This window comes from Aquabacterium sp. (assembly GCF_036279675.1).
Lineage (GTDB): Bacteria > Pseudomonadota > Gammaproteobacteria > Burkholderiales > Burkholderiaceae_C > Aquabacterium.
Genome location: NZ_DASUIS010000065.1, coordinates 1 through 44550 on the forward strand (window position 1 = coordinate 1; position 44550 = coordinate 44550).

Sequence of the window (44550 nt, forward strand, 5' to 3'; positions counted from 1 at the left end):
TGCGAATTCGCCAATGACCTGCTGCACCGCGGGATCGAGCCCACCGTGCTGGATCTGGCCGATCGCGTGCTGTCCCGCCTGTTGCCGCCCGAAGCCAGCCAGTTGCTGCAAGAAAAGCTGCAAGCCGGTGGCACGAGCTTCCGCTTTGGCGTGGGCGCCAGCAGCATCGACAAGGCCGGCAACGGCCTGAAAGTGACGCTCAGCGACGGCAACACGCTGGAGACCGATCTGGTGCTGTCGGCCATCGGCCTCAAGCCCCGCACGCATCTGGCCACGCAGGCTGGGGTGCTGACAGGCCGCGGCGTGATGGTCAACCGTGAACTGGCCACCAATGTGCCGCACGTCTACGCCGTGGGCGATTGCGCCGAGGTGGAAGGCCACCTGCTGCCTTACGTGATGCCGCTGATGCAGCAGGCACGCGCCCTGGCCGCCACGCTGTCGGGCAAGCCCACGCCTGTGGCCTACCCCGCCATGCCCGTGGTCGTGAAGACGCCCGCCTGGCCCACCGTGGTGTGCCCGCCCCCCGCCAATGCCGCAGGCCAGTGGGTGGTGACCAGCACGGAGGAATCGGTCGAAGCCCGTTTCACGGCCGCCGATAACCCCGAGCAACTGCTGGGCTTCGCCCTGCAAGGCAAGGCCGTGACGCAGCGTCAGGCCATGGCAGCCCTGGTACCGGCCATCCTGGCCTGAGTCCAGAACCGATCTGCCCCGAGAGCCCGCCCGGGCTCTCGTTTCATTTCAACCGGCCCGCGACACTGTGTCAGCGGCCGGTTTGAACACGCACGCGGATTGCGTTAACCTTGAGCCCCTTTTTGGCCAGCACCTCGATCAGGCGCGGCTGAAGCTGGCGCAACTTGGCTGACACGGCCGCGTTGGCTGCCAGCAGTGTCCATCCTTCGTCGTCAACCGGCCCCGCCTTGACATAAGGGGCCATGGCTGGCGGCAGGAAGACGCGCACTGCCTCCAGGCAGGCCTGAGACATCTGAAGCCTCTGCATGAGGCTGGCAAGCTGATTCGAGCGCCCCATGGCCGCGGTCACCTGAGGTACGTCAGGTGTCATAGGCTTGTAAGTGGCGGTTCGGGTGTAACGGCTTGCGCTCATGGGACGTCAGGCCAGGTGGTTGGCAGGCTCAAGATTCAGATGGTTCGATGCGGAAGGTTCTTGCATGCAGATTTTGATCACGACCAGCGCTCTGTCGCGAACCCGCGTGCTGCAGTTTACGCCCCTGACCCTGGTGTTGTCGCTGCTGGCGCTGGCCTTGCCGATGATGATCCTCAGCCTGATGCTCTACCACGCCGTGGTGCTCAAGGCCGCGCACGAGCACTGGCCAGTGATCTCTCAAGCGGTGCGCTACGTGGAACAACAGGAGTTCGCACAACGCGATCGCTACATGCGCGAGAACCTGGACGCGATGGCCGCCAAGGTGGGTGACATGCAAGCCAAGCTGATGCACCTGGAAGCCGTGAGTGAGCGCGTGGCCGGCATGGCGGGCATGAAACCCGACGAACTCAAGAAAATCGAAGCCGAACCCAAAGCCGCATCAGGCGGCCCCCTGGTCAGCATGCTGGACGACAAGCCCACCTCACGCATCCTGCAGGAACTCAACGAGCAGATGGGCAATCTGCAGTCCTCGAGCGAACGCGACGCAGACGTGTTCACACTGATCGAATCTCACCTTTTTGAAAAGCGACTGGAAGCCTTGATGGTGCCCAGCAGCGCGCCCGTGATCGGACCGATCGGATCGGGCTTCGGCTTTCGCACCGACCCGTTCACGCATCGCCCGGCACTGCACACGGGGCTGGATTTCCCGGCTGATCCAGGCACGGCGATCATGGCCGCCGCTGGTGGCGTGGTGTTGTCGGCGGGGCCTCATCCGCAGTATGGTCAACTGGTGGAACTGGATCACGGCAACGGCCTGGTAACCCGCTATGCCCACACCTCGCGCATGCTGGTCAAGCAAGGGGATCTGGTCAAGCGCGGCCAGAAGATCGCCGAGGTGGGCAACACGGGGCGCTCAACGGGCCCCCACCTGCACTTCGAGGTGCTGGTGGAAGGGGTACAGCAGAACCCGGCCAAGTTCCTGGCCAGTCAACATCCGGCCCCCACAAACACAGCTTCACAAAAGAGCAACATCGTTTCGTTAAAGTAAGCCTCCATGCAGGGTCGTATGTACAAGCGTCTGGGCTGGCACCTGCTGCTGGCCCTGGTCATGCTGCTGATGCAGCAGGTCGGCTTGCGCCATACCCTGCAACACGCCACGCGCGATGATGGCAACCAGGCGCACACCCTGTGTGTGGAATGCCTGGCCCATCACGCGGCAGATGCGAGCGTGGCCCCCTCCGTGCCCACGCTGGCGCTGGCCCGGTTCGAGCATGTGCTGACTGCGGACACCGCTCAGCCGCAATGTGCTCAAGGCGCATCCGGCGCCTACCTCGCGCGCGCGCCACCTGCCCTCTTTTCTGCCTGATTCGTTCACGCCTGAAGGGCAGTGCGACGCAGCATGCGTTCGTCCGCCCTGCCTGGCGTGTGCCTGACGATCCTGGCCGCCTGAGCACTCAGGCTGGCCGCAGAAGAGACTTTTCCATCATGCGTATTCATTCGTCTGGCCGCGAAGGCCTGGACGCGCACGGCCATGTCGCCGCCGCGCCATCATCCTCACTCCTCACAACGGCCCCCATGACATCACCATGGGCTCGCACCATGGCCTTGGGCGCCATGAGCCTCCTGGCCACGGTGACCCAGCACGCGCTCGCTGCGCAGGCCACTCTGCCCATCAGCACAGACGCGCAAACGGTATCCGACCTGCGCCGTCAGATCGACGACATGCGTCGGCAATACGAGACCCGCCTCAAGGAGCTGGAAGCCCGCCTGGATCAGGTTCAACAGGCACAGACGGGCACGGCAAACGCAGTACCAGCCACACCCGTGGCCGACGGTACCGGCACCACTGCCAGCACAGCCAATGGCTTCAACCCCATGGTGTCGGTGATCCTGAGTGGCACGTATGCCAGCCTGTCCAAGGACCCAGGTACCTGGCAGCTCAGCGGCTTCATCCCCGGCGGCGATGAGATCGGACCTGGTCAACGCGGCTTCAGCCTGGGCGAGTCCGAGCTCACACTCAGCGCCAACATCGACCCCTGGTGGTATGGCGCACTGACCCTGGCGGTGTCGCCGGAAGACACGATCTCGGCCGAAGAAGCCTTTGTGCAGACCACAGCGCTGCCTGCAGGCCTGAAGCTCAAGGTGGGCCGATTCTTCTCGGGCCTGGGTTACCTCAACGAGCAACATGCCCACACCTGGGACTTTGTGGATGCACCGCTGGCTTACCAGGCCTTCCTGGGCGGCCAGTACAAGCAGGAGGGCGTGCAGCTCAAATGGCTGGCCCCCACCGATCAGTTCATCGAGCTGGGCGCGGAGCTGGGCAATGGCCACAGCTTCCCTGGCAATGACCGCAACCGGAATTCAGCCGGCGCTGCCTCACTGTTTGCCCACACCGGTGGCGACCTGGGTGACAGCCACAGCTGGCGTGCCGGCCTGAGCTGGTTGAACACCAAAGCCCAGGACCGCGCCTGGGATGCCGTCGATGCGGCCGACCAGACCGTGAGCAACGCCTTCACCGGCAACAGCCGCATGTGGGTGGCCGATGCCGTGTGGAAATGGGCGCCAAACGGCAATGGCAAGGTCACCAACTTCAAGCTGCAAGGCGAGTACTTCCGCCGCACCGAATCCGGCGAGGTGGTGTACGACACGGGCAATGCGGCCACACCCGGCGATTACCGCTCGGCGCAATCGGGCTGGTACCTGCAAGGCATCTACCAGTTCACCACCGGCTGGCGCGTCGGCTTGCGTCATGACGAACTCGACAGCGGCACGGTGGACTACGGCCTCAACACGCCAAGCCTCGTGCTGACCGACTACAAGCCCAAGCGTGACAGCCTGATGCTGGACTGGTCGCCCAGCGAATTCAGCCGCTGGCGCCTGCAGGTGAGCAACGACCGCTCACGCGAAGGCATCAACGACAGGCAACTGTTCCTGCAGTATCAGATGAGCCTGGGTGCGCACGGCGCGCACAGCTACTGAGCCACGCGATGAACATGATTCGGAGAACACACATGACGACAACTTCTGCCATCCGAGGGCTGTCCATCGGTGCAGGCCTCGCACTCAGCCTGATCAGCCAACACGCGCAAGCCATCAAGGTCTTTGCCTGCGAGCCTGAATGGGCCGCCCTGACCAAGGAGCTGGCCGGCGACCAGGCCAGCATCTACACCGCCACCAATGCCTTGCAGGACCCGCATCAGGTACAGGCCAAACCCAGCCTGATCGCCGCCGTGCGCAATGCCGAACTGATGGTGTGCACGGGTGCCGAGCTGGAGGTGGGCTGGCTGCCCGTGCTCTTGCGCCAGTCAGGCAACCCGGCCGTGCAAACCGGCCAGCCCGGCCAGTTCAATGCCGCAGACTACGTGCGCAAGCTGGAAGTGCCGACCAGACTGGACCGTGCCGATGGCGATGTGCACGCGTCCGGCAACCCGCACATCCAGACGGACCCGCGCAACATCGCGGCAGTGGCACAGGCCCTGGCCAAACGGCTGGCTGAAGTCGACGCAGCGCATGCCACGGTCTACCAGGCGCGCCTGGCAGATTTCAACACGCGCTGGAACCAGGCCATGACGCGCTGGACGCAAGCGGCTGTGCCACTCAAGGGCATGCCCATCGTGGTACAGCACAAGGGCTTTCCGTATCTGGAGGCCTGGCTGGGCCTGAACCAGGTCATCTCGCTGGAGCCCAAACCCGGCGTGGAGCCCAGCAGTGCCTACTTGTCCACCGTGCTCACGCAACTGCAGAAGCAACCCGCCAAGGTGATCATCCGCGCCGCCTACAACGACGGGCGCGGGTCGCAATGGCTGTCGGAGCGTGCGCACATCCCGGTGGCCGTGTTGCCCTTCACCGTGGGCGGCAGCGACAAGGCCAAGGATCTGTTCGGCCTGTTTGACGACACCATCGAGCAACTGCTCAAAGCCAGCAAGGGGTAAGCGCCATGGGCAGCCTGAGTGTGCATGAGGTGGACTGGTCCATCGTAGGCCCGGCCCTGATCGCCGGTTTGCTGGTGTTGGCCACGCACGTGCCACTGGGGCTGCAGGTGCTGCGCAAGGGCATCGTCTTCATCGACCTGGCGATCGCGCAGATCGCCGGGCTGGGGGTGATCGCAGCCGACGCGCTGGGCTGGGAGCCGCAAGGCTGGGCCGTGCAAGGTGCAGCGGTGCTGGCCGCCCTGAGCGGTGCGGCCCTGCTGACCTGGACCGAAAAACGCTGGCCCGACATCCAGGAGGCCCTGATCGGCACCCTGTTTGTGCTGGCTTCTTGTGTGGGCATCCTGCTGCTGGCGGGCAACCCGCACGGCGGTGAACACCTCAAGGATCTGCTGGTGGGGCAGATTCTGTGGGTCTCGACGGGACAGCTGTGGGCCGTGGCCGGCCTGTCGGCACTGGTGCTGGCCCTGTGGTTCGGCCTGGGCGCGCGCCTGGGGCGGGCCGGTTTTTACCTCTTGTTTGCGCTGGCCGTGACGGCCTCCGTTCAACTCGTCGGGGTGTATCTGGTGTTCAGCAGCCTGATCATGCCGGCGCTGGCGGTGCGAAACGCGCCGCCCGAGCGGCAGTTGCCGCTGGCCTGGGGTGCCGGTGCATTGGCCTACGCCCTGGGGCTGGCCCTGTCCGCCATGGTGGACATGCCCTCCGGTGCGGTGGTGGTGCTGGCCATGGCGCTGATCTGCATCGCCCTGAGTGCCATGATCCGAAAACGGCCGGCGCCTTCTGAAACGCCCTGAAACAAGTTCCCCGCCCGGCACCCTTGAATAAGGGCGGGGAAAGCCCCTCCTAGGAAGGACGCGTGCGCGTCGCGGAAGCGTCACCCCCGGGTGCTACACTTTTTGGCTTTGGTTGACTGGGGAAATTGTCCCTGGCCGACTCGTGCTGACCACGTGGTCAACACACCGATCGATTGGATTGATAGCTCCATGTTGCCCAAGATACTGACTTCGATTTTTGGTAGCCGTAACGAACGCCTGCTCAAGGAGTACCGGCGTACGGTAGCCAGGATCAATGCGCTGGAGCCCACTTTCGAGCCCTTGAGCGACGATCAGCTGCGCGCCAAGACCGAAGAGTTCAAGCAACGCCTGTCCAAGGGCGAAACGCTCGACGACATCCTGCCCGAAGCGTTCGCGGTGGTGCGCGAAGGCTCCAAGCGCGTCTTCAAGATGCGCCACTTCGATGTGCAGATGCTGGGCGGCCTGTCGCTGCACAACGGCAAGATCGCCGAAATGCGCACCGGCGAAGGCAAGACCCTGACCGCCACCCTGCCCGTCTACCTCAATGCCCTGAGCGGCAAGGGCGTGCATCTGGTGACGGTGAACGACTACCTCGCACGCCGTGACGCCGAGTGGATGGGCAAGCTCTACAACTTCCTGGGTCTGAGCGTGGGCATCAACCTGCCCCAGATGCCCCGCGAGGAAAAGCAGGCCGCCTACGCCGCCGACATCACCTACGGCACGAACAACGAATACGGCTTCGACTATCTGCGTGACAACATGGTCTACGAGGTAGAAGACCGAGTGCAGCGTGGCCTGAACTACGCCATCGTCGACGAAGTGGACTCGATCCTGATCGACGAAGCCCGCACGCCACTGATCATCTCCGGTCAGGCTGAAGACCACACCGAGATGTATGTGCGCATCAACGCCGTGGTGCCCAAGCTCAAGAAGCAGATCGGTGAAGCCGATCCGCGCACTGGTGAAGGCGTGATCGAAGCCGGCGATTTCACCGCCGACGAGAAGTCCCGCCAGGTCTTCCTGACCGAGCAAGGCCATGAAAACGCCGAGCGCCTGCTGCTGGAGGCCGGCCTGCTGGTCGAAGGCGCCAGCCTGTACGACGCGGCCAACATCACGCTGATGCACCACGTGTACGCCGCCCTGCGTGCGCACCACCTGTTCAACAAGGATCAGCATTACGTGGTCCAGAACGGTGAAGTGATCATCGTGGACGAATTCACCGGCCGCCTGATGGCTGGCCGCCGCTGGTCCGATGGCCTGCACCAGGCCGTTGAAGCCAAGGAAGGCGTGCACATCCAGGCCGAGAACCAGACGCTGGCCTCGATCACCTTCCAGAACTATTTCCGCATGTACGGCAAGCTTTCGGGCATGACCGGCACCGCCGACACCGAGGCTTATGAATTCCAGGAAATCTACGGTCTGGAAACGATCGTCATCCCCCCCAACCGCATCCTCGCGCGCAAAGACCAGCTCGATCTGGTCTACAAGACCGCCAAGGAAAAGTATCAAGCTATCGCTGCGGACATCAAGGAATGCCACGAGCGTGGTCAGCCAACCCTGGTTGGCACAACCAGCATCGAAAACTCTGAACTGATCGCGCAGCTGCTGACACGTGAAGGCCTGCCGCATCAGGTGCTCAACGCCAAGCAGCACGCCCGTGAGGCCGAGATCGTGGCCCAGGCCGGCCGCCCCGGCGTGATCACGATCGCCACCAACATGGCCGGTCGTGGTACCGACATCGTGCTGGGTGGCAACATCGAGAAAGACATCCAGGCCATCGAAGCCGATGAAACCCTGGACCACGCCGCCAAGGAAGCCAGGATCGCTGCGCTGAAGGCCGAGCAGGCCAAGCTGAACGAGCAGGTCAAGGCCGCTGGCGGCCTGCGCATCATCGCCACCGAGCGCCATGAATCGCGTCGTATCGACAACCAGTTGCGTGGCCGCGCCGGCCGTCAGGGTGACCCAGGTTCCTCGCGCTTCTACCTGTCGCTGGACGATCCGCTGATGCGCATCTTCGCCGGTGACCGCGTGCGCGCCATCATGGACCGCCTGAAGATGCCCGAAGGTGAAGCCATCGAAGCCGGTATCGTGACGCGCTCCATCGAGAGCGCTCAGCGCAAGGTGGAAGGCCACAACTTCGACATGCGCAAGCAGCTGCTGGAGTACGACGACGTGTCGAACGACCAGCGCAAGGTCATCTACCAGCAGCGCAACGAGATCCTCGAAACGGTGGACGTGGTCGAGGCCATCACCAATCTGCGCAAGGGCGCCATGACCGATGTCGTGCGCACCTTCGTGCCCGCCGAGAGCCTGGAAGAACAGTGGGACCTGGTCACGCTGGAGAAGGTGCTCAAGGACGAATGGCACCTGGAGATCGAACTGGTCAAGTGGGTGGAAGGTCAGACCGCCGCCGATGACGATGACGTGCTCAACCACGTGATCGATGCAGCCAATGCGCGCTATCAGGAAAAGACCGGCGTGGTGGGCCGCGAGCAGTTTGCTTCGTTCGAACGCATGGTGCTGCTGCAATCCATCGACACGCACTGGCGCGAGCACCTGGCTTCGCTGGACTACCTGCGTCAGGGCATCCACCTGCGTGGCTATGCTCAGAAGAACCCCAAGCAGGAATACAAGCGCGAAGCCTTCGAGCTCTTCGGCCAGTTGCTGGATGTGGTCAAGATGGACGTCACCCGCGTGCTGATGACCGTGCAGATCAAATCGCAGGAAGAAGCCGAACAAGCCGCTCAGGCCATCGAGCACCAGGGCGAGAGCTTCATGAACGTGACCTACACGCACCCCAACGAAGACGGCACCGTGGCGCAGGAAACCGATCCGGCGACCGTGGCCGCCGAAGTACCGCGCGTGGGCCGCAACGATCCCTGCCCATGCGGCAGTGGCCAGAAGTACAAGAACTGCCACGGCAAGCTGGCTTGATCGGCACTTGATGCAGTGCAGCACCGGCCAGTTCGGTGCACCAACAAAGGGCCCAGCTGGGCCCTTTGTCATTCAACGCTCCCTTTTGTCGCCAATGCCACCTGCGGCACACCCGCGAATGCAGGCTTCTACTGGCGAACCCTAGGCGCAACTCGTCGCATGCGAATTGACAATGCTCGGGTTGCCACCTAGCGTGCAACACCTGATTGCCAAAACGACTTGACAGCGCCTGTTGATGCGCTGCAACAGGAGACATCCCCTTGAGCACCACGCCCGCCACCAATCCACTGGGCCAGACCTGGTTCGGTCGATTAGCCAATCTGTCCACCCTCGCGCTGTTGATCCTGATCCTGGTCATCAGCACCGGTGAGATGGTGCATGGGCAATTGCTCAAGTTCGGCGAGGTCATGTTCAGCGACCCTGGCCAGAAGGTGCAGTACTTCCTGCTGCGCGCTGATCCCGAGAAGCCTACCTGCAACCGCGATGTGAACGTGGAACAGGAAGTGGCACGTCAGGAAGCTGCCGCGGCCAGTGGCGCCCCGATGAATGGCACAGGCCAGTCCGACGACGTGGACGATCTGTTCGGTGAGCGCAAATTCAACGCGGCGGCGGTCCGTGAATCGCTCAAGGCGACCGTCGCCAACTGCGTGGAACGCCATGAGATGTACGAGCATGTCCGTGACCACATCACGCCCTCGCTCAAGTTCTATCGCGGCCTGGAGACCAGCTTCTTCGTGCTGTTCAAGTTTGGTGCGGACAACCGCTCCATGATCCTGCTGATCCTGCTGACGGTGACGGCAGCCTTCACGACCATGGGCTTCCACCACATCAGCCTGCGCCCCGCCCGTTATGCGCGAGACTTCAAGGCCCAGGCCTGGTCGATGACCATCTGCAGCCTGATGATGCTGTACTCCTGCGTGCGCTACTACCAGATCTCTGTGGAGTCAGGCGTGGCCGTGGAAGACCCTCGTGTCTACTTCATGTGGATGGTGCTGTTTGCCGTACTGGCAGCAGTAAGCGCCTATCGCATCGTGCGCCCACCACAGAGTCACGACAACGAACAAGGCACCTGGGCGCGCGCGCTGGAATGCATCCCCCTGATCGCCAACCTGGGCATCTTCAGTTGCGTCTACTTCTTCATGCATGGCCACCCATCCGGGCCGGCCATCTACGCACACAAGATCCTGGACTTCATCAGCATCCCGCTGGCCCTGGCCCTGCACATCTGGGCGGGCATGCTGTTCAAGCAAAGTCGCCTGGTCGACCTGTTCATGAACATCATGCGGCCGTGGAAGCTGTCGCCTGAGGCGCTCACCTACATCATCCTGCTGGCTGCGGGCCTGCCCACGGCGTATGCAGGCGTGTCCAGCGTGTTCGTGATCGCAGCCGGCGCCATCATCTACCACGAGGTGCGCGCGGTGGGCGGCTCCAGCCAGTACGCGCTGGCGGCCACAGCCATGTCGGGTTCACTCGGTGTGGTGCTCAGCCCCAGCTTGCTGGTGGTGGGCATTGCCGCGCTGAACAGGCAGGTCACCACGGCCCAGCTGTTCTATTGGGGTGGCTTCGTGTTTGCCTTGACCTCGACGATGTTCTTCATCGCCTCGCAGATTCACCGCCACAACCGCCATCAACGTGCCCAGGTAGCCTCACCCAGTGTGGCCATTCCTGCCATGCTGCGCGAGATGAAGGTGGTGATCCCATATGTGGTGCTGGTGGCGGCCATTGCCATGTTCTACAGCCATGTGCTGGACACGCCCTTCAACGAAATCTCTGCGCCCAGCATCCTGCCCGTCATGATGTTGCTCGTGCTGATCTTCGACAAGAAGATGAGTGCGCGCGAAGAGAGTTCGCGCCAGTTCGCATCGGTCGGCGCTGCGGCGGCCAAGCCCGCGCGAGGGGCAAGCCATGCCATGGCTCCCGGCAGCGAGGAGGCATACCAGCCAGCCTATGCAGCCCAACGCCAGAAGACGTCGCTCAAAGCCATCGACGCAGCGACCACCGAAACCATCGAGCACGTGGGCTCCTACATCAGCCTGATGCTGTTCACCCAGTTGATTGGTGGTGTGGTCGAGCGCTCGGAAGTCATGAGCCTGGCGCCACAGGTCTTCCCCAATGTGTGGATGGCCATGGGCTTCCTGGTGGTGGCCAAGGTGATTCTGGGCATGGTGATGGAACCCATGGGCGCGATTCTGCTGGTGTCCAGCACGCTGGCGCCGATGGCCTACGCCAATGGCATCGAACCCGTGCACTTCTGGATGATGGTGCTGGTGGCCTTCGAGCTGGGCTATCTCCTGCCCCCTGTGGCCATCAACCAGTTGCTGACCCGACAGGTGGTGGGCGAAGCCGAGATCGACAAGTCCGATGCCGAGGTGGCGGGCCAGACCTTCTACCGTCGCTACGAGCGCTGGATCCTGCCCTGCATCGTGATGTCGATCAGCCTGGGCATCGTGGCCTTCGGCCCCTTGCTGGTGCAGCGCGTAGCCTTCTTCCAGCCGATTGCCAAACTGTTCATCTGACACACTCCAGCATGACTGGCATCACAAGAGCCCTTCGGGGCTCTTGTTGATTCAGCACCTGCGATACACGCCTCCGAACCATGCAGACAACAGCCTCCCCCACGGCATACGAGGCCTTGATCAAGCCCAACCTTGTTCGACTGTTGATTCAACAGCCCGTGTGGGCGCTTGTGTTTTCCGCCTTCTACAAGTCTCTGGACATGGCCAACCGCTCGGAGATGGAGCAGCACTTCGGCTACTGGCAGTACTTCATCGCCAACCTGATCGCCTCCGGTACCGCTCTGGCGCTGGGCGGCCTGCTCTGGTTCGTTCTAGCCCGACACTATTGGCTGAATGATCCTGCAGCGCGCGTACGTCTGGAAAACGAAGGGATGTACGCAGTGCTCCCCTTGCCAGTAGCCATCATTCATGCATTGGCCATGTTCATCGTGTGCGCACCTTTGTCCTACTGGATCTGGACGCTCTACATGGATTGGACTGGCGCCTGGACGCCTCTGCTGCTCAGCATCACCAACCTCAAGACCTCCATGGTGTTCAACGCCTTTGCGTCCATTGTGGTGTTCTCGGTCGATATCTTCCGCGTAAGGGCCCACATGCAGCGGCTGAGGGCAGAGAAGGCTGATCGTCTGCACGTGGAGGCGCAACTGCAGCGGCTGCAGGCCCAGATGGAGCCCCACATGCTGTTCAACACGCTGGCCAATCTGCACGCACTCATCGAGACGCAACCGGCCACTGCACAGGACATGCTGGCCCACCTCATCGATTACCTGCGGGCCACCTTGAGCGCCAGCCGGACAGGTGCGCTGCCGCTGAGGGAAGAGATGGACCGTGTGATGGACTACCTGAGCCTGATGCAGATACGCATGGGTCCGCGTCTGCAAGTCAGCGTGGACGTCCCCGACCATCTGGCCGACGTCACCGTGCCACCCATGCTGGTGCAGCCTCTGGTTGAAAACGCCATCAAGCACGGCCTTGATCCCCAACCGGAAGGAGGCTGGCTGCACATCTCTGCCTCGCGTCGCGTGCACAACGGCCAGGACCAGCTGGAGATCGTTGTGCGCGACACAGGGCAAGGCTTGCAGGCAGCAGCCACCAAGCCCGCGCAGAAAGATGGCCACGGTGGTTTCGGCTTGCAATGCATCCGCTCACGCCTGGAAACCAGTTACGGATCCCTGGCTCGCTTCAGCATCGACGCAGGCCCCGATCAGATCGGCACCATGGCGACCCTGTTGCTGCCCGCTCACGGCCTGCAGGCCCCCGTCTTGCCGCCAACCAACGCACCCAGTCCATGAACCCAGTCACCGCTCTGATTGCCGAAGACGAACCCGTCCTGGCCAGCGCCCTGCAGCGCCAGCTCGCACGCTTGTGGCCAGACCTGCGCATCACACAAGTGGCCAGCGATGGATTGCAAGCCTGCCAGGCTGCCCTGAGCACGCGGCCTGATGTGCTCTTTCTCGATATCCACATGCCTGGTGCATCAGGGCTCGAAGTGGCCGAGCGTGTCATCGAAGACTGGCCTGCCGATCATCCCCTGCCCTTGATCGTGTTCATCACGGCCTACGATCACCACGCTGTCGCCGCATTCGAGCACGCAGCCATCGACTACGTGCTCAAGCCCATCCGCGCCGAGCGCCTGGCGGTGACCTGCCTGCGCGTACAGCAACAACTGAATGCGCGCCGACAAGCGAGCGTCGAGGATGCACTGCCACATCAACTCATGGCGCTTCGACAGGCACAACCTGCCAGTCCCGCCGGGGAGGAACCGTTGCGGGTATTGCAAGCAGCCGCTGGCACCAATGTGTACGTGATCCCGCTCGACGACATCATCTACCTGGAGGCTGCCGACAAATACGTCCGCATCGTCACGCAAGACAGCCATCCGGGCACGGCAGACAAGCTCATTCGGACCCCCTTGAAGGAGCTGCTTCCCAGGCTGGATCAGAGCGTGTTCTGGCAGATCCACCGCAGCCACGTCGTCAACGTGCGCGCCATTGATCGCGTCAGCCGTCAGCTCAACCGCACACGCGTGCACCTCAAGAACCGGACAGAGACACTGGATGTGAGCCGCATGTACACCCACCTTTTCAAAGCCATGTAGCCTCACCATGGACGTGGCGTGGCCTGCGATTGGCGACGGCCACAAGGCCGCTGGCACCCGCATCAGACGCTTCATCTCAGCGCTGTTGCACCTGCTTCTGCCGGGCTTCAGGATGGTCACCAAACAGACCATCAGGAGCCGACACCATGCGCACACCCCAAGCCCCCCGGCGCAGCAGGCCACAGCCAGCCATCGCCTTGCTGGCCACCTTGATCCTGCTGATCGCCACGGTCTATGGGCTCACGGCCATCAGCTACCCCATCAGCTTGATCAGGCAGGAGGTGCCGATCTCCACACGCTGGATCATGCAAGCCGTGTCCAGCGAGTTCCTGCTGGGCGATGCCGCAGCCATGCGCCAGATTGTCATCAACTACACACGCGGCTTTGCCGGCATCGGGGCACACACGCTGTTCGGCGGCCTCGCGCTGACGCTGTGTGCCCTGCAATTCGTCGCGCCGCTGCGCCGGTTCAGCCCCCGCCTGCACCGCGTGCTGGGCTGGTCAGCCGCCGCCAGCATCGGGCTGGCCATGACCGGCGCCATGGGCTACCTGTGGGTGACGCCCGCCAAGGACGGTCCTTCAGGCGAGCCCTTTGCGGCGGCACTCTGGGTGCAATCGCTCACGACTTTGATGGCGCTCGGCCTGGCGATCAGGAGTGCGCGTCAACGCGACTTCAGGACCCACATGGCCTGGATGACCTTGCTGATGGCCAGCCTGATGAATGCCCCCATGCTGCGGCTGGAAGGTGTGTTGGTCGGCCGCCTGCTGCCCCTCAACGGCTTTCAGGCCAACGCCGGGCTGGCCGTGATCCTCATGCCACAGGCAGTCTGGTTGATGGCCTGGTGGATGAACCGCATCGGCCAGTTGGACCTGCCGCTGCTGCGCCCCCGGCTCACGCTGTCAATGCCTGCCATGCAGACCATGGCCGCGATGGGCACGGTGGTGGTGGTGCATGAAGGCATCCTGGCCCCTTGGGGCATGGATGCGCTGGCCCATTGGCGCACCGCCGATACCCTGTTGCCAGCCATGGCTGCCCTCTGGGCCCTGAGCACAGCAGCGTTGCTCTGGCACCTGCCGGGTGAAGGCCACCATGTGCAATCGGGACGCCCTGTCCGGATACGTGTACTGGCGCTGATGGCCACATCCGCGGTCGGTGCGTGGCTCCTGGTCACCACGCCGCAAGCCCACTCGCCCGTCAACCTCATCGGGCGGCAGTTCTACTGGGCCGCCTATGGTGTCAGCACCTTGAGCCTGGCGCTCTTCGGGCTGCTGCAACGGCAGACAAGCCTGGCCCTGGTGCCATGGCGCACGATGTTGCTGATCAACGCCTTGCAGCCCGGGCTGTGCCTGCCTTTCGGCATCGCACTGGCCTGGACCGGTTGGTCACTCAGCGCCATCCAGACGTCGGCACTGACCTTGAGTTGGGCCTTCGTGGCCTGGCACGGTTTTGCCTCTGCCTACGGGCTGCCGCTCCCGGGTGGCGGCGTGCGCAACATGCCCACCGGCAAATCCTGCGCACAGGTTTGATCTGACTGCTGGCAAACCCCGGGGACTGCGGCACAATCTGGCCCTTGTTCGGGCTTCGCTGCTGGAGCCCTCCCCGGAGTCGACCCCACATGCCCGTCAACCTGACCGCCCCCCTCCCTTCCGATCTGCACCCCGTGCCCGGCGTCAAGCTGGGCATCACCATGGCGGGCGTGCGCAAGGCCAATCGCCGTGATCTGACCGTCATCACCCTGGACGAAGGCAGCGCCGTGGCCGGCGTGTTCACCAAAAACCGTTTCTGTGCCGCCCCCGTGCAGCTGTGCCGTGAACGCCTGGCGGCCAGCAGCGAGATCCGCGCTCTGTTGATCAACACCGGCAACGCCAACGCCGGCACCGGCGAAGACGGCCTGGTGCGTGCCCGCTCAACCACCATTGCCCTGGCCCGCCAACTGCACATCTCGCCCGAACAGATCCTGCCGTTTTCGACCGGCGTGATCATGGAGACACTGCCGGTTGACCGCATCGAAGCCGGCCTGGCGGGCGCCATCGCCGACCTGAAGGCTGACAACTGGGCCGTGGCCGCCGAAGGCATCATGACCACGGACACGCTGCCCAAAGGCGCATCGAAGCAGATCACCATCGGCGGGCAGACCGTGACCATCACCGGCATCAGCAAGGGTGCCGGCATGATCAAGCCCAATATGGCGACCATGCTGGGCTATGTGGCCACCGATGCCAACATCGCCCCCGGCCTGCTGCAGGCCCTGGTGACCGAAGCAGCCAATGCCTCGTTCAACCGCATCACGATCGATGGCGACACCTCCACGAACGACTCCTTCGTGCTGATCGCGACCCGCCAGGCCGCGCACGCCGAGATCACCGACCTCAACAGTGCCGACGGCCAGGCCCTGCGTGCCGCCGTGATCGCCGTGTCGCAGCAACTGGCCCAGGCCATCGTGCGTGACGGTGAAGGTGCGACCAAGTTCATCACCATCACCGTCGAAGGTGGCCGCGATGAAGATGAATGCGCCAAGGCCGCCTATGCCATCGCACACTCGCCGCTGGTCAAGACCGCCTTCTTCGCCAGCGACCCCAACCTGGGCCGCATCCTGGCCGCCGTGGGCTACGCCGGCATCGATGATCTGGACCAGAGCCTGATCGAGCTGCACCTGGATGACGTGCACGTGGTGACCAAGGGTGGCCGCCGCCCCGAGTACCGCGAAGAAGATGGCCAGCGCGTGATGAAGCAGTCCGAAATCACCATCCGTGTCGGCCTGGCACGTGGCACCGCCAAAACCACGGTGTGGACTTGCGACCTGTCGCACGAGTACGTGACCATCAACGCCGACTACCGCAGCTGAGCAGGCACAGCCTGCCCCCACCGTCGCGCCTCAGGCCCCCAAGGCCTGGGGCGTTTGCATTTGCAGCCCTGGATGCCCGCTGCATTTGGCTACACTTCCAGACGAATCAAGGGAGTTGAATCCATGCATAACAAGAGCAAGTTGTGGCCTGCTGTCCTGCTGACGCTGTTGATGGCGGCCTATCCAGGCACCTGGGCCGCGTCAACGAAGGCGCACGGCCAGCCCCCCGCCACGCAGAACAATCCTGCCGAGCCAGGCTACCGCATCACCCCGACGCCCGCCTGGGTCAAGGATCCTGGACAGAGCAAGACAGAGGCCCCACGCAAGATGGCCCAGGGCGCCAAGGCTCGCAGGGATCTGCTTGTCGACATGCAGATTCAGGTCACGCCCAAGACGCAGACCACCTACATGCGCGTGCACCAGGCTGCCATGGACAGCTCGACATTGCGCGAGGTGTCCGAGCCCACCATCGGCTTCAACCCGGCCTACCAGCGCCTCTACATCCACAACGTCAGCGTGGTGCGTGACGGCAAACGCAGCGACAGGCTCAAGGACCTGCGCGTGGAAATGCTGCGCCGCGAACAGCAACTCGAAAACAAGGTGCTGGACGGCGCACGTCAGGCGCTCCTCATGCTCAAGGACGTTCGCGTCGGTGACGTGGTGGAGCTGGCCTATTCGATCGAGGGCGTGAACCCGATCTTCGAAGGCAGGTTCTCCGAGCTGATGCACGTGGGCAATGAAGCCGCCATGGACAGGCTGCACCTGCGAATCGAAGCGCCTCTGGACCGCCATCTGCAGATCAAGGGCGTCCCCAACGACGTGGCTGTGGAGCGCTTCGAGGAAAACGGCAAGCAGGTCATCCGTGTGGCGCGCGACAACGTGCCCGCCATCCAGGCCGAATCGGCGACGCCGCCCTGGTACAAGGTCTTCCCGGCCTTCCACGTGAGCGAGTTCCGAAGCTGGGCCGAGGTAGACCAATGGGCCCAACGCCTGTTCGTCATCGAGCCCCCCACGGGTGAAGTGGCACGCCGTATCGCCGACTGGAAGGCCAGGCAGCTACCGCCTGATGTGCTGCTGGCGGAAGTCACGCGCTTCGTGCAGGACGACATCCGCTACTTCAGCGTCAGCCTGGGCGAAAGCTCGCACCGCCCCAAGCCCGCCGCACAGACCCTGGCTGATCGCATGGGCGATTGCAAGGACAAGGTCCTGCTGCTCAACACCTTGCTCAAGGGACTGGGCTTTGACGCCAAGCCGGCGCTGGTCTCGACCTATCGCAACAAGGGTCTGGTGAACTACCTGCCCTCACACGATCAGTTCGACCACGTGATCTCGGCCGTGCAACTCGATGGCCAGCGCTACTTCCTGGATGCCACCGCCAACAACCAGGGCTACACCCTGCAAAACCGCGGCTACTACAGCTATGGCCAGGCACTGGTCGTGGGTGAAGGCAGTCAGGGCCTGCAAGCCGTGGTCCGGCCGACCTTCGCGCAAGACGCGCTGAGTTACCGCCAGGACTGGGACCTGTCCGAACCTAAAAAGCCGGCACAACTCAAGCTCACCCTGAACGCCAAGGGACTGGCGGCCGAACGCTGGCGCGCCATGATCGCCGGCGTGGGGCTGGAACGCATCAATGAGACCATGGCCGGCAGCTACGTGCGGGTCATGCCTGGCCTCAAACCCGTGGGGCAACCAGAGCTGAAGGATTCGCGCGAAACCAATGAACTGACACTGACCATGGGCTTCGAGCACCCGAACGTGGCGCAGTATCAGCGTGGTGGCCTGGAACTGGACCTGGCTGGTGTCGAATTCGGCGATGTCCTTGTCGTACCGCCCGAGGCGCGACGCATCAGCCCCTTCATGCTGGATGTGCCCCGCTTGCTGGACGTGAAGGTGCACGTGCAGACCTTGCGCCCGATCACGGCCACACCACCTCCCGCACAACAGATCAGCGACAAGCACTTCCTGCTGACCAGCCGCATCGACTCGCAAGGGCGAGATCTGAACTGGACCACCCACTACGAACGCCGCAGCGAGGAAGTGCTGCCCGTCGATCTGGACAACTTCCGCGAGCGCACGATGCGTGCCCGGCAGTTCACCAGCCAGCATGTGCGCCTCCTGCTGGTCGAGCGCGCCATGCTCGACCCCATCTATGCCGAGGTCGATCGCCGTGTGCAGCCTTACTACCAGCCTGGCACCAGGCCAGATGCCTTGATGCGTCTGATGCAGGATCAGGAACTCAACCGCCTGCTGGCCAGCCGCGTGCTGCCACTGCTGAACCCGCAGAGCCCCATGGCTTCGCAGGTGCTGGCAGAGCGTGCCATTGCGAACAACCAGGTCGGTGCCTTCCGGGACGGTCTGCTCGATGCCCAGGCTGCCCTGGCTGGCAACCCTGACAGCACCGATGCCCTGGAAGCTCGTGGCGTGGCACTGGTTGGCCTCAACCGCCTCGATGAAGCAGGCAAGGACTTTGAACGCCTGCAGCGTCAGGGTGCCCGCAATGCGCCTGGCATCTGGCTGGGCATCAGCCAGTTCGTGCAGGGCCGCTACACCGATGCGGAGTCCACCTTCCGCAACCAGGTGGCCGACAGCACGGGTGACGAGCGCACCTACGCCCTCATCTGGCTGAACCTGTCCGTGGACCGCCAACGCCCAGGTCAGGGTGGCTCGGCCGTTTCCAATGAACTGCCCAATGTGGACAGCCAGAAGTGGCCCGGTACCGTGCTGCACTTCCTGTCAGGCAAGCTCACGCGCGAGGCCTTGCTGCGCCAGGCTCGGGAAGACGCCGAACAGTCGCGCCTGCGGATGGCCGAGGCGAACTTCTTCATCGGCCAGCAGTTGCTGAACTTCGGCCTCAAGGGTGAAGCCCGCCAGTGGTTCGAAAAGACCATTGAAACCAGGGCCCTGCCCTACCGCGAGGTCACCCTGGCCCAGCTGGAGCTGGACAAGCTGCGCAATCGCCCTTGATTGCGCCGTGCTGAACAGGTGCCAACGGCGAAGCCCCATTGCCGTTGGCGACACCCATTGACCAATCGTCTTGTGACGCTTGCATCTGGACGGAGAGTGCCTAAGGTGGCCTCTCCCTTGACACATCCAGAAAGCACGCCATGCGTCAACAAATCGTTCGCTTACTTGCATCCTGGGCCGCGGGAGCGGCCCTGCTGAGTTCGGCCCACGCCGATACGTTTGCCAGCTCTCCCCCCATTGTTCAAACCAGCCAGGGCGCCATCAGCGGCAAGCTGGTCAACGCGGTCCGCGCCTACCTGGGCATTCCTTATGCGGCGCCGCCAGTGGGCGAGCTGCGCTGGCAATCCCCGCAAGCACCAGCCACCTGGAGCGGCACGCGTGATGGCACCTCATTCGGGCAGCGCTGCGCACAACCGCTGAGCATCGTCTCACCGGAGTCGATCAATGAAGACTGCCTCTTCCTGAATGTGCATGTGCCCGACGACATCGGCAGCAGCAAACTGCCCGTGATGGTCTGGATACACGGGGGCGCCTTCCTGTCCGGCTCTGCGGCTGACTACGACATGACCACACTGGCTCGCAAGGGGCGTGCGGTGGTCGTCTCCATCAATTACCGCGTCGGTGCGTTCGGCTTCTTTCGCCAGCCGGAACTCGCCGCCCAGAACGTGTCGCCCAACCTGGGGCTGCAGGACCAGCAAGCCGCGTTGCGCTGGGTCCAGTCGCAGATCGGTCACTTCGGCGGAGACCCCTCACGCGTGACCATCTTTGGTCACTCCGCAGGCGGCGCGAGCACCTGCCTGCATCTGGTATCGCCTCAATCCAAAGGCCTGTTCCATCGTGCCATTTCACAATCTGGCCCGTGCAACTTGCTCACGGATGCCACGCCTGCATCCATGGAAGCGCAGTCGGTCGCGCTGGGCGTCAAACTCGGGTGCGCTGAAGGCCCAGGCCAGTTGGCCTGCATGCGCCACAAGAGCGCCGAGGACATCATGCGTGGGTCGGTACCCAACGGCAACGAGGTCAATGGCGTCAATATCCGCTGGACGCCCGTGCAGGACGGCCTCACCTTGACCGGCGACCCGGCCAGACAAGTGAGGGATGGGCAGTTCAATCGTGTGCCCGTGATCATCGGCACCACGCACGACGAAGGCAGATTGTTCGTCGGCACGGAATACCACCAGGCCAACCAGTGGTTCGTGACCAGGGCAGACGTCAATGCCTACATCAACAAGATCGCAGGCAATGACACCGCCCTGGCCAGGAAACTGACCAGCACCTACTCCTTCTGGCACTACGGCACGCTCGACAAGGCCTTCAGCGCCATGCTGACAGACTATTTCTTTTCATGTGGTGCCATGGCCGACGCAGAAGCCTTGTCACGCTACGTCCCGACCTACAACTACGAGTTCACCGAGCCCAACTCGCCCGCACCAACTGACCCACTGATGTCGCTGGGCGCCTTCCACGGTGCAGAGTTGACGTTCGTGTTCCAACGCAACATGATCGCCTCGCCCACACCGCTTCCGCCGCTCAATGCGGCTCAGCAAAAGCTGTCAGACCAGATGGTGCGCTACTGGGGCCGGTTTGCCGCCACAGGCAACCCCAACACCTTCCTGCCCCCGTACTGGCCCGCATTCCAGGCTCAGCGCGCCAGCTCATTGAAACTCGACAGCAGCGGGATCTCGGTCTTCGGCGCCCCTGCGTTCAAGCAGGACCACCAATGCGGCCTGTATGAACGGCCATGAGGGGCCCGGCCCTAGGGCACGCCAGAAAAGGTCGGCCAGGGGCCTTGAAAAGCCGCCACACGGCCGCATATCGATCAATAAGGTCAGCGCGGATTCGCAAGAACACCTACAATGACCCAACTTTTCCTGGGGCCGACCTGGTTTCGACGTGGGTGCGGATTCGGGACAGGGCATGTCGAGGACCAGCCACCTCGTAAATCCATCTGGAAACAAACTAACTGCAAACGACGAATCGTTCGCACTCGCCGCTTAATACCGGTGAGCCTCACAACAGTTGGCCTATGGGCTGTGCTGATGTCGCAAGACTGAAGTAGTGAGGTCATTCACATAGGCTGGGTCTGAGCCGGGTCACTCGGTTCAGGTCGAGATTCAGTGACTGGCTAATCTGGTAGCGTGCCGCTGCGCGATCAGGTTGGCGAGATTCAAATCAGACGGCTACACATGTAGATCTGCTCGATGATGGCTTACGGACGGGGGTTCAATTCCCCCCGGCTCCACCAAACAAGTGTTCAGCCTCGCGCTGAACAGCCCAAAAAGCCCCAAGCGCTCCAACGCCTGGGGCTTTTTTCTTTGTCAGACGACGGATTCCCCTCCGCATTTTCCCCACCCCCTGGAGCGCACAGCCAGAACGGTCAGGCAACAGAAAAATGGTGTAATCCCTTCTCGGCAGATGGCTGCCACTCCGATTGACAGAGGGAAGACAAGACATGAAACAATTTCTGATGGCCAGCCTGCTGGCATTGGCTGCCACTGGCGCCTCGGCTCAGGTTGAAAAGGTGTATGCCGGCGGCTCGCTGGGTTGGGCCAAGATCCCGACCACTTGCGCAGCGGGTGAAACTTGTAAAGACAGCAGCGTGGGCTACAAGGTCTATGTCGGCTATGACGACACCGCCAAGATTGCGGGCGAACTGGGTTACATCAATTTCGGCAAGTCCAAGATCGATGCTGGCGCCGCTCACGCAGAGATCAAAGCTCATGCCGTTACCGTGGCGCTGGCGTTCAAGCAACAGCTGGACGCTGGACTCAAAGGTGTACTGCGCCTGGGTGGCGCCAATGTCAGCGTCAAAGAAACCTCCAACTTTGGCTTTGCCGACCAAGGTAGCGGCTGGAACGTCTATGGTGGCGTGGGTCTGGAATACGACATCATGCCTGGCCTGAAGGCGGCAGCGGCACTGGACGTGACCAAGGGCGGCACTGACGGTGGCGACAGCGGCACGCTGTACCTGCTCAGCGCAGGCGTGCAATACCACTTCTGATCAGGCCCTGGCCTCCAGGCAAAAAGGCACTCCGCGGAGTGCCTTTTTTCATGCCCGCTTCAAACTGCCAGCCCCCATCAAAGCGAAATCTTGACGAAAACAAACTCAGGAATGTGCTTGATGATCAGCATGATGAAGCGCCAGAAACCCGGCGTATAGACCACAGCGCGCCCCTTGTCGATGGCCTGACTGATGTCACGCGCCACCTGATCCGGCTTGGCCCACAGCGCGCCCTTCTTGAGGTGCGCCGTCATGGGCGTGTCCACGAAGCCGGGCTTGATGGTGATCACGTGCACGCCCTTCTTGGACAGACGCTGGCGCAGGCCTGAGGCAAACGCGCTGACCAGCGCCTTGGCGCTGCCGTACACATAGTTGCTCTGACGCCCACGGTCGCCTGCGACAGACGAGATCACGGCAATCGCACCACGCCCCTGCGCCGCCAGTTGCTCACCGGCAATCGACATCAGGGCCACCACCGAGGTACCGTTGGTGCGGATCTCGCCCAGCGCGTAATTCACATCGGTCTGCGCACGTTCCTGGTCGGACAAGGTGCCATGCGCAATCAACACCGTATCAAGCCCCTCCATGAAGCGAGTCGCGTCGGCCAGCAAGGCCGCGTGTTGCGCGAAGTCGGTGGCATCGAACACCTTGGTGCCCACGCGTTGCGCGCCGCGCGTCTTCAGATCATCGGCAATCGACTGCAATTGCTGGCTGTTGCGCGCCGCCAGAAAGATCTGGTCGCCACGCTGCGCCCACAGGCGTGCGCAGGCCTCCGCCATGGCCGAGGTGGCCCCCACGATGAGGATTTTTCTCATGATTGCTCCATGACCCGACGCCACATGCCGGAGCTGAAGCGCGGGTCCACATACGATTTGAATTCCGACCAGCGTGGATAGCCGGCCTTGAAGATGGCAGCACCCATGCGCCCATCCTTGGCTGGGTACAGGCGCCCACCCGCATCCAGCACGATGCGATCAAGCTGCTCGAACAGCTTGAACAAACGCGCGCCCTGGTTGGGGAAGTCCAGTGCGAGCGTCGTGCCGGGCTCGGGAAAGGACAACATGCCCCGCGAAGCGGGCTCGCCAAATTGCTTGAGCACCGCCAGGAAGGAGCCCATGCCACTGGCTGCAATGGTTTCCAGCAACTGGCGGGTAGCGGGCAAGGCGCGCTCCGGCGGCACCACGCACTGGTACTGATAGAAGCCTTTGGGCCCGTAGATGCGGTTCCACTCGCGCAAGGCGTCCAGCGGGTAGAAGAACGGCCGGTAATGCTGCAGGCCGCGCACCACGTCCTCACGCTGCTTGTTGAAGTACAGCGTGTTGAAGGACTTCAACGACAAGGCATTGATCAGGGAGATGGGAGGCGTCAAAGGCACGCGCAGGCTGGGCTCGGCCACACCATTGGGCAGGCCAGGCGGCAACAGGCGCGTATCCAGCACAGCAGGCGCATGGTTGCCTCGATTGAACAGCCCCCGGCCCAGCCGCTTGCCTGTAAAGGCGCAGTCGATCCATGACACCGTGTATTCGAAATCTCGCTCCGATGCCGCGCTCAGCTCGAAGAACTCCTCCAGGCTGTGAAAGCGCACCGACTCGGTATCCAGAAACGGATTGGCCACCCGTTTGAGCTGGATCTCGGCCCAGGTGATCAGCCCGGTCAAGCCCAGGCCGCCAATGGTGGCCGCAAACCAGTCTGTGTGTTGCTGAGGTGAGCACACCCTGCGTGTGCCGTCAGACCGCAACAACTCTAACTGCAGCACGTGGTTGCCAAACGAACCAGCCACATGGTGATTCTTGCCATGCACATCATTGGCAATGGCACCGCCCACCGTCACGAACTGTGTGCCCGGGGTGACGGGCAGAAACCAGCCTTGCGGCAACACCAGCTGGATGATGGTGGACAGCAGCACGCCAGCTTCACAGCGCAGCAGGCCGGTCGCGGGATTGAAGTCGATGAAGCGATCGAGCTGACCGGCCAGCAACAAGGCGCCGCCAGGATTGAGGTTGCTGTCGCCGTAGCTGCGCCCATTGCCATATGGCAGCACGGACTGCGCCTGTACAGGCAAAGACAAGGGCTGATGACGACTGCTCAGGCCCACCATCTGATGCGCCTCGCGCAACACACGGCCCCAGGACAGTACGGTCTGCGTGTTCATGACAACCTGATCAAACGGCCAGCCAGAGCACCACGGCGGCCACCAGCCCGGTCACCAGGCTGACCTTGTCCTTCAAGGCATACACCAACGGGTCATCATGCATCTGACCACGATGGGTTTGCATCCAGATGCGGCTGATCCAGTACAACATGACCGGCACCAGTCCCCAGGCGATCTTGGGATGCTTGTACAGCACGCTGATATCCGGCGAGTTGACGTACAGGGCCAGCACGAGGATGCTGAGATAGCCCGATGCCCCACCCAGACTTTGCAGCAAGGCCAGGTCCTCCACCTGATAGCCGCGCCCCTTGGCCTTGAGCTTGCCTTGCTGCCGCATGACGTACAGCTCCGCATAGCGCTTGACGATGGCCAGGCTCAGGAAGATGAAGATCGCAAACATCAACAGCCAGAAAGACAAGGGAATGCCGGTTGCTGCCGCGCCTGCCACGATCCGCACGGTGTACAGCCCTGCCAGGGCCAGCACATCGATCATCACCAGTTGCTTGATGCCGAACGAGTAGGCCAGTGTGGCCACGTAATAGGCGGCCAGCACCAGCATGAACTTGATCGGCAGCAGGCAGGCCAGCCCGATGGCCACGATGAGCAAGGCGGGTGCCGCCATCAAGCCGAACAACAGACTGAGCTGCCCGGAGGCAAAGGGCCGCTTGCACTTGCTGTGATGCTGCCGGTCAGCCGCCAGGTCCAGCATGTCGTTGAGCAGATAGACCGACGAGGCACACAAGCTGAAAGCCATGAACGCCAGCAGGCTGTTGACCAGTGCGGGTATGACACCCAATTGATGTGCGGCGGCCACGGGCACGAAGATCAGCGCGTTCTTGGCCCACTGGTGCACGCGCAATGCCTTGAGGATGACCTTCGGGCCCCCGGGCATGGGCGCAATGGCATGCTCGACCTTGGTGACACCACCTGCTGCCGTCACCAGTGCCGTCCCCGCGTTGACGACGATGGCCGCACGCGCGTGGCGCCACACGGCCAGGTCTACCTGTTCGTTGCCGCAGTAGTCGAAGCCCTTGTCACCAAAGCGCTTGACCAGTTCGGCTGCCTTGTTGGCACCAGACAGGTTCAGCTGCCCATCACTGGCCATCACACCATCGAAGAAGCCGACATGATCTGCCACGGCCTGCGCCAGCCGGATGTCAGAGGCCGTGCACAGCCACACGGCGCGCCCCTGCTCCTTCTGGCCACGCAACCAGTCCAGCAAAGGCTTGGTGTAAGGCAGGGCCGCCCCATCGAGCTGCACGCGACTGGCAATCTGCTGCTTGAGCCGGGCCTTGCCCTGCAGCAGCCAGAAGGGCACCAGCAGCAAATACAGAGGATTGCGCTTGATCAGCAACAGGAAGGACTCGAGCAGGAGATCGCTGTGGATCAGCGTGCCATCCAGATCAACGCACAGTGGAACGGCTTTGGTCATAGTACAACTCGTCACAGATTTCCTGGATCACGCAGCAGCCACACGCAGATCCAGCCAATGAGCACGGCCAGCCAGAGTGTCAGCAAGCGGCACACCAGTGTCAGCAAAATGGCCTGGGATACCGAGTAGCCGTGCGCAACCAGCAAAGCGGTCATGACGGTCTCGGTGCTCCCCAGTCCACCAGGCAGGAAGGACAGCGCCCCCACGATGATGGCGATCGAATATGCCCCCATGGCAGCCAGCAGGGAGATGCGATCAGGCGCGATGGCATCGGCCAGCAACTTGAGTCCCACGGCCTCGGCGCCCCAGGCCATCAAGCCCAGCGCCAGGCCCATCAGCAGCATGCCAGGAGACAGGAACTGACGGGCGTTGGCCAGCATGTGCGCCACGGTCTGGATGGCCTTGACCAATTTGCCATGTGGCCGAAGATCGAGTTGTTGCGCCACCTTGGGCCAGGGCACCAGCGCCACGGCAGCCAAGAGGCCGGCGACCAACCCCATGGCCAGCCACAAAAAGGACTGATAGGCCTGCAACTCGGCCAGAACCGCCGCAGCCAGGATGATCATGGCCAGCAGATCCAGCAGTCGTTCGACAAAGAAGGCCCCGGTGACCTGCGTCATGGTGATGCCTTTGGGCTGGTAATACCGCCCGCGCACCATCTCCCCCAACTTGCCGGGAGACAGCGTGAAAGCGAACCCGGACATGAAGGTCAGCGCGACGAAGCGCCACGGCAGCTTGTGCCCAAGTCGGTTCAGATAGAGACGCCAACGAACCACGCGCAGGGCGTAGTTCCACAGAGACAAGGCGGTCGCGGCCACAAGAGCCATCCAGCCCGCCTCAAGCGGGGCCAGATCTATCTGTGCGATGTCTCGCCGAAACCCGACCACGCACCACGCCGCAAAGGCAAGCAGCAAGCCATACGTCAAGGCACGGCGCCACAGTGGCACGGTAACGGCGACCACCGGATCTAGTGCGTTTTGGACCATCCCGGGATTATCAATGCCCGTTATGTCCACCGCATGAGATTTGTATTCAGCGCGCGCCAGAATCCCTCAAATAGGGAGCCTGGGTATCCTTGGGGGCTAGGGTAACTTCCAATCCCTCCAGCGGCCATTCAATACCGATGTCCGGATCATCCCAGCGAATGCTGCGTTCGCAATCCTTGGCGTAGAAATCGGTGGTCTTGTAGAGGAAGTGCGTGTCGTCCTGCAAAGTCAGGAAGCCATGGGCAAAACCCTCAGGCACCCACAATTGGCGCTTGTTGTCGGCCGTCAGCTCCGCACCGGCCCACTGGCCATAGGTGGGAGAACCCGGTCGGATGTCCACAGCCACATCGAACACCGCCCCCTTCACCACCCTTACCAGCTTGCCCTGCGCGTGCGGTTGCGTCTGGAAGTGCAGGCCGCGCAAGACACCGGCCTTGCTGCAGGAATGGTTGTCCTGCACGAAGGGCCGCGGCACAGGCAACCCCAGCTTGATCAACTCGGCCTCGAAGCGCACCTGGTTGAAGCTTTCCATGAACCAGCCCCGGTCATCGCCAAACACGGCGGGCTCGACGATCACGACATCGGGGATACGGGTGGGAATGAGCTTCATGGGAATCAATAGATCTTGTCGTTGATGACCTTGAGCAGGTACTGCCCATAGCCGTTCTTGAGCATGGGCTGCGCCAGCTTCTGCACCTGCTCGGCCGTGATCCAGCCCGAGCGGAAAGCAATCTCTTCGGGGCAGGCCACCTTCAGGCCCTGGCGTTTTTCCAGTGTGGCGATGAACTGCCCTGCGTCAAGCAGGCTGTCATGCGTACCAGTGTCCAGCCAGGCAAAGCCACGCCCCATGATCTCGACGTTCAACTGCCCTTGCGCCAGATAGCGGGCATTGACGTCGGTGATCTCCAGCTCCCCACGTGCGCTGGGCTTGATGTCAGCGGCGATGTCGCACACCTGCTTGTCATAGAAGTACAAGCCCGTGACCGCGTAGTTGCTCTTGGGCACCTTGGGCTTTTCTTCGATGCTCAAGGCCTGGTACTTGTCGTTGAAGTCCACTACGCCGTAACGCTCCGGATCGTTGACGTGATAGGCGAACACGCTGGCACCCTCATCACGGCTGGCCGCACTGTTGAGCAGGCGCTGCAGATCGTGGCCGTAATAGATGTTGTCGCCCAGCACGAGTGCGCTGGGATTGTTGCCCACGAAATCGCGCCCCAGGATGAAGGCCTGCGCCAGGCCATCCGGGCTGGGCTGCACGCAATAGCTGATGTTCAGGCCCCACTGGCTGCCATCGCCGAGCAGCGCCTCAAAACGCGGCGTGTCTTGTGGCGTGCTGATCAGCAGGATGTCGCGAATACCAGCCAGCATCAGGGTGCTGAGCGGGTAATAGACCATGGGCTTGTCGTACACCGGCAGCAACTGCTTGCTGATGGCCAGCGTGGCCGGGTGAAGCCGCGTGCCGGAGCCGCCTGCCAGGATGATGCCCTTGCGTGCATTGCGGGAGGTCATGGGGTCACCTTTCAATGATTTCGGTCAGCATGCGCGCCACACCTTGCTGCCAATGGGGCAAGGTCAGGCCGAATGCCTTCTGGAGCTTGCGGGTGTCCAGGCGGGAATTGAGCGGCCGCCTGGCTGGTGTGGGATAGGAACTGGTCGGGGTGGACAACACAGCCTCAGGCGCCACCTTCAAGGGCACGCCCTTGGCGCGCGCCCACTCGATCACAAAACGCGCATAGTCGTGCCAGCTGGTTTCACCACCCGCCACCAGGTGATAGAGCCCAGCCAGTTCTGGCTGGCGCTGCACGGCCAGAATCGCATGCGCGGTGATGTCGGCCAGAAGGTCCGCCCCTGTCGGCGCGCCAAACTGGTCGTTGATCACCTTGAGTTCTTCACGTTCTGCAGCCAGACGCAGCATGGTTCTGGCGAAGTTGCCACCCCGCGCGGCATACACCCAGCTGGTTCTGAAAATGAGGTGTCGGCAGCCACTGTCCTGGATGAGCTGCTCGCCTTCCAGCTTGGTCTGGCCATACACGCTCAATGGTGCGGTCGCGGCATCTTCCTGACGAGGTGCTGTGCCACTGCCATCAAACACGTAATCGGTGCTGTAGTGCACCAGCAGCGCACCGATGCGAGCCGCCTCGGACGCAATGACGCCCGGCGTGGTGGCATTGAGCAAACGCGCCAGTTCGGGCTCGCTCTCAGCCTTGTCCACCGCGGTATGCGCCGCGGCGTTGACGATCACGTCGGGCCGGAGCAGGCGAACCAGCGCGCCCACATCGTCCGGCCTGGCAAAGTTGGCGCGCAGATGAGGCGCCGCTGCCGGCCCGGCAGAGTCATGATCGAACGCATCGAGCTGCCCCAGCGGCGCCAGTGCGCGCTGCAACTCCCAGCCCACCTGGCCGCCCATGCCCAATAGAAGGATCTTCATCAACGCCCCGCGTAGTTCTGCGCGATCCAGTCGCGGTATGAGCCCGAGCGCACCGTGTCGATCCAGGCATTGTTCTCAAGGTACCAGCTCACGGTCTTGTTGATGCCGGACTCGAAGGTCTCGGCTGGTGCCCAGCCGATTTCGCGCTGGATCTTGCGAGGATCGATGGCGTAGCGGCGGTCATGCCCGGGGCGATCCTTCACATAGGTGATGAGGCTTTCGTACTTGGTGCCATCGGCACGCGGGCGGAGTTCATCCAGCTTGCGGCAGATGGTGGTCACCACATCGATGTTCTTGATCTCGTTGATGCCGCCCACGTTGTAGGTTTCCCCCGTGCGGCCCTTTTCAAGCACCTGGCAGATGGCTTCACAGTGATCACGCACATACAGCCAGTCACGGATGTTGAGGCCATCGCCATACACCGGCAGGGGCTTGCCCTCCAGTGCATTGAGGATCATCAGCGGTATCAGCTTCTCGGGGAAGTGATAAGGCCCGTAGTTGTTGCTGCAGTTGGTCGTCAGCGTGGGCAGACCATAGGTATGGTGATAGGCACGCACCAGGTGGTCACTACCAGCCTTGCTGGCGGAATACGGGCTGTTGGGCGCGTAGGGCGTGGTTTCGGAGAAGGCCGGATCGGTATCAGACAAGGACCCATAAACCTCGTCGGTCGAGACGTGCAGGAAGCGGAATGCACTTTTCTCGGCCTCGTCCATTTGCCCCCAGTTCTGGCGAGTTTCTTCCAGCAGGCTGAAAGTACCCACCATATTCGTCTGAATGAATTCACCCGGGCCGTGAATGGAACGATCCACGTGGCTTTCTGCTGCGAAATGCACAATGGCACGCGGACGATATTGACTCAAGGCCTGACGCACCGCTTCGCGGTCGGCGATATCAGCCTGAATCAGCGTGGCGCGACCTGCTTGCAGATGCGCCGCAATCGTGTTGGGATTACCGGCGTAGGTCAATTTATCAAAAACGACGACCGGCTCCTGCACGCTCAGCCCCAGCCGGGCCTGCCGCTCGAACCAATGGTGGACGAAATTGCCACCGATGAAACCTGCGCCGCCTGTAATCAGAATCATATTGGATTGCTCCGTGGTCGGACCATCTGCCTCAAACCGTGCATTATGCAGACCAGAGCCCCTGGAATGGATGTCCTGGCGCGCCAATACCCTCGCCTGAATGCCCGACAATACCGCCATGAGCAAAGTACTGGTTACCGGCGCGGCCGGATTCATTGGCATGCACGTGACACTGTCGCTGCTGCGGCGCGGCGACACGGTGGTCGGCATCGACAACCTCAATGACTACTACGATCCGCAACTGAAGAAAGACCGGATAGCCCATATCCAGGCGCAATGCCCCGATGCGGCCTTCCGATTCGAGTTGCTTGACATTGCCGACAACGCCGCCTTGCAGGCCCTGTTCGACCGCGAACAGTTTGACGGTGTGGTGCACCTGGCCGCTCAGGCCGGTGTGCGCTATTCGTTGCAGAATCCGCACGCCTACGTGCACTCCAACCTGGCCGGCTTCGTGAACATGCTGGAAGCCTGCCGTCACCACAAGACGGGCCACCTGGTCTATGCCAGCAGCTCCAGCGTCTACGGTGGCAATGTGCGCATGCCCTTCTCGGAGGAGGATGCCGTGGACCACCCCGTCAGCCTGTACGCGGCCACCAAGAAGGCCAATGAACTGATGGCGCACACCTACAGCCACTTGTACGGTTTGCCTACCACCGGCTTGCGCTTCTTCACCGTGTACGGCCCCTGGGGCCGCCCGGACATGGCACCGATGCTGTTCACGCGCGCCATCCTGGCTGGCGAGCCGATCAAGGTGTTCAATCACGGCAAGATGCAACGCGACTTCACCTACATCGACGACATCGTCAAAGGTGTGATCGCCACATTGGACAAGCCACCCCAGGCCCAGCCAGACTACGATCGCCAGGACCCTTCTGCGGCCTCATCCTGGGCACCCTACCGGGTCTTCAACATCGGCAACAGCGAGCCTGTCGCCTTGATGGATTTCATCCAGACCATCGAAAGTGCACTGGGCTGCAAGGCCAAGCTGGATCTGCAGCCCATGGCGCCCGGCGACGTGGCCGCCACCTACGCCAGCGTGGACGCACTGACGGCGTGGACGGGCTCAAGCGGCCACACAGATCTGGCCACCGGCATCGGCCATTTCACATCGTGGTACCGAACCTACTTCAAGGGTTAGCACCGGGCATCGCCACCTGCTGACAGCCCTTCGCCCCCACATCCTAGGGGGCGGAGTAGCCCTCACATTGTTACAACAAGCAACAAACACCTGCCGACCAAACCGGACGCCGCTCTACGATTAATACAGTTCGATACAAGTAGAGGCAAGCATGGACGGTTTCAGGCTCTGGGCATGGAGCATGCTGTGCGGCGCATGGATATTCTCCATGGGAGGCTGCCTGCAGGACACGGCTGGAGACAAACCCAAGGATCGCGCAGAAGCCACACGGTTTCTGGCTCAGGCCACGTTCGGCCCGGATGAGGTCAACATCAACCGCGTGATGGCAATCGGTTACGAAGCCTGGATCGACGAGCAGTTCGCGCTCAAACCCAGCTTCACCTACCGCGACTTCATGACCCGACGGGACGCGGAAATCAAGGCCGACAACCCGGGCGACACATCAGCGCGAGCCCGACCTGACCAGGTTCTGGAGGCCTTCTATACACGTGCCTTGACCGACAAGGCCCAATTGCGCGCACGGCTGTCGTTTGCGCTCTCCGAGATCTTCGTTGTTTCCCTGGCTGAGGAGACGCTCAACGGGCGCGTTCCCGGCAAGGTCGCGGGTTACATGGACACCCTGGATGCCGCGCTGGACGGCAGCTACCGGGACTTGCTGGAAGCGGTGGCCAAAAGCCCGGCCATGGGTCAATACCTGACCTACATGGGCAACACCAAGGAGGATCCCGCCATCGGTCACTACCCGGACGAGAACTTCGCCCGGGAAATCATGCAGCTTTTCTCCATCGGCTTGTACGAGATGAACACCGATGGCTCGTACAAGCTCAACGCGCAGGGCAAGCCGATCGAAACCTACACCAACGAGGACATCAAAGGCCTGGCCAAGGTCTTCACCGGCTGGGGGGACTACCGTGGCCCGGCCTACGCCGGTGTGGCGGACAGCCTCTGCATTTCCTGGGCGCCTGAGTGCCGCGACCCCGAAGGCCAATATCAGCCGATGGTGGCCTATCCGGCCTACCACTCCACCTCCGAGAAGAAGTTCCTGGGCATCACCATCCCTGCCCAGGACACGCCATCGCCCCAGAACAGCCTGACTGCGGCGCTGGATCGCCTGGCCTCTCACCCCAACACGGCCCCTTTCATCAGCCGGCAATTGATCCAGCGGCTGGTGACCAGCAACCCTTCGCCTGAGTACGTGACGCGGGTGGTCAATCGTTTCATCCTCACGGGCGGCAACCTCAAAGAGGTCATCAAGGCCATCCTGCTGGACCAGGATGCACGCGGACAGGTATCGCTGATCACGCAAAACGAAGGCAAGTTGCGCGAACCCGTACTGCGACTCACGGCCTTGCTGCGTGCCTTCCCTTTCAGCAGTCCGACCCTGTCGATGTCGTCATCCCCTCTGGACGCCGCCGGGTCCTCGCGGGTGCCTTACGTGACGGCCGGCTTCACCAACGATGCCACGTCCTGGGGGCAGACACCGCTGTTCTCGCCATCGGTCTTCAACTTCTTCAGACCAGGCTACGCACCGCCGCAAAGCCAGATCGGCAAGGCCCATCTGGTCGCCCCCGAACTGCAGATCGTCAACGAGACCACGGTCACCGGTTACGTGAACGCCGTCCTGGATCTGCTGTCCAACGGCATCGGCCCGACCAGCGTCGCCGACGCTGACGGACATTGCGGCGCGTTCACACCGCAGGTACAGCAATACATCCTGTCCCTGGATCCGAAAGTGGCCGCCAACAAGGCATTGCAGGACGCAGCCGCCTCTTGCCAACTGGAAACCATCCTCAGACGCAACATCACGCTGCAACTGTCGGAACAGCGCGCCATGGCAAACGACCCTGGCACCCTCGCGCAGCATGTGGCCGATCGCCTGCTGGGCGGCGCCATCAGCGATGGACTGCGTCAGAACATCATCACCACCCTCAACGCCCTGCCAGTGCCACAACCTGATGGCACTTCTGGCAACAGCGCACTCATAGACAGCGCCCTGGACAAACGTGTCTGGACCGCCATTGCCATGGTGGCCGTGTCGCCCGAGTTCCTGACCACCAAGTGAGATGCAGATGAAGCCGATCAACCGCCGTCAGTTTCTGCAACGCACATCTTCCCTGGCCGCCGTGGGGGCCTCTACCTCGTGGCTGGGCAGCCTCTCGGCGCTTCAGAACGCCGCAGCACAATCCAGTGGCTCCGATTACAAGGCGCTGGTCTGCATCTTCCTGAGTGGCGGCAACGACGCCCACAACACGGTCATCCCCGTCGATGACACCTCCTGGCGTTGCTACAGTGCCTCGCGGGACCCCAGCGTCATGGCCCAGGTCGCCGGCATCACTCCGCCGGACAACGTCACCTCGATCGCGCTGGCCAAATCCAGCCTGCTCAACATCGGTCATCGCAACGCCAAGGGGCTCAACACGGGCCGCAGCTTTGCCCTCCACCCTCAACTCAAGCGCATCCAGACGCTCTACACCCGCTCTCAGGCGGCGATTGTGGCCAATGTCGGCCCGCTCATCCAGCCGACCACCAAGGTCGATCTGCTGGACCTCTCCTACCCGCTGCCCGCCAAGCTGTTTTCGCACAATGACCAGACGTCAACCTGGCAGTCTTTCGACCCCGAAGGCGGCATGAACGGCTGGGGCGGGATGATGATGGATCGCCTCAGCAGCCTGAACGCCAACAAGACCTTCAGCGCCATCGGCATCGACACCAGCTCGGTGTGGCTCAATGGTCAGACCGTCATGCCGTACATGCTCGGTTCTTCGGGCTTCCAGATCATGGGCGGCAACAACGGCCAGGCGTTCGGGAGCGATGCCGTTTTCAAGGCCGTTCGCTCGGCCGCGTCGACCAACTACACCTCGGATCTGATTACGGGCGACTACCAGCGCATGGTCAATCGCGCCCTGGACAGCGAGTCCGTCATCAAGCAGAACCTGCCGGACGCAGCCCTGGCGCCCTGGGGCACACCGGGGCGTACCGCCAAGACCGACCCCCTGCTGTTCTACACCGACCCCAATGACGGCACGAGCCAGTTCAACCCTCTGGCGCAGCAGCTCCAGCTCGTGGCGCGCATGCTCTCGGCACGCAACAACAGCGGCATCGGTGCGAACCGCCAGATCTTCATGGTATCGATGGGCGGCTTCGACCAGCACAGCAACCTGCTGAGCCAGCACGGCAGCTTGATGGCCAGACTGGACCATGCAGTCGACTTCTTCCAGAAGTGCCTGACCCAGATGCCTGGCGGTGACATGCGCTCACAGGTCACGACGTTCACGGCATCCGAGTTCGGACGGGCGCTCGTCAACAACGGCAATGGCTGTGACCACGGCTGGGGCGGGCATCACTTCGTCATCGGCGGCGCCGTGAAGGGTGGCGACGTCTACGGGCGCTTCCCTCAATTCATGGCCTTCGACAGTGAAGGCGAGTATTTCAGCGACCAGTTGCTCAAAGGCGGCGTGTTGCTGCCCGAAATATCGGTCGACCAGCTTGTCTACACCCTGGGTAAATGGATGGGTGTGGCGGAAAGTGATCTGATTGGCACCTCACCAGGCACCGGCATCACCCCCCATATAGGTAATTTTGAGGCGGCTGACCGAGATATAGGCTTCATGGCGTAGTTCCGGCGACTGAAATCGGTCTGCGTCTGTCAAAATCAGGCTGATTTCACAACAATCCGCCTCACATCATGAAAGTTTCAGTTGTTGGCACCGGCTATGTAGGCCTGGTGACGGGTGCGTGTCTGGCCGAAATGGGCAACGACGTGCTCTGCCTGGACGTGGACCCCAACAAGATCCGGATCCTGGAGGAAGGCGGCATACCCATCCATGAGCCGGGTCTGGACAAGGTGGTCGAGCGCAACGTCAAGGCGGGCCGCCTGTCTTTCACGACCGACATTGCACGTGCCGTGGCGCACGGCACGATCCAGTTCATCGCCGTGGGCACGCCCCCCGATGAAGACGGCTCTGCCGACCTGCAATACGTGCTGGCCGCCGCCCGCAACATCGGCCGCCTGATGACCGACTACAAGGTCATCGTCGACAAGTCCACCGTGCCAGTGGGCACCGCCGACAAGGTGCGTGCCGCCGTGGCTGACGAGCTGGCCAAGCGTGGCAGCGACGTGCAGTACGCCGTGGTCTCGAACCCCGAGTTCCTCAAGGAAGGCGCGGCCGTGGACGACTTCATGCGCCCCGACCGCATCGTAGTGGGCGCCGACGACGAGCAGGCCATTTTGCTGATGCGCGCGCTCTACGCCCCCTTCAACCGCAACCACGAACGCCTGATCGTGATGGACGTGCGCAGCGCCGAGCTGACCAAGTACGCCGCCAACGCCATGCTGGCCACCCGCATCAGCTTCATGAACGAGCTGGCTCTGCTGGCCGAGAAGATGGGCGCGGACATCGAGCAGGTTCGCCTGGGGATTGGTTCCGACCAGCGCATCGGCACGCACTTCCTGTACGCCGGCTGCGGCTACGGTGGCAGTTGCTTCCCCAAGGACGTGAAGGCCCTGATCAAGACCGCCAATGGCGAAGACCAGGAGCTGCTGGTGCTCAAGGCGGTTGAAGATGCCAACGAGCGCCAGAAGACCGTGCTGGTCAACAAGGTGGTCAAGCGTTTTGGCGCCGACCTGACGGGCAAGCACTTTGCCGTCTGGGGCCTGGCCTTCAAGCCCAACACGGATGACATGCGCGAAGCAACGAGCCGCGTGGTTCTGGCCGAGCTGTTCGAGCGCGGTGCCACGGTCACGGCTTATGACCCGGTTGCGATGGCAGAGGCCAAACGCATCTTCGGCGACGAACCCCGCCTGAAGTACGCAGACAGCCCGAACGCCGCGCTGCAAGGCGCCGACGCACTGATCATCGTCACGGAGTGGAAGGAGTTCCGCAGCCCTGACTTCGAAAAGATCAAGTCCAGCCTGAAGACGGCGGTCATCTTCGACGGCCGCAATCTGTACGAGCCTGCACTGGTCAAGCAGGCCGGCCTGAGCTACGAAAGCATCGGCCGCGCCAGCATCCAGGCCTGAGCGCCGTCCAGGGTGGTCATCAACGGCCACCCGCGGCGGGCAGCGTGATGATGAATCGGCTGCCCCCACCCTCCCGGGCTTCGCAACGCACCTGACCGCCATGCCGCTGGGCAATCTGGCGAACCAGGCTCAGCCCCAGGCCCACGCCACCGGCATGCTCTGCATGGCCCGGCAGACGGTAGAAGGGCTCGAAGATGCGATCACGTTGCTCGTCCGGTACGCCGGGCCCACGATCACACACACGGATCTCGATGTCCTTGGCGCCGTAGGCCAGCTCCAGCTGGATCTGTGGCCCGCCATAGCGGCGCGCGTTCTCCAACAGGTTGCGCACGGCACGTCGCAACAGACGGTCATCACCCTGGTAGGGTGACTGACGCTGCGCACCATCGTCGGCCAGCACCTCTGCGTCTACCCGCAAGGCCTCTTCCGTCACCAGCCCCAGCAGATCAACCGGACCGCGTTCGATCTGAGGACGAGCGTCCAGCCGACTGGCCAGCAGCACTTCTTCGACCAGGGCATCCAACTCGCGGATGTCCTGATGGATCTCCTCCTTGAGCTGGGCGGCACGATCCGGCGGCATGTCCCCCATGATGGACACGGCCATCTTCAACCGGGCCAGCGGCGAGCGCAGTTCATGGCTGGCGTTGGCCAGCAGATTGCGGTTGGACGTGACCAGATCTTCAATGCGCTGAGCGGCCTCATTGAAGCTGCCGGCCAGCGCGGCGACCTCGTCCTTGCCCTCGACGGCAACCCGGTGTGCCAGTTCACCCGCACCGAAGGCCTCGACGCCCGTACGCAAGGCCTGCAAGCGTCGTGTCAGGCGATTGGCCACCGGCCAGGCCCCCACTGCCACCGCCACGAACAGCAGGATCAGGGACAGGATCAACGCCGGCACGCCATGGGCCTGCGAGTTGGGCAGCATCCAGGCCAGTGGGGCAAACCAGGGCCGCATTTCCGGGCGAGGCGGCGGCATGGGCGGCTCGTGTGGCCCCATGTTCGAACCTGACAGACCAGGGGGGCCAGGAGGCGGCCCCCCGCCGACCAAGCCCTCAGGACCGCCAGGGCCGCCTGGCCCGACGAATCCGGGCGCCGTGCGCGGCCGACCGCCTATGCCGGGCCGCATGATCCACAGGACGCGCCCGTCGGACAGTCGCGCCTGCTGCATGCGATCACGCAATTCGGGCCAGCGCTCCAGGCGTTCGGCCAGGATGGGGGATGTCGCGATGCGACCACCTTTGGGCGTGTCCAGCGCCATGGGCAAGCGCAGGCGATCGGCCCAGTCCAGAAACACGCGAGCTTGTTCGCTCTCGGGCTCTGTCACGGCCGGCAGGCTGTTTTCCAGCAACTCGCCCCAGGCCGCCGCACGCTCCTGCCAGACGGCCATGGACTGCACCTGGCTGCGCTCGTGCTCCATGTTGTGCTGCGCCAGCCAGCCCGACACCAGGGCAAAGACCAGCAGGACCGTCACGACGGTCAGGTAGATGCGCAGCGCCAGTGTCTTCATGGGGTGTCGATGTCGGCGTCCTGTTTCTTGGCAAAGACATAACCCACGCCACGCACGGTCAGGATGCGTCGCGGCTCCTTGGGGTCGTCCTCGATCGCCGCACGGATGCGCGAGATGTGCACGTCGATGGAGCGGTCAAAGGCTTCCAGCGGGTGGCCCTTGAGCGAGTCCATGATCTGGTCGCGGCTGAGCACGCGACCAGGGTGCTGTGCCAGCACGGACAGCAGATCGAACTGGTAGGACGTGAGGTCGCATGCCTTGCCATCCAGTCGCACCTGGCGCAGGCCGGCATCGATTTCCAGACGCCCGAAGCGCCAGACGTCATCGTCTTCGGCCACCGGCCCGGTGCGACGCAGGAGCGCACGCAGACGGGCCAGCAGTTCGCGCGGCTCGAAAGGCTTGGGCAGGTAATCGTCCGCCCCGATTTCCAGGCCGACGATGCGATCCGTGGGCTCACCCCTCGCGCTGAGCATGAGCAAGGGCAGGCTGCGTGTCTTGGGTGCGGCACGCAACTCCTTGCACAGGTCCAGGCCATCGCCATCGGGCAGCATCAGATCCAGCACCAGCGCGTCACAGGCCTGGCGCGCGAGCATGTCACGCCCCGCCGCCAGGGTCGGCGCATTGGACACCTGGTAGCCATGGCTGCGCAGGTAATCACCGACCATGGCGCTCAGGCGCAGGTCGTCATCAATCAGCAGAATGTGCTCGCTCATATCCGGCATTGTCGCGCGCTCCATGCTCATTGCCCCTCGGGTTGTCGCTCGGATGCGCCGCCAGACTTGCCAGGGCCGCCGTGCCGATGGCCCTGCATGTGCCTCATCATGTCTTCATGGCGCTTTTCCAGCTGACTGGCCACAACGGTGCGCTGCTCGGGCGTGAGCACATTGCCCACATCCAGCATGGCTTGCAGCATGCGCTTGCTGACCTTGTCATGGTGTGCCTGCATCTGCTGGCGCAGCTTTTCGGCCGCAGCCGCGTCGATCCTGGGCGCGGCCCACAGTTTCAGGCCCTGCTCATGCAGGCCCTTGCCTTCGTCAAACAACGCTTTCAGGTCGGACTGCGCCTTGTCCACGATCTGCTGGATCTGCGTGCGCTGCACCTCAGATACCTTCGCATCGTCCAGCAGGCGCTGCAGGTGGCGGCCGCCAAAGGGCATCCCACCCGGCATCCCGCCCATATCGGCACCACATGCGCCCATCACGCCCATGCCATGAGGCGGCATGCGCGAAGCAGGCTCGTCACCACCCGCCCAGGCGCTGATGCTCAGGACCACGGAGGCCGTGGTGGTGGCAATCAAGGCACCCAGGGCCCAGCGTTGCTTGTGCGATGTGCGGCCGGCGGTCGCAGATGTGGGGCTCTGAATCTCGTTCATGGCGATCTCTCCGTTGTGAGCGAGGCCTCGTTGCTCAAGGCCATGACGTCATGATGAGGAACAGGGGTAAAGCGGCTGTGGTGAGGGCGTAAAGATCTGTGAACCCTGCCTTGGAGCCGTCGTTTTGACGCTGTTACAGTTGTCAGCAAACCAGAAAGACAGCACGCAAGGGAGAAAACATGTCCTCAGTCGAGCCCACCGAGGTGATGCCATCCACCACGGTCGAGACCGCACCGGCCTCACCCGACCTCGCCACCAGACGTCCATGGCGGCGATTCCTGGCGCGGTTGCTGGACTTCTGGCTGCTCATGTATCCCACGGGGTTTGCCGTTGGGGTGCTGGCCGCCCTGAGTTCGGTGGAAGCAACGATGTGGCTACAGCGCCCACACGCCAACTACCTGTTGACGCTGTTGCTCGCCCCCGTCGTGATGCTGCTGGAAGCCGGCCTGTTCAGACTGATGGGCACCACGCCTGGCAAATGGCTTTTCGGCATCGCCCTCACCTCGCCTTCTGGCGAGGCATTGACAGCCATGCAATACCTGAAAAGGCAGACCAAGGTCTACCTCTACGGCATCTGCGCCTGGCTGCCATTGCTCAACCTGTTCACGCTGACCTATCAACATGGCAAGGTCAAAGCGGGCCTGCCAGCCAGCTACGATGAGGGCTGCGTTGATGTGCGGGCCCGCGATGTCGGATGGCTGAAAGCCACCGTGAGCGGCCTGGCCATCACCACATTGCTGGGGCTGAATCTGTACTTCAAGCACCAGGTCGAAGAAGACGGCCGCCTCTACAAGTACGGCGGAACCTGGGTCAACCCCGCCACCCAGAAGGAAACCGCCTTGCCGCCAGGCTGGTCTCATCAAAGCGGCCAGAGCAAGGACAAGCAGCCGTACGACGTCTTCCTCAATCCGGATGAAGGGCTGATGGCTGTTTTCGCCAAGGAAAACATCGAGGCACGATTCAGTGTGGACGATTACGCCAGTGTGTGGATCAGGGTCGTCAACCCCGACATGCACCTCTACGCCAGCAGCGAGGTCGACACCATCCATGGCGAACCTGCGTTGGTGGTGCTGGGCACCATGGCCGACGACAAAACCCGAAAGATCCGCGTCAACCTGCAACGTCGGCATGACGCCATCTGGCGTTTTGTCATGGTGACCTCGTCCAGCCGGTCAGCGCCAGACAGCCCGGCAGCCATGGCCCTGCGAGAAGCCTTGTTCGCCTCCGTCGACTGAAAACCAAAAAGCCCCAAGCGAGTGATCACTTGGGGCTTGTGCATTGGCGGAGAGGTAGTCATTCATCGTTGAGGTGCCGTGCGTTATGGTCAGAACAGTCGTATGTCAGAAACACCCAATGGATCAGATCGCCAAGCGAGTCTTTGACTCAATTGTGAGGTCATTGCAGAACATTACAACCTAGAGTAGAAATACGGCAAGCAGACCCGGACCAAAAAGGCGAAACTACATTTAAAATCAATAACTTACACCTTGCACACAGAATCTCCTTCACGATACCCCGTCGAGTTGAATGTTGTCCACGTACCCCCATGTTCACGGTGGGAAAAGTGCGACGATCCTTGCACGCCATGGGTTCAATCTGTATATTCGTTCACACAATGTGCAATTTGGGCAAAACAAAGCCCCCATTCCGTGCTTCTTTGACTGAGCGCCCGACTCTTCCGTGACGAAGATCTGAAGGTGTATTTGTCTGGCTACGGAGTGTGCAAAATGTGGAGGTGGTTCTTCATGCGCGAGAAGACTGCGAAGCGGCTCATTTCCGTTGAGAACGTCCGCTTGGCGAACTCAAATCTGATGGTTGAGCAGGCAATGGGTCACAAGCTGGGTGCTGGCCAACAAGCGGCGACATCTACTGACCCCATGAACGTGACGATCGCTGACACATTCTTGGACTTCAGCACCAGGCGTAAGAATTTAGCTGAAGCTGGGCGACAGGCATTGCGCACCTTCAATCAGAAGTGAGCAGCACCCAACCGCCTAACTCAACCAGTGCCCACAATACGTATCAAAGCCTCGTCCAAGACGACGAGGACTTGATTGGCTTGGTTGCATACTCTCTTTACAAGAGAGATAAACTGCATTTCGTTGAGCACTACCGCCAAACTGAAGGCCGTGAACCTACAGGCACGGAAGTCTGCGCCTTCATCACAGGCGCAAAACTGAAGACAAGCATTGAGTCCTACCGGTCCGACGCAGAAGTACTCTTAGAAATCTTCTCTGAGAACATCCTGAAGACGGTCAAAGATCGCCTTGAGGATCAATACTCATCGCGACTCACAGAGGAATTGAAGGCGGGAAAGTCATTTTGGCGTGCCGTTGGTGAGAATATTGTTGCCAACTTCGCCTCCATCATCGTGACGGCCGGGTTGATACTTGTAATTTCAATGAACAAGAAAGATCCGGTGCAAGTAATCAGTGACGCATTAAATTACGAAGTTAGGCCCAAAGAAGCAAGCGCCTCAACTCCTTCAGTTGCGACGCCATCGTCCGCACCCAGCGCGTCGGAAGCGTCGGAAGCGAAGTAGGTTATTCGCTTCGATGTAGCGCTTGATTGCTGAACTTGTTCCTTATGTTGCCCCCTCTATCGGGGCGTACTCGCAGCGTCATTTGCTTTTCGCTTTTGGAAATTTTGCAAGTCTGGTGAGTCAGGCGTCTTCAGGTTATACGTCCCCCACCGGACGCCCAATCGACAATCCCCCCATCCTCCTGCGCCAACGACGCCCGCCTTTACTTGTTCCCCGTAATGAACCGTAATGTCAAGGTTGCTGACCGTATAGTGCTGAAGCGAAATTGCCTTGTCATCTTTAAATGAAACTGCAATATATTCGTCTACAACCTTCCCTGTCTTGCAGTAGTGCCACTCCTCATCGGTGTTGGAGAATTCTCTTACTATCGGCTTGCCGAGCAGGGCAGCGACTGCGTCTTTTCCCATTCCTGGGATAATGTTGACCGCCTTTTCTATTTCTTGTTGCGTGTACTTGGGTCGGTCTGTCGGTGTGTCTGGTTCATTTGAGGCCGCCCATAGCCAAACTACCAAGACTAGGTTGGCAAGTAGCGAAACAGCCAGCACCCATCTAAAAATTCGTGAGCTCCCAGGGGAGTTTGGCACGTTGCCGCTTTGTGTGTGAAGCAGTAGCCCCCTTGCTGCCGCTCGAGCAGACAATTTAAGTGAGGGCAATTTGGATCGAGTGCTCATTGCATTGCCTAACGCCTAAATTAATGGGCGACCATGCGTAGCATGGGGTCCCATTGAGTGACCAGTTGGGCTGAGCGGTTGCAATATACAATTGCAGGCTGCAACGAAGCCGGCCTCATTCATGAATTTGATTGAAAAGTTGGCGTATTAGGGCTCGCGTTGCGTCTCTTCCTGTATTAATTTTTGAAATTGCCTGAGGAATATTCTCTTTGTTTTTTGGGTATGCGATGGCAAGCTCCAGCAACTCTGATATGTGCTCGTTGTACTCTCCAAGTGCGCGCTGCAATTCTGCAGTGCCAACTAGATTGGCGATGGCGTCTACTGTATTGGATTGTTCATAAGCTTCAATACACAGTTGGTGTATTTGGCTTAGCTTTTCAGGCGACGGTACAGTTTCAGCATTTTCAACCTGCTGAAGATTAACTAGTAGTCTTATGATACTGCTAGCGCAGTCTTCAAAGCCAATTGAAAGACGTTCAACGAGGGAGCGAAAGTACTTTTCTCGCTCCAGCTTTTGATCCAGCTCATTCTTTGTTTTTGTTGCAAAATGCCCTGCGGCTGCCGTAATTGCTGCCCCCAGGCCGATCTTTACTGCGGTATCCAGGACATCCAAGTATGTGATCATGCACTCTGCTCGTGTTTGTGGTGCTGGCTGGATTGGCCTAACGCCCAAGGTAAGCGGCGCCAGAACCGAAGGCGGAGGGTACCGACACTCGCCATGAAGATGGCGAAGCCATGGCCAGCGCTGGCGTCCGCGTTGAACGAACAGTTAGGCTTGTGCGCGTAGGTAAAGTAGGTTGAACGGCCTTAGTCTGAAAACGAGCGCAGACGTTTGACGATTGCATGACCACGATCCTTGCTTGAGTTGCTTGCGACTACGGCGTATAGGCCGTTGCAGCTTTGTTATGCCGGTCTAAAACTAACATTCACCACTTCTTTGCCTCCGCTGTCGGTTTGTACGACCCAGATAGTTCTTTTGAAACCTTTGACGGCGGTGTGATCTACCACTTTCACAGATCCGGTTTTGGTTCCATCTGCTCGGATGATTGAATACGTGTTGATGTCTTCCTCTTGCATAAAGCCACTTGTCTTGGAACTTTCATGCTTGAGGTCCTCGCCCTCTTTAAGGATGAGCTTTTCTTTCCACATACATGGCCTCCGAGAAGTAGGATTGTTTTGGCTGCTGCAGCTTATGCTTGGGTGAAAGCCTAACGCCATTTAGGCGAAAAGAGGTACCAATAACGGGTGGGCAAAGGGGCGAAAGTGTCGCCTAACCTGGCGCGGTTACAAGGCCCAAAGGGCTGTTGCCATGGCAAAGCATGCTTGACGATCACGTCACCCTCCCAGGCTATTGGACAAGCTGTTAGCGACACACTATACGCTGCGAGGTGAACTCCGCCTTGTAGGCTTCAAGCATGTGCAACCTGTACACCATCCCTTCCGCTGACGAGTTCGAGCATTATATGAAGCAGCGCGACATAGTGCTGGGCTACGGCCCTAGTGGGGAGTGACCAATCAAGCCCATTGGCCCGTTTGGTCTGGCGCCTTTTGTAGCGCCTAGCGCCGATAGCCTTCGATTGCGAATGGGTCAGTCGGGATTGATTCGGCCAGGCCAACCGGAGCGCATCGGGTACACCAAGCCGAAACCTGCACCTGGCAAGAAGACGCCCGCACCCAAGCCGCTATCAACGAACAACGCGCGTATCGAGAGCATCGATCAAAAGCCAACGTACTCTCAGGCCTGGCGCAAAGGCCAACGCTGCCTGATCCCTGCCGCTTGGTATGCTGACCAAACTAGGGAGACAGGCAAGTGCATATGGTGGCATCTCAGGCGCGCTGATGGCCTTCCGTGGATGCTTGCGGGCTTATGGTCTGAGTGGACAGATCCGCAAACCGGTGAGGTTGTACCCAACTTCACCATGATCACGCGGAACTGCGACTTTCACCCACTGCTAGGGCGCCTTCACAAGCCAGAGCGCGATTCAACGACGGGAGATGTGTTGCCAATGGATAAACAGGACAAGCGCTCATTGGTACACA

At 61.7% G+C, this 44550-nt stretch carries 37 protein-coding genes and 1 other RNA gene; 24 read left to right on the plus strand and 14 right to left on the minus strand.

Annotated features, from left to right (window positions below; all coding sequences use genetic code 11):
• Positions 1-690 (plus strand): NAD(P)/FAD-dependent oxidoreductase (locus tag VFW93_RS07825; protein ID WP_329693431.1); only part of this gene is annotated, 690 nt, incomplete at its 5' end.
• Between the two features lie 70 nt (positions 691-760).
• Here the strand turns inward: VFW93_RS07825 and VFW93_RS07830 are convergent.
• Positions 761-1102 carry a DciA family protein gene (locus tag VFW93_RS07830; protein WP_329693432.1) on the minus strand — a complete coding sequence of 114 codons (342 nt, stop codon included), beginning with the start codon at positions 1100-1102 and terminating at the stop codon, positions 761-763.
• A 64-nt stretch (positions 1103-1166) separates the two neighbouring features.
• Here VFW93_RS07830 and VFW93_RS07835 point away from each other — a divergent pair, with 64 nt between their 5' ends.
• The 15 genes from VFW93_RS07835 to VFW93_RS07905 all read left to right on the plus strand — a co-directional run bounded on the left by VFW93_RS07835 (position 1167) and on the right by VFW93_RS07905 (position 22183).
• Complete coding sequence (locus VFW93_RS07835) at positions 1167-2150, plus strand: M23 family metallopeptidase (protein ID WP_329693433.1); 984 nt, start codon at positions 1167-1169, stop codon at positions 2148-2150.
• Between the two features lie 18 nt (positions 2151-2168).
• Positions 2169-2468: a hypothetical protein gene (locus VFW93_RS07840; protein WP_329693434.1), complete on the plus strand. Its 300-nt coding sequence runs from the start codon at positions 2169-2171 to the stop codon at positions 2466-2468.
• Between the two features lie 209 nt (positions 2469-2677).
• Positions 2678-4081, plus strand: coding sequence for a TonB-dependent receptor (locus tag VFW93_RS07845; protein ID WP_329693435.1), 1404 nt, complete (start codon positions 2678-2680; stop codon positions 4079-4081).
• A gap of 32 nt (positions 4082-4113) precedes the next feature.
• Positions 4114-5034 carry a metal ABC transporter substrate-binding protein gene (locus VFW93_RS07850; protein ID WP_329693436.1) on the plus strand — a complete coding sequence of 307 codons (921 nt, stop codon included), beginning with the start codon at positions 4114-4116 and terminating at the stop codon, positions 5032-5034.
• A 5-nt stretch (positions 5035-5039) separates the two neighbouring features.
• A complete protein-coding gene (locus VFW93_RS07855; RefSeq protein WP_329693437.1) occupies positions 5040-5825 on the plus strand; it encodes a metal ABC transporter permease in 786 nt (261 codons plus the stop codon).
• A gap of 189 nt (positions 5826-6014) precedes the next feature.
• Complete coding sequence (secA, locus tag VFW93_RS07860) at positions 6015-8759, plus strand: preprotein translocase subunit SecA (protein ID WP_329693438.1); 2745 nt, start codon at positions 6015-6017, stop codon at positions 8757-8759.
• Positions 8760-9019: 260 nt separating this feature from the next.
• Positions 9020-11275 (plus strand): TRAP transporter large permease subunit, encoded by a 2256-nt coding sequence (locus VFW93_RS07865; protein WP_329693439.1) that lies wholly within the window; start codon positions 9020-9022, stop codon positions 11273-11275.
• An 80-nt stretch (positions 11276-11355) separates the two neighbouring features.
• Positions 11356-12567 carry a sensor histidine kinase gene (locus tag VFW93_RS07870; protein ID WP_329693440.1) on the plus strand — a complete coding sequence of 404 codons (1212 nt, stop codon included), beginning with the start codon at positions 11356-11358 and terminating at the stop codon, positions 12565-12567.
• Positions 12564-13373, plus strand: a complete 810-nt coding sequence (locus VFW93_RS07875; RefSeq protein ID WP_329693441.1) for a LytTR family DNA-binding domain-containing protein — start codon at positions 12564-12566, stop codon at positions 13371-13373. The genes VFW93_RS07870 and VFW93_RS07875 overlap by 4 nt, the downstream gene beginning before the upstream one ends.
• A 146-nt stretch (positions 13374-13519) precedes the next feature.
• Positions 13520-14899 (plus strand): DUF2306 domain-containing protein, encoded by a 1380-nt coding sequence (locus tag VFW93_RS07880; RefSeq protein WP_329693442.1) that lies wholly within the window; start codon positions 13520-13522, stop codon positions 14897-14899.
• A gap of 89 nt (positions 14900-14988) precedes the next feature.
• Positions 14989-16218, plus strand: a complete 1230-nt coding sequence (argJ, locus tag VFW93_RS07885) for a bifunctional glutamate N-acetyltransferase/amino-acid acetyltransferase ArgJ (protein WP_329693443.1) — start codon at positions 14989-14991, stop codon at positions 16216-16218.
• A gap of 123 nt (positions 16219-16341) precedes the next feature.
• Complete coding sequence (locus VFW93_RS07890; protein WP_329693444.1) at positions 16342-19182, plus strand: DUF3857 domain-containing protein; 2841 nt, start codon at positions 16342-16344, stop codon at positions 19180-19182.
• Positions 19183-19322: 140 nt separating this feature from the next.
• The gene (locus VFW93_RS07895) at positions 19323-20927 is read left to right on the plus strand and encodes a carboxylesterase/lipase family protein (RefSeq protein WP_329693445.1); all 1605 of its coding nucleotides are present in this window, start codon (positions 19323-19325) and stop codon (positions 20925-20927) included.
• Positions 20928-21055: 128 nt separating this feature from the next.
• Positions 21056-21427: a transfer-messenger RNA gene (gene ssrA / locus VFW93_RS07900) on the plus strand.
• Positions 21428-21634: 207 nt separating this feature from the next.
• A complete protein-coding gene (locus tag VFW93_RS07905) occupies positions 21635-22183 on the plus strand; it encodes an outer membrane beta-barrel protein (protein WP_329693446.1) in 549 nt (182 codons plus the stop codon).
• A 77-nt stretch (positions 22184-22260) separates the two neighbouring features.
• Here VFW93_RS07905 and VFW93_RS07910 read toward each other — a convergent pair whose 3' ends face one another.
• Genes VFW93_RS07910 through rfbB form a run of 8 tightly spaced genes read right to left on the minus strand, consistent with a single transcriptional unit; the run spans position 22261 to position 30263 of the window.
• Positions 22261-22998, minus strand: coding sequence for an SDR family oxidoreductase (locus VFW93_RS07910; RefSeq protein WP_329693447.1), 738 nt, complete (start codon positions 22996-22998; stop codon positions 22261-22263).
• Positions 22995-24335 carry an FAD-binding oxidoreductase gene (locus VFW93_RS07915; protein WP_329693448.1) on the minus strand — a complete coding sequence of 447 codons (1341 nt, stop codon included), beginning with the start codon at positions 24333-24335 and terminating at the stop codon, positions 22995-22997. The genes VFW93_RS07910 and VFW93_RS07915 overlap by 4 nt, the downstream gene beginning before the upstream one ends.
• A gap of 10 nt (positions 24336-24345) precedes the next feature.
• Complete coding sequence (locus VFW93_RS07920) at positions 24346-25767, minus strand: UbiA family prenyltransferase (protein WP_329693449.1); 1422 nt, start codon at positions 25765-25767, stop codon at positions 24346-24348.
• An 11-nt stretch (positions 25768-25778) separates the two neighbouring features.
• Entirely contained in the window at positions 25779-26753 is a 975-nt protein-coding gene (locus VFW93_RS07925) for a lysylphosphatidylglycerol synthase transmembrane domain-containing protein (protein WP_329693450.1), read from the minus strand.
• 46 nt (positions 26754-26799) lie between these two features.
• Positions 26800-27363: a dTDP-4-dehydrorhamnose 3,5-epimerase gene (rfbC, locus tag VFW93_RS07930; protein ID WP_329693451.1), complete on the minus strand. Its 564-nt coding sequence runs from the start codon at positions 27361-27363 to the stop codon at positions 26800-26802.
• 5 nt (positions 27364-27368) lie between these two features.
• Positions 27369-28262 (minus strand): glucose-1-phosphate thymidylyltransferase RfbA, encoded by an 894-nt coding sequence (gene rfbA, locus VFW93_RS07935; RefSeq protein WP_329693452.1) that lies wholly within the window; start codon positions 28260-28262, stop codon positions 27369-27371.
• 4 nt (positions 28263-28266) lie between these two features.
• Complete coding sequence (gene rfbD / locus VFW93_RS07940) at positions 28267-29181, minus strand: dTDP-4-dehydrorhamnose reductase (RefSeq protein WP_329693453.1); 915 nt, start codon at positions 29179-29181, stop codon at positions 28267-28269.
• Complete coding sequence (rfbB, locus tag VFW93_RS07945) at positions 29181-30263, minus strand: dTDP-glucose 4,6-dehydratase (RefSeq protein ID WP_329693454.1); 1083 nt, start codon at positions 30261-30263, stop codon at positions 29181-29183. Before rfbB ends, rfbD begins: the two co-directional genes overlap by 1 nt.
• 118 nt (positions 30264-30381) lie before the next feature.
• Between rfbB and VFW93_RS07950 the strand changes: the two genes are divergently transcribed.
• The 4 genes from VFW93_RS07950 to VFW93_RS07965 all read left to right on the plus strand — a co-directional run bounded on the left by VFW93_RS07950 (position 30382) and on the right by VFW93_RS07965 (position 36421).
• Positions 30382-31401: an NAD-dependent epimerase gene (locus VFW93_RS07950; protein WP_329693455.1), complete on the plus strand. Its 1020-nt coding sequence runs from the start codon at positions 30382-30384 to the stop codon at positions 31399-31401.
• A 208-nt stretch (positions 31402-31609) separates the two neighbouring features.
• A complete protein-coding gene (locus VFW93_RS07955) occupies positions 31610-33463 on the plus strand; it encodes a DUF1800 domain-containing protein (RefSeq protein ID WP_329693456.1) in 1854 nt (617 codons plus the stop codon).
• 7 nt (positions 33464-33470) lie between these two features.
• Positions 33471-35018 (plus strand): DUF1501 domain-containing protein, encoded by a 1548-nt coding sequence (locus VFW93_RS07960; protein ID WP_329693457.1) that lies wholly within the window; start codon positions 33471-33473, stop codon positions 35016-35018.
• A 68-nt stretch (positions 35019-35086) separates the two neighbouring features.
• Positions 35087-36421: a UDP-glucose/GDP-mannose dehydrogenase family protein gene (locus VFW93_RS07965; RefSeq protein ID WP_329693458.1), complete on the plus strand. Its 1335-nt coding sequence runs from the start codon at positions 35087-35089 to the stop codon at positions 36419-36421.
• A 19-nt stretch (positions 36422-36440) separates the two neighbouring features.
• Here VFW93_RS07965 and VFW93_RS07970 read toward each other — a convergent pair whose 3' ends face one another.
• From VFW93_RS07970 to VFW93_RS07980, 3 genes are read right to left on the minus strand one after another with little or no spacing between them, the layout of a single operon-like run.
• Positions 36441-37925 (minus strand): HAMP domain-containing sensor histidine kinase, encoded by a 1485-nt coding sequence (locus VFW93_RS07970; protein ID WP_329693459.1) that lies wholly within the window; start codon positions 37923-37925, stop codon positions 36441-36443.
• Positions 37922-38638, minus strand: coding sequence for a response regulator transcription factor (locus VFW93_RS07975; RefSeq protein WP_329693460.1), 717 nt, complete (start codon positions 38636-38638; stop codon positions 37922-37924). Before VFW93_RS07975 ends, VFW93_RS07970 begins: the two co-directional genes overlap by 4 nt.
• A 26-nt stretch (positions 38639-38664) precedes the next feature.
• A complete protein-coding gene (locus VFW93_RS07980) occupies positions 38665-39297 on the minus strand; it encodes a Spy/CpxP family protein refolding chaperone (RefSeq protein WP_329693461.1) in 633 nt (210 codons plus the stop codon).
• 179 nt (positions 39298-39476) lie between these two features.
• Here VFW93_RS07980 and VFW93_RS07985 point away from each other — a divergent pair, with 179 nt between their 5' ends.
• From VFW93_RS07985 to VFW93_RS07995, 3 genes are all read left to right on the plus strand, one after another.
• Positions 39477-40532: an RDD family protein gene (locus tag VFW93_RS07985; RefSeq protein WP_329693462.1), complete on the plus strand. Its 1056-nt coding sequence runs from the start codon at positions 39477-39479 to the stop codon at positions 40530-40532.
• Positions 40533-41042: 510 nt separating this feature from the next.
• Positions 41043-41276, plus strand: coding sequence for a hypothetical protein (locus VFW93_RS07990; protein WP_329693463.1), 234 nt, complete (start codon positions 41043-41045; stop codon positions 41274-41276).
• On the plus strand, positions 41273-41839 hold the full coding sequence (locus VFW93_RS07995) for a hypothetical protein (protein WP_329693464.1): 567 nt from the start codon (positions 41273-41275) through the stop codon (positions 41837-41839). The genes VFW93_RS07990 and VFW93_RS07995 overlap by 4 nt, the downstream gene beginning before the upstream one ends.
• A gap of 786 nt (positions 41840-42625) precedes the next feature.
• On the opposite strand, the gene VFW93_RS08000 is transcribed toward VFW93_RS07995, so the two are convergent.
• A complete protein-coding gene (locus tag VFW93_RS08000) occupies positions 42626-43135 on the minus strand; it encodes a hypothetical protein (protein ID WP_329693465.1) in 510 nt (169 codons plus the stop codon).
• Positions 43136-43413: 278 nt separating this feature from the next.
• Positions 43414-43659: a hypothetical protein gene (locus tag VFW93_RS08005; protein WP_329693466.1), complete on the minus strand. Its 246-nt coding sequence runs from the start codon at positions 43657-43659 to the stop codon at positions 43414-43416.
• Positions 43660-44093: 434 nt separating this feature from the next.
• Here VFW93_RS08005 and VFW93_RS18920 point away from each other — a divergent pair.
• The coding region (locus tag VFW93_RS18920; protein ID WP_414639617.1) for an SOS response-associated peptidase family protein at positions 44094-44550 on the plus strand (457 nt) is incomplete at its 3' end.

Bases quoted from the DNA above. Each gene is read 5' to 3' on its own strand.
- VFW93_RS07850 (WP_329693436.1), top strand. From the start codon at position 4,114: ATGACGACAACTTCTGCCATCCGAGGGCTGTCCATCGGTGCAGGCCTC.
- VFW93_RS07890 (WP_329693444.1), top strand. From the start codon at position 16,342: ATGCATAACAAGAGCAAGTTGTGGCCTGCTGTCCTGCTGACGCTGTTG.
- VFW93_RS07925 (WP_329693450.1), bottom strand. From the start codon at position 26,753: ATGGTCCAAAACGCACTAGATCCGGTGGTCGCCGTTACCGTGCCACTG.
- VFW93_RS07835 (WP_329693433.1), top strand. From the start codon at position 1,167: ATGCAGATTTTGATCACGACCAGCGCTCTGTCGCGAACCCGCGTGCTG.
- VFW93_RS07985 (WP_329693462.1), top strand. From the start codon at position 39,477: ATGTCCTCAGTCGAGCCCACCGAGGTGATGCCATCCACCACGGTCGAG.
- VFW93_RS07855 (WP_329693437.1), top strand. From the start codon at position 5,040: ATGGGCAGCCTGAGTGTGCATGAGGTGGACTGGTCCATCGTAGGCCCG.
- VFW93_RS07845 (WP_329693435.1), top strand. From the start codon at position 2,678: ATGACATCACCATGGGCTCGCACCATGGCCTTGGGCGCCATGAGCCTC.
- VFW93_RS07910 (WP_329693447.1), bottom strand. From the start codon at position 22,998: ATGAGAAAAATCCTCATCGTGGGGGCCACCTCGGCCATGGCGGAGGCC.
- VFW93_RS07875 (WP_329693441.1), top strand. From the start codon at position 12,564: ATGAACCCAGTCACCGCTCTGATTGCCGAAGACGAACCCGTCCTGGCC.
- VFW93_RS07950 (WP_329693455.1), top strand. From the start codon at position 30,382: ATGAGCAAAGTACTGGTTACCGGCGCGGCCGGATTCATTGGCATGCAC.
- VFW93_RS07905 (WP_329693446.1), top strand. From the start codon at position 21,635: ATGAAACAATTTCTGATGGCCAGCCTGCTGGCATTGGCTGCCACTGGC.
- argJ (WP_329693443.1), top strand. From the start codon at position 14,989: ATGCCCGTCAACCTGACCGCCCCCCTCCCTTCCGATCTGCACCCCGTG.
- VFW93_RS07955 (WP_329693456.1), top strand. From the start codon at position 31,610: ATGGGAGGCTGCCTGCAGGACACGGCTGGAGACAAACCCAAGGATCGC.
- VFW93_RS07830 (WP_329693432.1), bottom strand. From the start codon at position 1,102: ATGAGCGCAAGCCGTTACACCCGAACCGCCACTTACAAGCCTATGACA.
- secA (WP_329693438.1), top strand. From the start codon at position 6,015: ATGTTGCCCAAGATACTGACTTCGATTTTTGGTAGCCGTAACGAACGC.
- VFW93_RS07990 (WP_329693463.1), top strand. From the start codon at position 41,043: ATGCGCGAGAAGACTGCGAAGCGGCTCATTTCCGTTGAGAACGTCCGC.
- VFW93_RS07960 (WP_329693457.1), top strand. From the start codon at position 33,471: ATGAAGCCGATCAACCGCCGTCAGTTTCTGCAACGCACATCTTCCCTG.
- rfbA (WP_329693452.1), bottom strand. From the start codon at position 28,262: ATGACCTCCCGCAATGCACGCAAGGGCATCATCCTGGCAGGCGGCTCC.
- VFW93_RS08000 (WP_329693465.1), bottom strand. From the start codon at position 43,135: ATGATCACATACTTGGATGTCCTGGATACCGCAGTAAAGATCGGCCTG.
- VFW93_RS07975 (WP_329693460.1), bottom strand. From the start codon at position 38,638: ATGAGCGAGCACATTCTGCTGATTGATGACGACCTGCGCCTGAGCGCC.
- VFW93_RS07880 (WP_329693442.1), top strand. From the start codon at position 13,520: ATGCGCACACCCCAAGCCCCCCGGCGCAGCAGGCCACAGCCAGCCATC.
- VFW93_RS07870 (WP_329693440.1), top strand. From the start codon at position 11,356: ATGCAGACAACAGCCTCCCCCACGGCATACGAGGCCTTGATCAAGCCC.
- rfbB (WP_329693454.1), bottom strand. From the start codon at position 30,263: ATGATTCTGATTACAGGCGGCGCAGGTTTCATCGGTGGCAATTTCGTC.
- rfbD (WP_329693453.1), bottom strand. From the start codon at position 29,181: ATGAAGATCCTTCTATTGGGCATGGGCGGCCAGGTGGGCTGGGAGTTG.
- VFW93_RS07980 (WP_329693461.1), bottom strand. From the start codon at position 39,297: ATGAACGAGATTCAGAGCCCCACATCTGCGACCGCCGGCCGCACATCG.
- VFW93_RS07895 (WP_329693445.1), top strand. From the start codon at position 19,323: ATGCGTCAACAAATCGTTCGCTTACTTGCATCCTGGGCCGCGGGAGCG.
- VFW93_RS07840 (WP_329693434.1), top strand. From the start codon at position 2,169: ATGTACAAGCGTCTGGGCTGGCACCTGCTGCTGGCCCTGGTCATGCTG.
- VFW93_RS08005 (WP_329693466.1), bottom strand. From the start codon at position 43,659: ATGTGGAAAGAAAAGCTCATCCTTAAAGAGGGCGAGGACCTCAAGCAT.
- VFW93_RS07915 (WP_329693448.1), bottom strand. From the start codon at position 24,335: ATGAACACGCAGACCGTACTGTCCTGGGGCCGTGTGTTGCGCGAGGCG.
- rfbC (WP_329693451.1), bottom strand. From the start codon at position 27,363: ATGAAGCTCATTCCCACCCGTATCCCCGATGTCGTGATCGTCGAGCCC.
- VFW93_RS07965 (WP_329693458.1), top strand. From the start codon at position 35,087: ATGAAAGTTTCAGTTGTTGGCACCGGCTATGTAGGCCTGGTGACGGGT.
- VFW93_RS07970 (WP_329693459.1), bottom strand. From the start codon at position 37,925: ATGAAGACACTGGCGCTGCGCATCTACCTGACCGTCGTGACGGTCCTG.
- VFW93_RS07920 (WP_329693449.1), bottom strand. From the start codon at position 25,767: ATGACCAAAGCCGTTCCACTGTGCGTTGATCTGGATGGCACGCTGATC.